Raw genomic sequence first — 56,204 nt, forward strand, 5'->3', positions numbered from 1 at the left:
GTCATCTACGGCCGGCTCGAAGCCCGCCTGATGCGCGCCGATCTGATGATCCTCGCCGGGCTCAATGAAGGCATCTGGCCCGAAATCGCCGATCCCGGGCCATGGATGAGCCGGGGGATGCGCATGGCGGCCGGGCTTGAGCCGCCCGAGAAGCTCCACGGGCTCGCCGCGCACGATTTCCTCATGGCAGCGGGCGCACCGGACATCATCCTCACCCGCGCCGAGCGCTCGGGCACCTCGCCCTCCACCCCGTCGCGGCTTCTGCAACGCATCGAGGCGCTGGCGGGCGAAGAGATCACCAACGAAATGATCACGCGTGGCGCGGTCTGGACAGATGCGGCGGCTCGAATCGACGCCATAGACGCCCCCTCCCGCGCCGCCACGCGCCCCATGCCGCGCCCGGAAGCGAACGTCCGCCCGCGATCGCTATCGGTCACCGAAGCCGAGACACTGTTGCGCTCGCCCTACGATCTTTACGCCAAATACGTCCTCGGCCTGCGTTCCGTCGATCCGCTGGGCGCGGACCCCGATGCCGCCGAGCGCGGCACGATCATCCACGACATTTTCGGCGATTACATAAAAGCCGGACATGATCCCACCGCGCACAACGCGCACGCAACGCTGATGACCATCGCCCGCGCCCGCTTCGCCGGGCTCGAAGCGATCCCAGAGCGCCGCGATATCTGGCTCAGGCGCTTTTCCCACGCGGCGGAACAATTCCTTACCTTCGAGCGCAATCGTGCCGGACGCGTCGCCCAGCGCCATGCCGAAATCGGCGGCGAGGCAGAATTCCAGATCAACGGCGAAACGTTCAAACTGCGCGGCCGGGCCGACCGGATCGACGTCATGACCTCGGGCAAGCTCGAATTCATCGACTTCAAGACCGGCTCGATCCCGGCAAAGGCCGAGATGAAGGACTATCTGGCGCCGCAATTGCCGCTCGAAGCGGTAATGGCGCTCCACGGAGGGTTCGGAGAGGCCTTGCGCGCAGATGCGGACGCGCTGAGCTACATCAAGATCGCCAACGGGCCCGAGGCCTTCAAGGAAGAGCCCTTCGCGCTCCCCAAGGATACGGATCTTTCCCAAGCCATCGAGGAAAGCTTCGCGCGCTTCTCGCGCCACGTCGATGCGCTTTTGATGCGCGATACCCGGCCCATGACTGCGCGTGTCCTGCCCAAGCCCAACCAGCGCTACAAGGGCGCCTATGAGCATCTCGCGCGTACCGGCGAATGGACACTCATCGATGGCGACGGGGAGGACGAATGAGCGACCGCCGTATGGGCTCCATCCCCGAGGATACCAAATCGGCGCAAGCCCGTGCCGCCGACCCTGCAGCGTCGGCGTGGGTGAGTGCGAATGCGGGCTCGGGCAAGACCTTTGTCCTCACCCGCCGCGTTTTGCGGCTGCTGCTTTCCGGCGCGGCACCGGAGACGATCCTGTGCCTTACCTACACCAAGGCCGCCGCCGCCGAGATGCGCCATCGCGTGGCACAGGAGCTGGCCAAATGGGCGCGGGCAACGCCGGACGATCTTGTCGCGGAACTGCGCGCCGTCCTCGGCCGCGATCCGGACCGGAGGGAACTGACGAGCGCCGGTTCTCTCTTCGCGCATGCGCTCGAAACACCCGGCGGGCTCAAGATCCAGACCATCCACGCCTTCTGCGAATCCGTCCTTCAGCGGTTCCCCTACGAAGCCGGTGTGCCGGTGGACTTCGCCGTGATGGAGGAAGACGAGCGGGCCGAACTCGTCCAGTCCGCCCGCGAAGCGGTGCTGGCCGAAGGGCTCACGGGCAGCGGGCCGGTTGCCCAAGCCGTCGCACGCCTGTTCGACACGCTCAGCGATTCCGGTATCGAGTCGGCGGTTGCCGAAGCGTTGCGCGGCGGGCGCAAGCTTGGCGCGGTGCTTGCCGACCCCGAAACGAGCAAGGCCGTGCTACGGGACTTTTTGGGACTCGGCGCCACGGACACGCTCGCTGCGCTCGAAACTGAAATCCTCTCAGGCATGCTGGTAGCACCTGCCGAATATGACGCGATCCTCGCCATTACGCCGCCGGGCCGTACCAAGCAGCGTCAGTTCGAAGACAAGCTGTGCGATATCGACTGCAAGAACCCCACAACTGCCCAGCTTTTCCACGCCTACCTCACCGGTAATGGCACGGTACCCAAACGCGGCTTTCCCAACAAAACGCTGGAAAAGGCCAATCCCGATCTCGCTGCGCGCGTTCTTGCAGAGGCCGAACGCCTCGAAGCTTTGATCGACCGCTTCCGTGCCCTCGCTATCGCCGAACAATCCGCCGCCCTCATCGATGTCCTCGCGGCAATCGCGCAGCGCTTCGAAGCCGACAAGCGCGTCCGCTCTCTGCTCGATTTCGACGACCTCATCGCCCGCACCGGCGCTCTGTTCGCCAATCCCGATTACCGCGACTGGGTGCGCTACAAGCTCGACGCCGGGATCGATCACATCCTCGTCGACGAAAGCCAGGACACCAATCCCGAGCAATGGGAAGTGATCGACGCGCTCACCGACGATTTCTTTTCGGGCACCGGCACGGGACGCAAGAAAACGCTCTTCGCCGTGGGCGACCCCAAGCAGTCGATCTATTCCTTCCAGGGCGCCGAGCCTAAATTGTTCATCGAACGCGGCCGCGAATTCGGATTCAGGGCACGCCAAGCGGAAGAGCCCTGGCACGAGATCACGCTGCAAACGAGCTTCCGCACGCTCGATACGGTTTTGAACGGCGTAGACGAAGTTTGCGCCCGGCCCGGTCTCGGCGCGGCGCTTTTCGCCGGGGATCGCGGCATCCGTCATGAAAGCGCACGCGCCGACAAAGGCTTCGGCGGCATCGAGATCTGGCCGACATTCGAAGAACCCGAGGTCGCCCCGCTCGGGGAAGACTGGCCCGTCGCCCCGCGCGAAAACCTCCAAAGCGCCGCGCGCCAGACCGCAACGGCAATTGCCAAAACCATCGCCCATTGGGTCAGAAGCGGGGCGCCGCTCGGCCCGCGCGGGCGTGCGATCGTGCCAGAGGACATCCTGATCCTCGTCCAGAAGCGCAAGGGCGTTTTCGGCGAGATTGTCCGGGCGCTCAAGGAAGAGAATATCGCCAGCCCCGGCGCCGACCGGCTGCCGGTTTCCGCACATATCGCGGTTGACGACCTCCTGGGGCTCGCCGATGTGCTTTTGAACCCCGCCGACGATCTGTTGCTCGCCGCCATCCTGCGCTCGCCACTGTTCGAGGTGAGTGAAGACGACCTCTTCGCCCTCGCGCACAAGCGCGGCAAAGACGTTTCGCTCTGGTCGGCGCTCGAGCGCTCGGATCTCCCCCCGGGGCGGGACGCCTACGCTCGGCTTTCCGACCTGCGCGCCCGGCTCGATCTCGACCGCCCCTACGCCTTCTTCGCGCATGTGCTTTACGCCGAAGGCGGGCTTAAACGCTTCCACCAGCGGCTCGGCGCCGAGGTGGATGAGGTGATTGCCGAATTCCTCGACCTTGCGCTCACCCATGAACAATCCGGCCAACCCTCGCTCACCGGGTTCGTGGCCAAAATGCGCGCCTCGGAAATCACCATAAAGCGCGACCTCGTGCAGAAGGCCGCTGGCGTGCGATTAATGACGGTGCACGGCGCCAAGGGCCTCGAAGCGCCCATCGTCTTCCTCGCTGATGCAACGGGGGCACCGCCCTCGGTCAAAGACAGTGTCTTTTTCGGCGCCTACGAACACCGGCCGTTCCTCCTGTTCTGCGCGAAAAAGGACGATCACTGCACCGCCTCAATGCCGCTTCGGGAGGCCGTGCAGGCCCGGCAGAATGCAGAATACTGGCGCAATCTCTATGTCGCGATGACACGAGCAGAGGATGCACTTTACGTCACCGGGCCCATCAAGCCCAAAGGCAAGACCGATGGGACTTGGTACGGTGTCATGAGCGACGCGCTCGCAAACCAAGCGCAGGCGGCAACCGACGTCTCGGGCCGGGAGATTTTGCGCTATCCGGCAGATACCGCCCAGCCGCTCCCAATCTCTGGCCATCGATCTGAGGGACGCACCTCAACCGAGCCGCTCACGCTTGGACCGCCGACACGCCGCACACCCCGCGCCATCGTCTCTCCCTCCCAACATGACGGCGACATAGGCCCTGAAGCGCTCTACGACAGTGCCGCGGAATCGCTCTATGAGGCGCGCACCGCACGCGCGCGCGGGATCGGCATTCACGCCCTGCTCGAGCATTTGAATAGCGTACCTCAGAACCTGCGCGCCCAACTCGCCGAAAGCGCGGCGGCAACGCTCCTACCCGAACATCCCGAACTCGCCCCCGATATCGCCCGCGAAGCCTTGGCGATCCTCGAAGACCCAGCGCTCGCGCATCTTTTCGGTCTTAACGCCCGCGCCGAAGTCAGTTTCGCGCTCAACGGCACGCGGGACGGCAAGCCGATCCGGCTCGCTGGCCGCATGGACCGGATTGTCATGGGACAAAACAATGTCCTCGTCATCGACTACAAGTCCGACGCCGCCCCGGCACCGACCGCCGCGCGCGTACCCGCACCCTACCGGCTACAGCTCGGCCTCTACCGCCTCGTCGCCCAGAGACTCTTTCCCCGCCACACCGTCGAGGCCGCAATTCTCTGGACGGCAAACCGCCATCTCATGACCTTGCCGGAGGAAGACCTGCACTCAGCGACAAGCAGCTACACACTCACGTGAGGCCCATTGGCTTGAACTGTGTTTCGACTCTGCTTAGCTATTGAAGAACTGACACGCGGGCAAAGGGCTCCGCGCCTTGTAGAATTAAGGGTAAAAGCAATGACCGAACAGGTAAGTGAAGCCACCTTCCAGAACGAAGTTCTGGGCGCAAAGGAGCCTGTCCTTGTGGATTTCTGGGCTGAGTGGTGTGGCCCCTGCCGCGCGATCGCGCCAATCCTCGAAGAGATTTCCTCCGAGATGGCGGGCAAGGTGAAGATCGTCAAACTCAATGTCGACGAGAACCCCTCGATCGCCGCGCAATATGGCGTGCGCTCTATCCCCACGATGATCCTCTTCAAGGGCGGCGAAGCCGCCGATATCAAGATCGGCGCCGGTACGCCCAAGGCCGGGCTGGTCAAGTGGCTCGAAGGCCACGCAGCTTAAGCCTTTCTCTGCCGCTCCTTTCGTTCCGGCAGAGTCCAAAGACGCCCTCGAACCTCCGCGTAGCTGGCGGATCAGTTTGGGGGCGTTTTGTTTTGCTTGAGCACGGCGCCGGCGAGATAAAGCGAGCCGCAGATGACAATGCGCGCGCCTTCGGTTGTGGCCGCGCTTTGAAGCGCCGCGCGGATCGAGCGCGCGGTTTCGACGGGAAGGCCTTGCGCCTTTACATGCGGCACGAGATCGGCCGCCTTGAGCGCACCCGGCTCACCCGGAATGGGTACGGCGACCACCCTCTTGGCCAGATCCTTGAAAGGCGCGAAAAAGCGCGCAGCGTCCTTTGAGGCCATCATGCCGGTGACAAGGACCAGCGGTGCGGGTCGCGCCCGGTTCATTTCCGATAGGGCTTTGGCAAGAACGGTGGCGCCTGCCGCGTTGTGCCCTCCGTCGAGCAAAAGCTCGTTGTCCTCGCCCACCACCTCCGACAATGCCCCGCGCAGCGGCATCAGCCGGGCCGGCCAGGCAACCGACCGCATGGCCCGCGCCATCGCCTCTTCATCGACCGGCAGGCCGAAATGGCGCACGGCAGCCACCGCGAGCGCGGCATTTTCCACCTGATGGCTGCCGATCAATGCCGGCATGGGCAGATCGATAAGTCCGGTATCGTCCTCATAGATGAACCGCCCGCGCTGGGAAAATCCGTCATAGTCGCGTCCGGCGACAAAGGGCGTAATCCCAAGCGTTTCCGCTTGCCTCTCAATCACATCGAGCGCCTCATCGGGCTGCAGCCCGATCACGGCGGGCGCGCCGCGCTTGAGGATTCCGGCCTTTGAATCGGTGATCTCCGCGACCGTTTCACCGAGGAACTGCGTATGGTCCGCCGAAACCGGCGTGATCACAGCGCCAAGCGGATGATCGATGACATTGGTCGCGTCATAGCGCCCGCCCAACCCCACTTCGAGCAGGAGGTAGTCGGCCTCGACCTCAGAGAACAGCAAAAACGCCGCCGCCGTCGTGATCTCGAAATAGGTGATCGGGACGCCTTCATTCGCCGCCTCGCAGGCTTCGAGCGCACGGTTGAGCCGCTGTGCGGAAACGAGCGTCCCTGCGAGCCGGATACGTTCGCGGAAGGCGACGAGATGGGGTGAGGTGTAGACATGCACGCGCTTGCCCGAGGCTTCGAGCATCGCGCGCAGATAGGCAATGGTCGATCCCTTGCCGTTGGTGCCGGCAACGTGGATCACCGGTGGCAGCTTGTCCTGCGGGCGCCCCAGCGCCTCGAGTAGACGCTCGACGCGCGTTAGCTCAAGATCGATCAGCTTGGGGTGCAGCCTCAACAGGCGCTTCAAAATCGCATCGGTACGGGACACGGCGCCAGCCCTGCTCAAAAGGAATCACTTGGAGTGTGTTCAGAAAAAGTGGGTACCACTTTTCCGGTTCGAACGCGCGACCGAACAAACACTCAGGAAAGAGGCTGAACCTATTCCGCGTGCGCCGCAACCGGCGCATCGGAGGCCAGATCGTCCTCGCCCGCGCCCTCGGCGGCGACGGCCACCTCGCGCATAGTCAGCGATTTGGACGGCGTGGCTGCCGGAATGTCGTCATTGGCCGCGGCCTTGGTCAGAATGCCAATGAGCGACCCGATGGTAGGACGTAGATTGTGGCGGTGGACCACCATATCCACCATGCCGTGATCCCGTAGATATTCGGAGCGCTGGAAGCCCTTGGGAAGCTTTTCGCGGATGGTCTGCTCGATTACGCGCGCGCCGGCAAAGCCGATCGTCGCACCCGGCTCTGCGATCTGGATATCCCCAAGCATGGCATAGGACGCGGTCACGCCGCCAGTGGTGGGGTTGGTCAGAACGACGATATAGGGCAGCCCGGCCTCCTTGAGGCGCTGCACGGCAACGGTCGTGCGCGGCATCTGCATGAGGGACAAAATCCCTTCCTGCATACGCGCGCCACCCGAGGCGACAAACATGACGAAGGGCTCTTTCCGCTCGACGGCGGTCTCGAGCCCCTTGACGATGGCCGACCCGGCGGCCATGCCGAGCGAGCCGCCCAGGAAGTCGAAATCCTGCACTGCGACGGTCACCGGGCGGTCATAGAGCTTGCCGGTGGCGACCATCACGCAGTCTTCCATCCCGGTCTTGGTGCGATTTTCCTTGAGCCGGTCGGTATAGCGCTTGACGTCGCGGAACTTGAGCGGATCCTGCGGCACCGAGGGAAGCGGAACGCTTTCGTATTGCCCATCGTCGAAAAAATTCGCCAACCGGTCCTTGGCCTTGATCTTCATATGGTAGCCCGAATTGGGCACGACCCACTGATTGGCCTCGAGATCGCGGTAGAACACCATTTCCCCACTCTCGGGGCATTTGACCCAGAGATTTTCCTCGACCTCGCGGCGGTTGAGGAAGGAGCGGATTTTCGGGCGGACGACGTTATCGATCCAGTTCATCGTAAATTGGCCTCGACCTGTTGGTCATCTTGTGCATCAAGCATAACGCGCGATGCCCGGCTTTCGATGCCGATTGAGTTTATATAGTTATCGATTGTGGCGATACTATCAGCTTCTGGCAGCCTTTGCACCTTGTGCAAGGTCTGCAATGAGGCTGTGGACAGCCTTGGCTGTGCCGTTTGTCGCAGCGCCGTTTTCAAGAGAATTGGCGATGGCAGAAACAATCGCCGAGCCCACCACCACACCATCGGAATCGCGCCCGATAAAGGCCGCGTCCTCTGCGGTCTTGATGCCGAAACCAACGGCGACCGGCAGGTCGGTGTGTGTCTTGATGCGCTTGACCGCCGTGCCCACCGCGTCGCGGTTCTTGATCTCAGCGCCGGTGATCCCGGTCATCGAGACATAGTAGACAAAGCCCGAGGTGTTTTTGAGCACCGTTTCGAGCCGGTTGTCGTCGGTCGTCGGGGTCGTGAGGCGAATGAAGTTGAGCCCGGCCCTAAGCGCCGGAATGCACAATTCCTCGTCTTCTTCGGCGGGCAGATCGACGACGATCAGGCCATCCACCCCCGCTTGCGCTGCGTCGGCGAGGAAGGCTTCGACACCATAGATATAGATCGGGTTGTAGTACCCCATCAGGATGATCGGCGTATCGGCGTCGGTCTTGCGGAAGCGCGCGACCGCATCGATCGTCTTCTTGAGCGTCATACCGCCGTCTAACGCCCGGCGTCCGGCCATCTGGATGGCGACGCCGTCGGCCATGGGATCGGAAAAGGGCATGCCCAGTTCGATCACATCCGCGCCGGCTGCGGGAAGCCCCGCAAGGATCGCATCGGCGGTCGCTTCGTCAGGATCGCCGGCCATCACGAAAGTGACGAGGGCGGGGCGGTTCTCCTGCCTTGTTTTTTCAAAGCGTTTCTCGATCCGCGTCGCGCTCATGGATGGCCTTTTGTGTCGTGCTCGAAACTGGCGGCGATAAAGGGCAAGATCGGTCTGCGTGTCAACATTGCGCACGCAAAGAGAGACGGGCAACCTGTCATACCCCCCGTGCGGCGCCACTACATCGCCATGCCCAAATGCCGGCCGACGGACTCGACGTCCTTGTCGCCGCGCCCCGACAAGCACAGCACGATGATTTCGTCCTTACCCATTTTCGGAGCGATTTCCATCACATGGGCGAGCCCGTGCGCACTTTCGAGCGCGGGGATGATGCCCTCATATTTTGTGCAGGCCATGAATGCATCGAGTGCTTGCTTGTCGGTAATGGGCACGTAGGTGACCCGCCCGCTATCGCGCAAAAACGCGTGCTCGGGGCCAACGCCGGGGTAGTCGAGTCCTGCGGAGATCGAATGCCCCTCGAGGATCTGGCCGTCCGCATCCTGCAAGAGATAGGTGCGGTTGCCGTGGAGCACACCGGGGCGTCCGCCGGTCATCGACGCGGCGTGACCATTATCGACGTCGAGCCCGTGCCCGCCGGCCTCCGCGCCGAAAATCTTCACATTCGGCTCGTCGATGAAGTCGTAGAACGTCCCGATAGCGTTCGACCCCCCGCCGATGCACGCGACCAGCGCGTCTGGCAGCCGACCCTCGGCCTCCATGATCTGGACGCGGATTTCCTCACCGATCACCTTCTGGAAGTCCCTGACCATCGCCGGATAAGGGTGCGGACCGGCGGCGGTGCCGATCAGGTAATAGGTGGTCTCGACATTGGTCACCCAGTCGCGCAGCGCTTCGTTCATCGCGTCTTTGAGCGTGCCGGCTCCCGCGGTGACGGGTTTCACTTCCGCGCCCAGCATCTTCATGCGCAGAACGTTCGGCATCTGCCGCTCGACATCGGTCGCGCCCATGAACACCGTGCAGGGCAGCCCGAAGCGCGCGCAGACCGTAGCCGTCGCCACTCCGTGCTGACCGGCACCCGTTTCCGCGATGATCCGCGTTTTGCCCATGCGCTTGGCCAGGAGGATCTGCCCCAGGCAATTGTTGAGCTTGTGGGACCCCGTGTGGTTCAAATCCTCGCGCTTGAAATAAATCTTCGCACCGCCCAGCTCGGCGCTCATGCGTTCGGCAAAATAGAGCGGCGAGGGTCGCCCCGCGAAATGGGTGCGCAGGTCGTTCATCTCGCGGTGAAATTCGGGGTCGTCCTGCGCTGCGCGATAAGACTTCTCGAGATCGAGGATCAGCGGCATCAGCGTTTCGGCAACGAAGCGGCCGCCATAGATGCCGAATTTGCCCTGTTCGTCCGGACCTTGCCGCAGCGAATTGACCATAGCCTCGCTCATAAACCTGTTGTCCTAACTGCCCTGTGCGGCGCGGGCGCGTGCGATGAATTCTGTCACGAGCCCGGCATCTTTCTCGCCCTTCACGCGCTCAACCCCCGAAGAGACGTCGAGCCCGAACGGCCGCACCGTCGCAACCGCGTCCGCGACGTTGTCGATGGTGAGGCCTCCCGAAAGCATGAAGGGGATGGACGGGTCAAGCGTTTCGAGCAGCGACCAGTCGAAGACTTCGCCCAGCCCGCCGGGCCGCGTTGCACTCTGGGGCGGTTTCGCGTCGAGGATCAGCCTGTCAGCCACCGCATGATACTCGGGCACCCGCGCCACGTCTTCCGCGCTTCCGATGGGCAACGCCCTTAGAATTTTCTTGCCCGTCCGCGTTCCGGCTTCAGCGACCCGCGCGACGCTTTCGTGCCCATGAAGCTGCAACCAGTCGACGCCTGTCGCGGCGGCCAGATCGAGCAGCGCGTCGTCAGGATCGACGAGCAGGATCGCGGTTTCGATCCGCCCCGAAAGCGCCCCGGCGAGGGCAGCGATCGTTTCGAGCGGGAGATGGCGCGGGCTTTTTTCAAAATGCGCAAAGCCGATCATATCGGCGCCCTGGGCGACGACGTGCTCTGCCATCTCGCGGGTTTTGATCCCGCAGATCTTGATCATCAGGTTTCGGGTCATGCGGAGGTTTTATGCCAATTCGTCGGCGGCTGCGAGCGCTGGATCGGTTTCGCGTTTGGGGCGTTCACGCACGCCCTCGAGCTCCTTTTGAAGCTTTTCGGTTTCCTTGCGCCACCGCCGTTCGGCGCGCCGGTGCGATCCTTGCGCGAACCAGACGGCGATGCCCCCCAGCGCGATACCGAAAAAGAGAACCGCATAGATGATCAGAAACAGCGGCACACCCGCTCCCGGCGCCGTGGGATCGACCGAAATCAGCGGGTTGAAATTCACCGGCACGGTGTGGCGGTTGGCCAGCGCGAAAATGAGGATCGCCGCGCAAAGCGGAATCAGCACGAGCCAGCCGATAATGCGTTTGGCCATCAGGCGGTTACTTTCCGATAAGCAAAAGAGCCGTCAGCGGTTGAGCCGCTCACGGATTTCCTTGCCGGCCTTGAACTGCGGCACGTATTTCTCGCCCACATCGACCTGTTCGCCGGTGCGCGGATTGCGGCCCACGCGGGCGGGGCGGTTCTTGACCGAAAACGCGCCGAAGCCCCGCAGTTCGACCCGGTCGCCGCGGGCCAGGGCGTCGCTGACTTCATCGAGAATGGCGTTGACGATATTCTCGACATCCCGATGAAACAGATGCGGATTTTCCGCCGCCAGCTGTTCGATGAGTTCTGATTTGATCATCTTCTTGTTGCGCCCCCCGGCACACGGGCTGCCAAATTGGCTTTGCTCTTGTTGGGTTTACGAGTTTGAAGGGTGCCAAAGCGCAGCGAGACCGTCAAGCGCCATAACGCTTTCGAGATCGATGCCGAGCGCTGAATGCGCACGCGACAGCAGCCATTCGATCAGCCAGTTGGGGCGCTCGGGTGGCGGATAGGCGGCAAAAACCGGCAGATTGGCCGTGATTCCCCGCTCGGTTTCGAGCCAGGCGATCGCCTCGGTCTCCCCGCCGATGGCATCCATCAGCCCGGCTTCGACCGCCATCGCGCCGGTCATGATACGCCCGTCGGCCAAGTCCAGAACCGCGCGGCGCGGCATGTCGCGGCGCTCGGCGACGATGTCGACGAACCATTGATAGCTGTCATCAACCAGCGCGGCCAACGATTCCCGGATTTCCGGGGTTATGGGTTCATCGATGTCAGGCTCGGCCTTGAGCGGTCCGGACGCGACCTTGTCGTAATCGATGCCTATGTTTTCCAGAAGCGCGCCTGCGTCGATATGGCCGTAAAACACCCCGATCGATCCCACAATCGACAACCGCCGGGTGAAAATCCGGTCGGTGCCGATTGCCGCCATATAGGCGGCGGACGCACCGAGCTCGTTGACGACAGCGACAACCGGCTTGGCTTCGGCCAGCCGGAGCAGGGACTCGTAAAGCTCCTCGCCGCCAGCCGTGGTTCCACCGGGACTGTTGATCGCGACGATCACGGCCTTGACCGTATCGTCCTCGGCCAATTCGTCGAGCGTCCGGCTGCGCTCATGGTCGGTGGTGATCGTTCCGCCGATCTCCACCCGCGCGATGGCATCGGCGGGCGCGGTCCATTGCGGTGCGAACCGGGCAAACGCCAAAATCACCGCAAGCGCGAGCAGCAAAAAGGCAAAAAGCCGCCACCGGCCGCGCGAGCGCTTGAGCGCGCGGGTTGCAGGGATGGCATGGACGGGATCGTCGCCGAGCTGGGTCATTTCGGCCTCAAGGCATAGATGGGCGGTTGAGGGAACCGCTAGCGGGTGCCGGATCGGAATGCAAGTGGGGGCGCTACCGCCGCACCATGTACCGCGTGCCCGGTCCGTAACTTTGAAGCTTGTCCGAAAGTTCTGGCCGGTCCTCCACCCTGAACCCGAACCGGCTCCAGAACGGTGCGGTGCCGTTGACGGCAACGAGGCTGATCGTCGTGAAAGGCTGCGCGTTCTCGATCGACCGCCGTACGATCTCTCCCGCCGCGCCGGTTCCGCGCGCCTGGGGCAACAGGGCCAGATCGTGGAAATAGAGCGTGTCGGGATTATCCGGCAAACTGCCAAGAAGGGCATTGAGCACCGGTGGCGTACCGAGCCGCCAGGGATGAACGAGGAAATAACCCGCCGGTTCCTCCTTTCCTTCAAGGATCCAGCACCGGTCAGGCGCGAACGCCTGACGCTCGGCCAGCACCGGCTCGGATTCGGGATAGCCGGGATGAATGCGTAGCGACAGGTCGAACACCGCCGGAATGTCGCTCGCGAGCATGGGCCGCCAAGGCATGAAGCACCTCTTTACATGGGCGTGGAAGGCAAGGCGCGCCCCACACACAGATAAGGGCCCGCGCGTCACCCGCGCGAGCCCTGATTTCATGCAAGAAGAAGCGAAAGGCTTACTTCTTGTCGTCACCCTGGTTCTTGAGCGCAGCGCCGAGGATGTCGCCGAGCGAAGCGCCGGAATCCGACGAACCGTACTGCGCAACAGCTTCCTTTTCTTCCGCGATTTCCAGCGCCTTGATCGAAAGACCGATCTTGCGGGTCTTGCGATCGAACTGGGTGACGCGGGCGTCGAGCTTTTCGCCAACCGCGAAGCGCTCGGGACGCTGTTCGGAGCGGTCACGCGAGAGATCGGCGCGGCGGATGAAGGCGGAGAGATCGGTATCGGCGATCTGCACCTCGATGCCACCGTCGGTTACGGCCGTCACGGTGCCGGTCACGACAGCGCCCTTGCGCACACCGTCGCCTGCAGCCGCTTCGATCGGGTCGGAGCCGAGTTGCTTGATACCAAGCGAAATACGCTCCTTCTCGATGTCGACATCGAGGACCTTGGCCTTGACGGTGTCGCCGCGATTGTAGTCGTCGAGCGCTTCTTCGCCGGGGCGGTTCCAATCGAGATCGGAGAGGTGGACCATGCCGTCCACATCGCCGTCGAGACCGATGAACAGGCCGAATTCGGTCTTGTTCTTGACCTCGCCTTCGACCTCGGCGCCAACGGGGAACTTGTCGGCGAAAGTTTCCCAAGGATTGGCGAGGGTCTGCTTCAAGCCCAGCGAGATACGGCGCTTGTCAGGATCGACCTCGAGCACAACGACGTCGACTTCCTGGGAGGTCGAGACGATCTTGCCCGGATGCACGTTCTTCTTGGTCCAGCTCATTTCCGAGACGTGGATCAGGCCTTCGATGCCCGGCTCGAGCTCGACGAACGCACCGTAGTCGGTGATGTTGGTCACGCGGCCCGTGAAGCGGGCGTCGACCGGATACTTGGCCTGAATGCCTTCCCACGGATCAGCCTGGAGCTGCTTCATACCAAGCGAGATGCGGTGGCTTTCCTGATTGACGCGGATGATCTGAACCTTGATCGTTTCGCCAATCGAGAGCACTTCGTTCGGATGGTTGACGCGGCGCCACGCGATATCGGTGACGTGCAGCAAACCATCGATGCCGCCAAGGTCGACGAACGCGCCGTAATCGGTGATGTTCTTGACCACGCCTTCGACCACCTGGCCCTCTTCGAGCTGCTGGACGATTTCCGAACGCTGTTCGGCACGCGATTCTTCGAGGATGGCGCGGCGCGAAACGACGATGTTGCCGCGGCGCTTGTCCATTTTGAGGATCTGGAACGGCTGGGGCACGTTCATCAGCGGGGCAATATCGCGGATCGGCCGGATATCGACTTGGCTGCGTGGCAGGAAAGCCACCGCGCCGTCGAGATCGACGGTGAAGCCGCCCTTGACCTGGTTGAAGATCTGGCCTTCGACCTTTTCGTTCTTTTCGTAGAGCGCTTCGAGCCGGACCCAGCTTTCCTCGCGACGGGCCTTCTCACGGGAGAGGACGGCCTCGCCCATGGCGTTTTCGACACGGTCGACATAGACCTCGACGTCCGAACCGACGGCGATCGTGCCGTCCTTGCCGGCGGCACCGAATTCCTTGAGCGGCACGCGGCCTTCGGTCTTCAATCCGACGTCGACGATGGCGAGATCTTTTTCGATCGCGACGACCTTGCCTTTGACAACGGTGCCCTCAACGGGATCGATGTCCTGGAAGCTCTCCATAAGGAGCTGTTCGAAATCTTCGGTTGTTGCAGCAGTGTTTGCCATTCAAACTCCATTCCGGCCGGGCCGGAATATGGTTGGGTTGGTGTTGATGATCTGGCCCGCCCGCATGAAGATCACGCGAACAGCCTGGTTGTTTTTACAAAATGCGGGCACGTCCAACGCGCCAAGGGCCTCTACGGATTCCTCCGTAAACGCCACGCGCACGTTCGTTCTTGTCCTGCGGATGTACCGGCAAAAGCCTTGGGAGGCGCTATGCGTCTCACACGGTCACGATATAGGAACGACCGGCCCGAAAGTGAACCCGCCCAGGGCCGCAAGCTTGGATTTAGGTTCTTTCCGGCTTATCGGCTTTCCGAACCGAATAAGTGGTACCCACCTATTCTGGAAACCCTCCGTTTTAGAACGCTGACTTGCGGGCAATGGCGGCATCGACTTCGGCGATGGCTGCCGTAATGGCAGCTTCTATATCCAATTGTGACGTATCGAGCAAGACCGCATCCTCAGCGGGGCGAAAGCCGCCATGGGGCGCGTTGCGGTCGCGTTCGTCTCGGGCGACGATCTCGGCGAGCATGGCTTCGCGGTCGACCGTCTGGCCCCGCGCTTCGAGCTGGCGTGCACGGCGCTCGGCCCGGATTGCAGGATCGGCGACGATGAAGAGCTTGGCATCTGCCTCCGGTGCGATCACCGTACCTATATCACGGCCGTCGAGCACCGCGCCGCCCGGTTGCATGGCAAAGCTGCGCTGCGCCTCGAAAAGCGCCTGCCGGACGCCGGGAAACACAGCGACCTTGGACGCAAGGACGCCAACTTCGGCGCTCATAAGGAACTCAGGGTCGATCGCATCGGTATCGAGATCGCGCGCCACCACGAGCGCGCGATCCTCTAGATCGGGCATATCGATATAGGCCCGCACCTCGCGCCCCACGGCACGGTAGAGGAGTCCAGTATCGAGATGCGGCAGGTTATAGTGCCGCCCCAGCGCGGTGGCGATGGTGCCCTTGCCCGAGGCGGCGGGGCCGTCGACTGCGATAATCATGCTGCCTCCCCTTCCTGGGAGAATCCGGCGCCAAGCCGCGTGAAATCACCAATGAAGCTCGGAAAACTCGTGGCGATCATTGCATCGTCGTCGACGGTCACGGGACGGTCTGCTGCCAGCCCCATGACGAGAAAGCTCATGGCAATCCGGTGGTCGAGATGGGTTTCGACCTTGCCGCCACCGGCAACGCCGCCCTTGCCCTCGATGATGAGATAGTCAGCCCCCTCCTCGCAGACGACGCCATTGGCCTCGAGCCCGCGCGCGACGGCGGCGAGCCTGTCGCTCTCCTTGACGCGGAGTTCTTCGATCCCCGGCATTTCGGTGCGCCCCTGCGCATAGGCCGCGGCAACCGCGAGCACGGGGTATTCGTCGATCATAGAGGGCGCGCGCGCGGCCGGCACGGTGACACCCTTGAGCGCCGAATGCTTTACGCGAAGGTCGGCAAGGTCCTCGCCGCCGGAATTGCGGCGGTTCTCGATTGCGATATCGCCGCCCATTTCGATGAGGGTTTCGATGAGCCCCGTGCGCGTGGGATTCATCAGGACGTTCTCGATGGTGACCTCCGAACCCGGCACGATGAGCGCAGCAACCAGCGGGAAACCCGCTGAAGACGGGTCGCCCGGCACCTGCAGTTCCTGTCCCACGAGATCGGGCAGGCCCTGGACGGTGATCGTGCGTGCGCCGTCGTCGTCTGTCGCGATGGCGATCTCGGCACCGAACCCGGCGAGCATCTTTTCGGTGTGGTCGCGCGTCATAACCGGCTCGACTACGCGGGTTTCCCCTGGGACAACGAGCCCGGCGAGCAACACGCAGGATTTCACCTGCGCCGATGCCATGGGCACGCGATAATCTATGGGTAGTGGGGTTTTCGGACCCCGCAAAGCTATGGGCAGCCGGTTTTCGTTGTGTTCGACGACCTCGACGCCAACGGCGCGCAGCGGGTCGAGCACACGACCCATGGGGCGCTTGGATAGCGAGGCGTCACCGACAAAACGGGTGATGAAGGGATAGGTGCCTACGAGCCCCATGCACAGCCGCACGCCCGTGCCGGCATTGCCGAAATCAAGCGGCGCTTCGGGCTCGAGAAATCCGCCGACGCCCACCCCGTCGATCTGCCAGAGATCGCCATCCTTTTTAACCGTCGCGCCCAGCGCCTGCATGGCGCGGCCGGTCGCAAGCACGTCTTCACCCTCCAGAAGCCCTGAAACCGTCGTGCGGCCGCGCGCCATGGCGCCAAACATCATGGCTCGGTGGGAAATCGATTTATCGCCCGGCACGCGGATTGTGCCCGTAAGCGCGCCACGGGTAAAGCTTGCACGGGGGTGTGGTGAATTGGCGTGGGACATGGTCTTATGTCGCCTTCAAGAAAAGCAATGGAAAGCGAGACGGGGCTTAGCACGCCCCGGGCACGGTGCCAACGCCACAAAGCCGCCCGCATTTAGCGTTTGACAGGTCCGAAAATTTCATCGTAACCGAACCGGAAAATTTGCGGCGCGCCTTTTTGCCCGCCAGAGCCGATCTACGACATTACGAGCAATGGGGAATTGCCTTGGCCACTGACGAACGCGGTACGAAGCGCACCTGCCCGGTGACGGGCAAGAAATTCTACGATCTCAACAAGGATCCTGTGGTTTCGCCCTATACGGGTAAATCCTATCCGGTGTCCTTTTTCGAAGCCGCACCGGAAAAGGCGCCCAAGCCCGCCGAAAAAGTACGGCCAGAGGAAGACGAAACGGTCGAAGTCGATCTCGCTGCGGAAGCCGCGGGCGCTGAGGTCATTTCGCTTTCGGACGCCGAGAGCGATAGCGACACCGATGACGACGACAACGGCGACGATATCCCGGATGTCGAGGATGTCGATGTCGACGAGGACCTCGGCGGGGACGACGCGGACACTTTCCTTGAAACCGACGACGACGATGACGACATCGATTTCGACGTCGAAGTGGACGATGACGAAGACCGCTAAGCGGGCCTGTCAAAAATCCGTCGCAAGCGCCATTTTTGCTCTTGCGTCTTGGCGAGCTCTCACATAGGTTCGCCGCCGTTCGGACCGGGCTTCCGGTCAGGGATAATGGGGCCATAGCTCAGCTGGGAGAGCGCCTGCATGGCATGCAGGAGGTCAGCGGTTCGATCCCGCTTGGCTCCACCAAATCTCCGTAGAACCTCAAAAAGCCGTGCTTTCAAGCGCGGCTTTTTTGTTACGCTTTCGCAAATTCGTAAATGCGAGCCTTGTCCTGGGCAAAAGCCTGCGCTTGACTGGAGCTGATACGGCTTGAGGACGCGACACATGGCCCCGGTTATCGTCGATCCCGACAAGGTTCTCCCGTTCGAGACGGGAGAGGCGTTCTATTTGTGGCTCAAGGACAACCACGCCGCCGAGGATTTCCTGTGGGTCAAATTCTACAAGGTTCACACCGGCTATCCGACGCTAAGCTATGAGGATGCGGTGCGGGCGGCGCTGTGCTGGGGGTGGATCGACGGGATCAAGAAGAAATTCGATACCGACGCCTATGTACTGCGTTTCACGCCACGGCGGAAGGCTTCGATCTGGTCGCAGATCAATGTCCGGCACGCCGAGAACCTGATTGCCGAGGGGCTCATGCAGGCGCCGGGACTAAGGGAAATTGAAGCGGCCAAGGCTGACGGGCGATGGGAGCGCGCTTACGCGCCAGGCGCGAGTTTCGAGGTCCCGCAGGACTTCCTCGACGCTCTGGCGGCCGACGCACGCGCCAAGGCCATGTTCGAAACCCTTAACCGCGCCAATCTCTATGCTCTGACCTTCCGGATCAACAACGCCAAGCGCACCGAAACCCGCCAGCGTAAAATCGAAGAATTCATCGCCATGCTGGCGCGCGGCGAAACGCTCCACCCCAACGGCAAGCAGAAGTAACTACTGTACAAGCGCGGCGCTGCGGGCGGCCAGCCTGGGTTCTATATGATCCTCAAAAAGGCTCGGCTTGCCGGCGATCGCCCGAGGCGTGAACGTTTTCTCGGCCCGCAGGGAAATCGCAAGGAAGCTGTCCATCCCCTCTACTTCCCTAGGCCGGGAAAGACGGTAGTACCCGGCGGCGAGCCGCGCGCGCATCAATTCCTTGGTTCTCACCATTTTCTCGGTCACGCCCGGTCCGTTGGAGACCGAAACCGGTAATTTGACATAATCGTGAAGTGGCGTGCCCACATGGTAGCATGCCGGAATGGCCGCAAAGAGTTTCAAGAGGAAATCGAGGTCGGTCAGGCAAGGCAGATCGGGGTCGAAACGCGGGTCGGCGCGATTGCGGTCGTAAACCAGCATCGAATCCATCGAGAAGTTGGTAAATTTATACGTGCCGGGCGTGAGCACCCGGTCGGACCCGGCGCCGACCTGCCGGAGGGCCGTTCCGTCGGGCAGGGTCACGTTGAGCGCGCACGAAACAAGCCCGTATTGCAGCAAATGCGGCATCACCGCCGAAAGCTTGGTCGGCGCAAAGCGATCGTCGGCATCGAGGATCGCGGAAAACCGGTACCGCGCAGCATCGAGCCCCGCATTGCGCGCAGGGGGTGAACCGCCGCCAATAAGGCCGCTTTCGAGATACCGTATCCGCGCGTCCACGATCCCCTCGCGCCCCAGAACCGCCTCGTAGTCCACCCCGTCGTCAGCAACGACGATCAACTCAAAGTCGGCGAAATCCTGCGCGAGCGCGCTTCTGACCGAAGCGGCGATGGTTTTCTCGGCCTTGTAGGCGGGCATCACAATCGAGACGGGTTCGCGCTTGGTCATGGTTTAGGGGTAGGGCCTGTTAACACTCTTGAAGCGGTGCATATGCGCCCCATATCATAGTCAACGCCTTTCCGGTGCCGTAGTCGGGCCGGACAGGCAATGTTGCTTGATGGACAAGGACAGGTTTACCGCTATGTCGCGCGTATCGCTTTTCTCCGCGCCTTTCGTTTTGGGCTTCGAAGCCTTCGAGGAGCGCTTTGACCGGCTTTCCCGGGCCGCGGAAGGCTATCCTCCGTATAATATCGAACGCACGAATCTGGAAGGCGGAGGTGAGACTTACCTCATTTCAATCGCCGTGGCCGGATTCGCACGTAACGACTTGGAAGTGATTGCGGAGGATAATCAGCTTATCGTACGCGGCCGGCAAACCGATGATGGTGCGCGGGACTATTTGCATCGCGGAATTGCCGCACGACAGTTTCAGCGCACCTTCCTGCTTGCCGACGGCATGCGCGTCGAGGGTGCCGACCTTGAAAACGGCCTCCTCGTCGTAACCGTCCATCGGCCCCAGGCCGAACCCGTGACTCGCCGTATCGAGATCCGGCCGGCCGAAGCAAGGAGGTAGAGTAATGAATAAACCCGATGAAAAGCGGACGTTTGACGATACCCGGCTGGGTCGCGCCGCCGAGCCTCTCAAGCTTCTGACCGCCGAACAATTCGCCGCGCTGGGTGCGGGCGATATCGTTTTCTGGCGCCGCATGAATGCCGGCGATCTTGCCGAACTCGTGCCTCAGGCCGGCGCCGCTCCTGCCGATCAGGAACTCGAACTCCTGATGTCCGCCGATGGCGCGCCGGTGTTGGTTGCGGATTCCCGCGAAGCCGTCCAGGACTGGATCGATGGCCACGAGGTGACGCTGGCGACGCTGCATTAGGGCCTGTAACCACCTCCGAAAAAACCAAAGGCGTCATCCTGCGCAAGCGGGATGACGCCTTTTTCCGTCTCGTGACTGTCGGTCAGGCCGCGTGAATCGCTTCGAGCGGTGTGGTTAAAATCTCGCGCAGCTTGGCCTCGTCCTTGGTCGCACGCAGGCGGTCGAGAATGCCTTCCGAACGCAAAAGCCGGGCGACCTTGCTCAACGCCTTCAAATGATCGGCGCCCGATCCTTCGGGCGCAAGGAGCATCACAACGAGGTCGACGGGCTGGTCGTCCACCGCGTCGAAATCGATCGGCTCGACAAGACGTGCGAACACCGCCGTCACGCCCGTGAGCCCCTTGATCTTGCCGTGCGGGATCGCAATCCCGTTCCCCAGACCGGTCGAACCGAGCTGTTCACGGCTCAAAAGCGTATCGAAGATCACCTGAGCATCGACTCCAACCAGGCCAGACGCTTTTTCCGCGAGTTGCTGGAGGAGTTGTCGTTTGGATGCGACCTTTGCGCACGGAATCACCGATTCCTGCGACAGAATGTCAGCAAGTTCCATGAAGAGAAGCCTTTAGGTGCTGTTCGTGGGGGACGTCATTGCCCTTTGTCAATTGGAAAGGGCTGGATCGATCCAACCAATATTGCCATCGGCCCGGCGGTAAACCACATTCATGCCGCCATGTCCAGCGTGGCGGAACACGATTACGTCAGACTGCGACAAATCGAGCTCCATCACCGCCTCTCCGACGCTCATCGTCCTCAGGCTCTGGGTCGTTTCAGCGATCACCGGGGGGGCATCGTTCTCATCGAGTTCGATCTCGTCGTCGGAGAACGCAATCACATAGTCGGCATATCCGCCGGTCGCCCCGTTGGAATTCCGCCGATGGTTCTTGAGTTTGCGCTTATAGCGCCGTAGCCGCTTCTCGATATGTGCGGCCATCGTCTCGTAGGCCGAAGTTGCATCGTTTGCGCTGGCACTGGCCGAAAGGACAACGCCTGTGTCAAGATGCACCATGCAATCGGCACGGAACCCGATTCCTTCGGGTTCGAGCGTCAATTGCCCGTCATAACCTCCGTCGAAATATTTGCCCACCACCGCGTCGATGTGGTCTTCCGCCGTGGCGCGCAGCGATTCGCCGACGTCCATGTTTTTACCGGATACACGCAAGCTCATGGTTGCCTCTCGGGTTGGTTGGTGTGACGGGCGCGGGGTCAAGATCCCGTGCTCTGCAACACCAGAGTCTAGACCCGTGGCTAGGGCCAAGGCAATCGGATTGGCCCTATCAGTATTCAAATCCTTTGATGACAACGCAAAACGCCCCCGTTAATATTCGCCGCGCGGCCAAACGGGCACCGGCGCAGTGCCTGGCGAGGTCCCCACACGCGCCGGCACTGCGCGTGGCGGACGCAAACCCGCGACAGCCAAGGGGTTCAAGAGGCACAATGCTTGTATCGGGCAGTTCAGCTGACTATAGTTTAGGATCCAGACCCTAAACATGCAACACGAAGTCCGGAACCCTCACGCCCGATGACGTCTCCCCAAAAGACCGCCGCCGAACCTTCCCGCGGCCCGTGCCTTATGGCCGTTCTGCGCATGGCCGGATTGCGGCCGACCCGGCAGCGTCTGGCGCTGGCGGAATTGCTGTTTTCCGGGGAACACCGGCATGTGAATGCCGAGCAGCTTCACTCCGAAGCCGCCGAGGCGGGTGTGCAGGTGTCGCTCGCGACCATCTACAACTCTCTGCATCAGTTCCGTCAGGCCGGGCTTTTGAGGGAAATCTCGGTGGATGCGGCACGGTCCTATTTCGACACTGACACGACCGATCACCACCATTTCTATATCGAGGACGAAGAACGGATCGAGGACATCCCCTCTGAATCGATCCGGATTTCAGGCCTGCCCGATGCTCCGGACGGCATGGCGATCACGCATGTGGACGTGATCGTGCGGGTCCAGAAAACCCGCAGCTAATCGAAGACTTCCCCCTCATAGGCCCCCCAGATGGCGTTCTGGGCGACATAACCCGAATAGTGCCGGGTGTTGCCTTCGGCGTCGGTATGATCGAGCGCGACGGCACAATAGCTGCCTGTGCAACTCTGGAGCTGTATCAGCAGGCCCGGCGTCAACCATGCCCGCACCGCGGCCTGGCTATCTTGCTCACTCAGAAGCGCCGTACGGCCGTCCCGGGTCCAGGGCGTAACGAGCGCGGTTCTCGCGCCAACGACGAGACTCTGGTGCACCCAGCCCTCGGCGCCGTCGACGTCGCGGATTTTGCGCCAGGTATCGAATTCCTGAACAATTTCAACCGGCACATTGGGGCGCACGAAGATCCAGGCGATATCGTAATTGGTCCCCGGCCCCACACGCACATTGACCGGTGCCGAGCCCACGGAAACGAAGCGTGGCATGGGCAGGCCGGTTACGGGGCCCGTCTGCTGGGCATGTACCGTGCCTGCAAGCGCAATGATCGCGAGGATCGTATAGAGGACAGTTTGGACCTGGCGACGAAGATTGGACAAATCGGGATGCTCACCGGTTGATGACACGCCCTTGGGCTTTCCAGCCCGGCGGATTTTTTCTATTGGAGTACTGCACCGTTGTTAACGGTCACTGAAAGGACCGCTCATGGCGCGCATAAGCGCGAAATCAGGGAACGGAAATATCGGTTCGCCCGCCATCGCGCCGGGCCGGAGCGGTAGGGCGAAAAAATGGTGATCGTGTGACGCACGCACCGCCCAAAGTCATTGTCACCCGGCGCCTGCCGGCTCCGATCCAGGAGCGGATGGCGGCGCTTTTCGATGCGGAATTCAACGAAACGGACACGCCGCTCGGGACTGAGACACTCGTCGCCCGGGCCCAGAACGCCGATGTTCTGGTTTCCTCGATCACCGACCGGATCGATGCGCAGGTCATTGCCGCATTGCCCGCATCCCTGAAACTCATCGCGCAGTTCGGCAACGGGTTCGACAATATCGATATCGAGGCGGCGCACGCAGCCGGGATCACGGTGACCAATACGCCGTCGGTTCTGACCGAAGATACCGCCGACATGGCAATGGCGCTGATCCTCGCGATCCCGCGCCGGCTTGCCGAGGGCGCGCAGGTCATTCTCAAGGACGGCACATGGCCAGGCTGGGCGCCCACATGGATGCTGGGCCAGCGCATCGGCGGCAAGGCGCTCGGCATTGTCGGGCTGGGGCGGATCGGCACGGCCGTCGCGCGGCGCGCCAGGGCGTTCGGGCTCGAGATCCATTATTGCGGCCGCACTCGAAAGCCGCCACAGGTCGAGGATGCCCTCGGCGCGCGCTATTGGGCATCGGTCGATGAGATGCTCACGCATGTCGACATCGTCTCCTTACACACGCCGCATACGCGGGAGACCTACAACATCCTCTCGGCCGAGCGGCTGAGGCGCATGAAAAAGGGCGCAGTCGTCGTCAATATCGCCCGGCCCGAACTGGTCGATGAGGCCGCGCTTGCCGAGTGTGTCGCCTCGGGCCATTTGCTGGGCGCGGCGCTCGACGTCTTCGAGCACAAAAAGGGCGTCAATCCCAAGCTCCTGGCGCTCGCGCGCGAAAACAAGGTGGTTCTGACTCCGCATATGGGTTCAGCCACGCTCGAGGGTCGCATCGAGATGGGCGAAACGGTCATCGTTAACATCCGCACCTTCCTTGACGGGCATACGCCGCCGCACCGGGTTCTGCCCGAGGGGCGGCGCTGACGGTCCTGACGCCGGCGCGCCGCCTTCGGTTTTTCGCCATGGCTTGCCCAAGGGGATTGGCTCCTGTGTGCCGGCTCTGGCGCTTCCACCACCCCACCGCCGCCCCCGACTTGATCCTGCGAGATTCACACATCTTCGGTGCGTGCCATGATGAGCCAGCGCGAAGGGGCTCTCATATAGATGTGTGAGTATCGTAGCCTGGCATTCCGGGACGTGTTCCCGGAATCCAGCCACGCGCTGTCCCGCGCGTGAGAAGACTCTTCCAACGCGGCGTCTCTCGGCTTACCCCCACCCCTGCCCCCTCCCCACAAGCTCCGATATTCACACATCTCGGTTTGAGACCACATGGTTTTGGACCGTGCCTATGGCGAGGATTGGGACCTCAAAAGCAAATGCGTGAATCTCGGAGCTTGTGGGGAGGGGTTAGCGGTGGAGGTATTTGGCGAGAAACCGAAGTTTCTGCCCCAAAACTTATCCCCGCCCCCGAAACCGCGCTTATGATGCGCCTTACGGACCCGCTTGATGGGCGCAGGCGCAACGCACGTTTGGGCGGGACCGGTCCGGGTCCGATGGGAGTCGTCCCAGCGGAGGTCCGAACGTCACCAGAGCCAGTCGCGGCAGCACCGCGGCATACCGGGGAAACCCGGAGGGGATTGGCCCTAGCCTGTTGCGGACGCCAAGCCAAAAATCCCGGGCGTATGCGGCGAGGCTCGCCTCGCATTTATATAATCAGTATGAGGCGCGTCTCGCCGCATACCGTCCACGCTATTTGAAACCGGGGCTCGAGGGTCGCCGGATGAACAGGCATGTCGAGAACGCATAATGCGGCGGCGAGTTGTGTGGACAAGGCCCGAACTATTTCCGATAGGCCGTCTGGCTTTCAAGGCCCTGCTCTTCCATCTGCTGTGCGACCTTCTTGTGCTGCTCGATCCCCTCGCCCTGAACGAAATCCTCCATTTCGAAGATCTGACGGATTTCATAATCGGCCTGTCCGGGACTCTCAGGGACCTTCTTGAGCCATTCGATGGCTTCGGCGAGCGAGGCGCATTCCCAGATCCAGAAGCCCGCGATCACTTCCTTGGTCTCTGCGAAAGGGCCATCGGTGACGATTGTCTCGCCATCTTTCATGACAATCCTTGCGCCCCTGGACGTCGGATGCAACCCGGCGCCATCCTTCATGACGCCGGCGGCAACCAGTTCCTCGTTGTACTTGCCCATCGCCAGCAATTGCTCATCGGTTGGCATCACGCCCGCCTCGGTCTCGGCGGACGCCTTGATCATCACCATAAAGCGCATTGTGTCTCTCCTCGCGAGCGCGTGTCGCTCGAGGGGCGAAGTTTCAATGCGAAACGGGAGGCTGTCAAACCGTCGGACAAACAAAAACCCGGCGCCGAAGCGCCGGGTCTGCAGTCTTTGGAAACGGAGCGTCTACGTTTACTCGGCGTCTTCCTTTTCGACTTCCTTGCCGGTCTCCTGATCGACGACCTTCATCGACAGGCGGACCTTGCCGCGCTCGTCGAAGCCGAGGAGCTTGACCCAGACCTTGTCGCCTTCCTTGACGACATCGGTGGTCTTGCCCACGCGGTGTTCGGCAAGCTGCGAGATGTGAACGAGGCCGTCGCGGGCGCCGAAGAAATTGACGAAAGCGCCGAAATCGGCGGTCTTGACGACCGTGCCCTGATAGATTTCGCCGACTTCCGGCTCGTCGGTGATCGACTTGATCCACTTGATGGCGGCGTCGATCGCCTTGCCGTCCGAGGAGGCGACCTTGACGGTGCCGTCGTCCTCGATGTTGATCTTGGCGCCGGTCTTTTCGACGATCTCGCGGATCACCTTGCCGCCAGTGCCGATCACTTCGCGGATCTTGTCTGTCGGGATCTTGAGGGTCTCGATGCGCGGTGCGAATTCGCCCACTTCGGAGCGGGCTGTATCGATGGCCTTGGCCATTTCGCCAAGGATATGGGTGCGCCCGTCCTTGGCCTGCGCCAGGGCGATCTTCATGATCTCTTCGGTGATGCCGGCGATCTTGATGTCCATCTGGAGCGAGGTGACGCCCTCATGGGTGCCGGCGACCTTGAAGTCCATGTCGCCCAGGTGATCCTCATCGCCCAGGATGTCCGAGAGAACGGCGAACTTGTCGCCCTCGAGAATAAGGCCCATCGCGATACCCGCTACGGCCTTCTTCATCGGTACGCCCGCATCCATCAGCGCCAGCGAGGTGCCGCAGACGGTCGCCATCGAGGAGGAGCCGTTGGATTCGGTGATTTCCGAGACCACGCGCAGGGTATAGGGGAATTCCTCGACCGAGGGGCGGACCGGGTTGATGGCGCGCCATGCGAGCTTGCCATGGCCGATCTCGCGGCGGCCGGGCGAACCCATGCGGCCCGCTTCACCGACCGAATAGGGCGGGAAGTTGTAGTGCAACAGGAAGTTCTGCTTGTACGTACCCTCAAGCGAGTCGATGAACTGCTCGTCCTCACCGGTGCCGAGCGTTGCGACCACGAGCGCCTGGGTCTCACCGCGGGTAAACAGCGCCGAACCGTGCGTACGCGGCAGAACGCCAACCTCGGCCTCGATCCCGCGAACCGTTTCCAGATCACGGCCGTCGATGCGGGTCTTGGTGTCGAGAATGTTCCAGCGGACGATCTTGGCCTGAAGCGACTTGAAAACCGCACCGACCTGCTCGGGGGTATATTTGGGCTCGTCTTCCTCGGGAAGGAAATGCGCCTTGACCTTGGCTTTGGCGGCGTCGACAGCGGCGTAGCGCTCTTCCTTGGTCGTGATCTTGTAGGCGGCACGCAGATCGTTTTCAATGAAAGCGAGCATTTCACTTTCGAGGGCGGAATTGTCCACCGGCTCGAAATCACGCGGGTCCTTGGCGGCCAGTTCAGCAAGTTTGATGATCGCGTCAATGACCTTTTGGCTCTGCTGGTGGCCGAACATCACGGCGCCGAGCATAACCTCCTCGGAAAGCTCCTGAGCCTCGGATTCCACCATCAGTACCGCATCGGCGGTGCCGGCCATGACGAGGTCGAGCTTGGAATCGCTGCGCTTGTCGATGGGGGTGTTCAGAACGTATTCGCCATCGATGTAGCCCACGCGCGCGGCGCCAATGGGGCCCATAAAGGGAATACCCGAAATCGTGAGCGCGGCAGAGGCTGCGACCATGGCCAGAACGTCCGGTTCATTTTCCATATCGTGCTGGAGAACGGTGATGACGACCTGGGTCTCGTTCTTGTAGCCAGCCGGGAAAAGCGGACGGATCGGACGGTCGATCAGGCGCGAGGTCAGGGTTTCCGCCTCGGTGGGCCGCCCTTCGCGCTTGAAATAGCCGCCCGGTATCTTGCCGGCGGCGAAGTATTTTTCCTGATAGTTGACCGTCAACGGGAAGAAGTCGATACCGGCCTTGGGTTCCTTGGCCGAAACGGCGGTGGCGAGCACCACGGTTTCACCCAGGGTGGCCACGACGGCGCCGTCGGCCTGGCGAGCGACCTTGCCGGTCTCGAGGGTCAGCGGCTGGCCACCCCAATCGAGCTCGACTTTGTGATAATCGAAGTTGAGAGACATTTTCTATTCCAGTTCCTCTTTGTGCGCCGGGACGGCGGGAACTGTGCCCGCAGGGATGTCCGGCGCAGGGGCCGACGGCCTTGGTTGGAACATGGACAAGACGGCGAGAGGCTCGTTAGCGTCGCCCAAGCCTCCGGCGATCCTGCCATGCCCCAGTCGGGCCGCGTGGCCATCGGGGTCAGCCTCGGGATCACAAGACCTCGAGGCGCGAATTATCCCCAAAGTTATCCCCGTTGTTCGGGGTCTGGGGAAAAGCAAAGATGCGGCGCCAAAGACGCCGCATCTTCGAAGTCTATTCTAGCGGCGTATGCCGAGCCGTTCGATAAGGCTCTGGTACCGTGCCTGGTCGCCGCGCTTGACGTAGTCAAGAAGGCTGCGACGGGTCGAAACGAGCTTCAGAAGGCCCCGCCGGGAGTGATTGTCCTTGGCGTGGGTCTTGAAGTGATCGGTCAGATTGTTGATCCGCTCGGTCAGGATCGCGACCTGGACCTCCGGCGAACCTGTGTCACCGTCTTTGGTCGCGTATTCCTTGATCAGCGCGGCCTTGCGCTCTGGCGTAATCGACATCGGGTCATCCTTTCGAAATCAGGTGAAGGAAAGCCGCCATAGCCGGGATGCCGTCCAGGTATGGCCTTCCGGCTGGCCGAAATGCCGCCGGTTGGCGCCCCCTATAGGGCAATTGGGCCGATATGAGAAGAAATTTCTTCGTTCCGGGCACGCAAGGGCCTATTCCGCGTCATCGAGCCCGATCTGTTCGCGCTCGGGGTCGAGCTTGGCCCGGGGAATGGCAAAAAGCCATTCAATGCCGTCCGCGTGGACCATACGCTCGACATCGGCGCCGAGCGAACCGGCCACCATGGTTTGGAGCACGACGGTGCCGAAACCCTTGCGGTCACCGGGCGCCGTGAAGCCGGGTACGAATTCGCGCCAGGAAATGTGCAGCCGGTCGTCATCCTCGAAATCCCAGGTGACCTGGAGCCGCCCTTCCGGACCGGAGAAGGCGCCGTATTTGGCGGCATTGGTAGCCATCTCGTGCGCCGCCATGCCCAGGACCTGGGCGGCCTGCACGTTGAGCCGGACGATCGGCCCGCCCTTGCTGACGCGTGCCGGATTCTCCGGGCGGAAAGGATCGATCTGGGTCTTGAACAGGTCGTAGAGCTCTATCCCTGCGGTCCCGTGAGCCAGGAGCAGGTCGGTCGAGCGGGCGAGCCCGTAGATGCGGTTCTGGAAACTTTCGACGAAGTGTTCCACCGACTCGGTGCCTTGGGCCGTCTGCTTGGCCATCGCGGAAATGACCGTAAGTTGGTTTTTGGAACGATGTGCAAGCTCGCGCATCAGAAATCGCGCCTCAGCCTCGGCCTTCTTGCGTTTTTCCGCCGCATCGAACAAGGCCTCGGACACCTGCGCAATCTCATAAACAGGGTAGGCTACGGGATCGACGACTTCACCTGCGCCCAGCCGGCGGGCCTGCCGGGCCAGTCCGCGCACCGAACGGGCAATCTGGCGAGCTACGACGGCGGCGGCGAACGCCGCAAGTCCAGCAATCGCTAGCCCGCCGATAACCAGCCAGACCAGCGTCACCCTCAAGGGACCGGCCACGACCGAAGCCGGGGCCCAGGCCACGACATACCAGCCTGCCAGGATCGAACCTTGCGTGATGGTCATGTAGGTTTCGGAGGCGGTGTTACGCTGCCGCCATCCGCGAGACCCACCTTCCGCCGGTAACAATGGCAAAAAGAACGGTTCGCCCACTATAGCGGATTCTTGCGATGCCGAGATCACCCGGTTGTCGCTGTCAACGAGCGCAACATGCCAGCCCTGGGGCAATTCGCGGGTGAGAAGCGCATTGGAGAGATTGGCCGCTACCTGCGTAAGAATCACAATCTCACGGGCCGGATCGGCGTTCGGACGCCGCATCATGACATTGAAGACCCAATCGCCCGCGGTTTGCTCCCAGAAGAGATCCGACACAATCGCGTCAGGTGTTTCGAAGGCGCGGCCGGCTGCTTCGAGATCAGGCATGAGGCCGAGAGGTTCACCGTAATCGACTCGCGTATTGAGGAGTTGACGGTAATCCCGGTCCAACATGATGAGATTGGCGCCTGTACCCTCGAGTGCGATCCGTGCATGAGCATGGAACCGGGCAAGTTGACCATCCGTCAGGGATTCCGAGGTCATCAGCACGCGTAGCGTCGTGATCATACCCGAGATTTCGCGTTCGACCGCCTGCACCACAGATCGCGTGGTAGCGACGGTGAAGGTTTCGACCGTATCTTCCTGCGCCTCGTTATGGCGCTGGATCAGAACACCGGCGAAGGCCAGCACGGGCAGGACGATCACCAGAACCAGGATCGTCAGATAATTGAGAATGGGCATAGCCCGCCATCGAGGCGTGGTTCCAGTCCTGTGATTCGTGGCAGGATCCGTCATGAAAAGAGTGGCCGTTCCTATGGGCCGCGCCGCCGCCTGCCCCTATGCTCTAAAGGCTTAGCCCTATGCCCCCAACCGGTAAAGTGCAGCGCGGACACACTTGGAGTGCAAACCACGGGAATGAACCGCATGCGGTGTGGTTGTGACGCCAGCCTCTTCGGTAGGGTTCGATTGGGGCGATCCCTAGGCACGCCGGCACGATTATCCGAGAATGACCCGCCGGGGCTTGAACTGACCATGCTCGACATAGCCGATCGCCACCGCTTGGCCGCGCTGGCTGGCCCAGGCCTCATCGAGTGTCACCGGCGCATCGCGACCGGTCAGGAGAACCGGATTGCCGCGGCGTATGATGCCGGCCTGACTGGCGTCGACGCGGATTTCAGGAAGAGCGGCAAGCCCGGCGGCGACCGGCAGCAGCATGGCGTCGCGTTCAGCCTCATCGGCAGCTTCGAGCGCTTCGAGGCTTACGGCGCCAGCGTCGGAAAAAGCACCAACACGTGCCCGGTGCAGAGCACCGACATGCCCCTTGGTGCCGAGCGCTTCGGCAATGTCGCGCGCCAGGGCGCGGACATAGGTGCCCTTGGCGCAGGTGACGGAAAGGCGGGCGTGCGTAGCGTCGTTGGCGATCAGATCCATTGCATCGATCTCCACCTCGCGGGGCGGCATATCGAGCTTTGCGCCCGCCCGGGCGAGGTCATAGGCGCGCTCACCCTTGATCTTGATCGCCGAAAAAGCCGGCGGGATCTGCGTGATCACCCCAGTAAAGCGCGGCAGTATCGCTGCGAGCGCCTCGGTATCGGGGCGTACATCGGAGGTGGCGATCACTTCGCCTTCGGTATCGTCGGTGGTTGTCTGGGCACCCCAGACGATGTCGAAGGTATAGACCTTGGTGCCGTCCTGAACCATGGGTACGGTCTTTGTCGCCTCGCCGAAGGCGATAGGCAGGACGCCGGTTGCGAGAGGATCGAGGGTACCCGCGTGGCCGGCCTTTTTCGCCCCGAAGAGCCAGCGCAGCTTGCCCACGGCCTCGGTCGAGGACATGTCGTAGGGCTTATTGAACACAAGCCAGCCGGACAGGTCGCGCTTGACCCGCTTTTTCTTGCCTTCGGTCACGAGGCGCCTTTCGTTATTCGTCTTCATCGTCGCGCGAACCGAGATCGCGCTGCACGCGCTCAGATTTCAAGAGCGCGTCGATCTTGCCGTATTCGTCGAACGTGGTGTCGACGAAAAAGCGGAACTCGGGCGCGTATTTGAGATCGAGCGCCGGAGTGACCCGGCCGCGGATGAACCGTGCGTGCGCATTGAGCGCATCGGCGACCTCTTGGGCGTTTTCGCCACCGAGCGGCATCACGTAGACATTGGCGATCTTAAGATCGGGCGTCATGCGCACCTCGGGCACGGTGACCGTTACGGTTTCCAGAAGGTCATCGATGATCTCGCCACGCGAAAGGAGCGCAGCGACCTCGTGCCTGACGAGTTCGCCGACGCGCAACATGCGCTGGGATGGTGCCGAAGTTTTGCTGCGTTTAGCCATGGCGCCATTAGGACCTGTTAACATTTATGGATAGGGGTTTGACGGGTCATAATCCGAGAACCTTTCGTGGAAAATCCCGCGCCGCAGGCTGACGCCTGCAAGCGGAATTTTTCGCGACAAGGGGCCGGACTATGACCCGCCCGAAGGGTTTTGCATAAATCGTCCACTGTTGGCGCTTTTCCCCTTCCAAAGGGGAGCCCCTTAGCTGCGGGGAAACGCTTGGCATTGAACGATTTATGCAAAAACAAACCCCTATCCATAAGTGTGAACAGGTCCTAAGGTGCAACGGGATGTGCGTCAATCGTTTGCTGGCACCCGAACCCCCTCGGCCTCAAGAATAGCCTCGAGCCCCGCGCGATAATCCGGATAGGCCAGTTCGTATCCGAGCGCCTTTCTGATCTTGCTGCCCGAAACGCGCTTGGTATTGGCGTAAAACGAGCGCGCCAGTTTGCTCATTTCCGCTTTTTCGAACGGGATTTCCGGCGGCGGCTCCATTCCGAGCAATTTCGCAGCATACGCAATGACGTCCTGCGGCGGTGCAGGCTCGTCGTCGGTGAAATTGTATATCCCACCCAAGCGCCGCATCGCGGCACGCGCCGTCATCTCGCCAATATCGGTGGTGTGGACGCGGTTGAAGACCTGACCAGGCTTGATGATCCGATGCGCCGTGCCCGCACGCAGTTTATCGAGAGCCGACCGGCCCGGGCCGTATATGCCGGCAAGCCGCATGATCGCAAGCGGGATATTCTTGGTGGTCGCCATATTGGACCAGAGCGCCTCGGCCTCGATCCGCAAGCGGATGCGGTCGTTCGTCGCAACGGTCGGCGCCGTCTCGTCGATCCATTCGCCGCCGGAATCGCCATAAACGCCGATCGTCGAATAATATCCGATCCATTCGAGGCGAGGGGCGGCCTCGATATGGGAGGCGTGCTCGCGGATGACCGGATCGCATTTGACATCCGGTGCAATGGAGATGAGCAGATGGCTCGCTCTTTCAAGATCGGGGAGAAGCGTAGCGCCGGGGGTCTCGCCATCGAACAGATGTGCATGGATGCCTTTGGCGGCGAGCATCTTCACCTTGTCCTCGTCGCGCGTCGTCACGGCCACGCGCGCACCCGGATGCGTCCGCCGCAATGCGTCGATCGCGGCGGACGCGGCAAAGCCGGCTCCAAAAACGAAAAGACTCACATCGTCCATTCAGCCAACACCTCGCTATCGGCCTCGATTTCGAGGTGGCGCTTGCGAAGCCCCGCAAGCACCTTTCCGGAGGCCAGTTGCCGCGCCGCCCAGACTGCCATACCGCGCACCAGCGGGCTTTCATGGCGCAGATGCACGGCGATCTTGTCTACCAACCCCGAGTCGCCCGAATTGCCTGCCGCGACAAGGCAATTGCGTAGGAACCGGGCCGAACCCAGACGCCTGACCGGCGTTCCGGCAAAAAGCGCCCGGAATGCTCCATCGTCGAGTGCGAGAAGGTCCGCCAGCCGCGTGTGCGCGAGTGCATTTTTCGCCTGCAGCCTGGTTTCGCGCGCTCTGGATGCAAATTTATTCCACGGACATACTGCAAGGCAATCGTCGCAGCCAAAAACCCGGTTGCCCATGGGCTTTCGGTACTGAAGCGGGATCTGCCCCCGGTGCTCGTTATTGAGATAAGCAAGGCATTTACGCGCGTCGAGCTTGAAGGGCGCGGGGAACGCGTCGGTGGGGCAGACGTCGAGACACCGGGTGCAGCTTCCACAGCTTTCGGGATGCGGGTCGTTTGCGGGCAACTGCGCGTCGGTGAGAATGGCGCCCAGGAACAGCCAGGATCCGAATTCGCGGGAGACCAGAACCGAATGTTTGCCCTGCCAGCCAATACCGGCCGCCTCTGCGAGCGGTTTTTCCATCAAGGGCGCTGTGTCGACGAAGACCTTGACCTCGGCCCCTGCCCGGCGCGCCAGAAGCCCGGCCAGCTCCTTGAGTTTGCCTTTGACGACGTCGTGATAGTCCCGCGACTGAGCATAAACCGAGATATTTCCTAGGCCCTTGTCTTTGAGCCGGTCCATCGGGTCTTGGTTGGGGCCGTAATTGATGCCGACCACGACAATCGATTTTGCGTCCGGCCAAAGGGTCTGGGGGTCAGCACGGCGGGACTTGGTTTCGGCCATCCAGTCCATGTCGCCATGCCAGCCCATTTCGAGCGCTGCCTCGAGCTTTTCTTTTAGGTCGGGGCGAGCATCGGCGGCAGCGATCCCCAACGCGTCAAAGCCCAGGGCTTCGGCACGGTCCTGCAATTCGGAGACGATCCGTTCGTTAGAGCTCAAAAATCGAGGTCCGCGTAACTCTTGGCCGCCGGCATACCGACCACGCGATCGGCCAAGAGGGTCCTAAAAGCGGGACGGGACTTGATCCGCGCGTACCAGTCCTTGGCGTCGCCCGCTTTTTCCCAATCTATATCACCCATATAGTCAAGCGTCGAAAAATGGGAAGCCAGCGCGAAGTCCGCGAGGGTCATAGCGTCGCCGGCCAACCAGTGCCGGGTTGCCAGAAGCCAGGAAAAATAGGCCAGATGTTCGTTAAGGTTGGCTTTGGCGATACGGATCACAGCAGGGTCGGGCGCCCCCGAGCGCAATTCGCGCTTGATGAGCTTTTCCTCGAGCAGATAGCCGGTCACCTCGCTCGAAAGCTTTAAAAGCACCCATTCGATCAACCGCCAGGTTTCCGCGCGTTCGGCGGGGCTTTCGGGCAAAAGCGATTCGACCGGACCATCCGGGCCGAAATTACTTTCGATATGCGCGATGGAGGCGAGAACACCAATCACCGGTGGAAACGGCTCATCGAGCATTACCGGCACGGAGGCGGCTGGGTTGATATCGAGAAAGTCAGGATCGCGCCGCCAGGGCGAAGTGTCGACGAGATCCGCCTTGACCCCGTATTCGGCGAGCATCAGCCGGATAAGGCGGGAGGCGGGGTCGAGCTTGTGATGCAGTATCGTTGGCATGGCGGAAGAATGATCCAATCGGACAAAAGGTTCGCGCAGCGCCGGTTTTTACCTGCGCCGGGATTGGCCTTATTGCGAGTAAGGGAGCGAAACTGCGCAAGGATCAAGGTCTTTTTATGCCCGGGATCCCGCCGATCCTCGCAATCCGATTGGACCGGTTAACCGGCGATTAATGCTGACGGGCGTCCGGCATACCGAAGCGGTCGAACTCACCGTGCTTGCGGAAGCGCCACATATAGCCCGGGAGCACCGCATCCATGCCCGTCGGCTCAATCCCGAAGGCGGCGAAGGTGCGCTTCTGCCGGACCGCCTCTTCGGAAACCACATTGTCGATGCCGAGTTGAATGACCTGATCGGGGGTCAGAAGAGGTTTGGGCAGGGACGACATGACGCTCGCGCCCATTTTTGCAAGGCCGGCGGGTACCGGTAGGACGGGCCGCTTGCGCCGGGTTTCCTCAAGAACCCTGGCGATGATTTCGCGCATGGTTTCGATATCGGGCCCACCCAGTTCATAAATCTTGCCCGGCTTGACCGCACCCTCGACGGCAAGCGCATAAGCGCGTGCGACGTCGGAGACATAAACCGGCTGGAAGCGCGTATCGCCGTGGATCAGCGGCATAATCGGGAAGGTTCGTGCAATGAAGCCAAAAAGGTTGAAGAATCCGTCGTCCTGACCAAACACCAGCGAGGGCCGGATGACGATTGCGTCGGGAAAGGCCTTGAACACTTCGGCTTCCCCGAGGGCCTTGGAGCGCGCGTAGGCCGAAGGCGAATTCTCGTCCGCGCCGATCGCCGACATATGGATCAGCCGCTCTGCCCCTGCCGCCTTGGCGGCCTCGGCGACGTATTTCGCGCCTTGGGTCTGAAGCGCACGGAAACGCTGTTTGCCTTTTTCAAAGAGGATGCCCACGAGGTTGATAACGACATCCGAACCCGCAACGGCGGCCTTGACCGATTCGGGATAGCGCAGATTGGCCTGGACCGGCTGGATCTGCCCGGGAAACCCAAACATCCGGACATGTCCCGCAAGGTCGGGCCGGCGGACGGCCACCCGGATGCGATAACCGCGCCGGGCCAGTTCCTGGGTCAGTTGGGTGCCGATAAAGCCCGATCCGCCAAAGATAGTGACGAGCTTGCCGCCGCGCTTGTCCATTGTGATGTGTCCCGCTTCTTCTCGAGGGCCGAAAACTGCTTTTGCAAGGGGTTTTAGCCGCGCACGGCGGCGCTTTCAATCGCTTTTGGCCCAGAGCCGGCAGGTGGCAACGCGCCAATCGTCGCGGGCGAACCGATGCGCCGCAGCGGTTGACTCTCCAAAGGCAAATGTTCTATTTTTGTTCTCATTATATCATCATAAACAGCAGGAGGAAGCCGGATGGATACACAGACCTATGAGGGAAGCTGTCATTGCGGTGCGGTCGCATTCAGCGTGGAAACCGAGCTCGACAGCCCGGCGATGTGCAATTGCTCACGCTGCCGCCGGCTCAACTGGATCATGCAATCGGTACCGGCTGGCAAGATCCGGTTTATGCACGGAAAAGAAACGCTCAAGACCTACCGGTTCAATACCCGTCATATCGAACACCTGTTCTGCCCTGAATGCGGCATTGAACCCCTGGCGCGTGGAGAGGACGGCAAGGGTAACCAGCTTTACATGATCAACGTCAATTGCCTCGAGGGTGCACGCATCGATCCCCATGCGATCAAGCATTGGGACGGTGCGTCGTTCTAGCCCGCAAATGCTCCCGCAATTCGTCATTTCCGGGTGGGAGGGCGCACCGGCATGATGCCAAATGCGCGTCATTGTCCTGCCGAACCGGAATAGAGGCGCTTTATGTTAGATATATCGCAATCTCAGGTGAGAGCACCGGACACAGGGCTTGATGCGCTTATCGCAAGATACGGTGCCTGGCGCGTCATACGCGCGGCGCTTCGGACTCTCGTTGTAGGCCGCTCCGCCAGGCCTCCGCAGAATCTGCCCGAGACTTTGCGCAAGGATGTCGGTCTGCCACCTTTGGAAGCACGTCAGCCTTATACGCATTGGCGGATTTGAACGCGCCGGGTTGCGCTTTGGCGTGGCTTCCCCCACAAAGAGCGCAACGTTGCATTGCGCTGTTTTGGAGGCTTGGCCATGGGCGCCATTAGTATTGTTATTGTTGTTCTTCTTGCCGCCGCGGCGATTGGCGTCGGGGGGTTTTATCTGCGCCGGCGCTGGCTGCATCCGGTCGACTATGCGCCAGCCTTCGGCACCAGTCCGCAAATCCCCGACGCACGTCCACAGGGCGGCGTGCCGACCCTCAAGATGCCCACGGCGATGGGGTGGCGGGACGGTGCGGTGCCCGACACGGCGCCGGGGCTGAAGGTAACGGCCTTTGCCTCCAAGCTCGAACATCCCCGTTGGGCCTATGTGCTGCCCAATGGTGACGTCCTCGTTGCCGAATCCTCCACACTACCGGCACCGGTTACCGGCGTTTTCAACTATGTCATGAACCGCGTCATGAAGCGTGCCGGTGCGACGCGGCCGAGCGCGAACCGAATCACGCTTTTGCGAGACGCAGATGGCGATGGCGTGCCGGAAATCCGCGAGGCGTTCCTTGAAAACCTCAGCCAACCCTTCGGCATGGCATTGATCGGCAACACGTTCTACGTCGGGAACGCCGACAGTGTCGTCGCCTTCCCCTATGAGGAAGGTCAAACCAGGATCACCGCGCCGGGCAAGAAGCTGATGGATCTCAAGCCCGGCGGGCATTGGACGCGCAACATCATCCCGGGCCCGGATGGTAAGAAACTTTATGTCGCCGTGGGTTCGCTCACCAATATCGCGGACGAAGGGCTCGTGGCGGAAGAAGACCGAGCTTGTATCCATGAACTCGACCTCGAAACCAACACCCACCGCGTCTTCGCTTCCGGTCTGCGCAATCCCGTCGGCATGGCCTGGGACCCGCAAGGCGGCCAGCTCTGGACCGTCGTTAACGAGCGCGACGGGTTGGGTGACGAAACCCCGCCGGACTATCTTACCTCGGTCAAGGATGGAGGGTTCTACGGTTGGCCTTACTGCTATTGGGGCCAGACGGTCGACGACCGCGTCACCCCGCCCAATCCCGAGCTTGTCGCCACCGCACTCCAGCCCGACTACGCGCTCGGTGGGCACACCGCTTCCCTGGGGCTGTGCTGGCTGCCGGAAAACACGCTCAACGGCCTGCCAGCCGGCATGGTGATCGGCCAGCACGGTTCGTGGAACCGATCCAAACTCAGCGGGTACAAGGTCGTGCTCGTCCCGTTTGAGAGTGGCAAGCCGACGGGCAGGCCGATAGATATCCTCACCGGGTTCCTGGCTCCAGACGAAAAAACCTCGAACGGGCGCCCGGTCGGGGTTGCTATAGCCAAAGATGGCGCCCTTCTCGCGGTCGACGATGTCGGTGACGTGGTCTGGCGCGTGACCAACGCCTAGCGGACACGGCCCGAGCGGAGCCGGGACATTACAGGCTCCGCGATTCGCTCGAAATGTCATAACGCTGCAACAGGCGCTAGCGTTTCGGAGCGGGCGTTTCTCCAATCTCTCGGTGGTAGCCATTACCAAGGCTGATGATGGCAAGCTCGAGGTCTAGCAGGTCTTTCAGCGATTACCGCCACCGCGCTCCGGCGCGGCGGTCCTGCCCCGACGGTAAAAGCGCGACCGGCGTGTATAGAGCGATTGACAAACCCCGCCGCGGTCACTAACTACGTGCCGCATTGCCCAGATGGCGGAATTGGTAGACGCGCTAGCTTCAGGTGCTAGTTCCCGTATGGGAGTGGAAGTTCGAGTCTTCTTCTGGGCACCATCTCTCTATTTTCATAGCATCTCACAAAACCTTGAAAATCAGAGACTTAACGCGGTTCAAGTGTTCATGATACACCCCGCGAACCCTTGCAACACCTCTGAAATTGGGTAACGGTTCGGGTATCACCCATTGCCCACCGGCGGCGTTACCCATGGCCCTCTCGGACTTTGCCTGTGTCGACGGCGGATCGCCGTCGAGGCCTGTCGCCTCACCCGGTGCGAAACTCAGGCGCTCAAATGGCTATCGCGAGCAGGTCATCGCATTCAAGCTCGGCACATCGGTCCACACCGTCCGGAAGCAAATCGCGAGCGCGCGGCGGCGGCTCAAAGCTGCAACGACGGTGCAAGCCGTAGCCAAAGCGACGGCTTTGGGCGTTCTTGAGAACTGAGCCGACAAGACCAGTTCACCCTTTGCACCGGCGTGCGGCTGTGGCATCACAGCCTCTGACCATCCGAACCGGCCCGATGGGCAAAAACAAAAATAAGAGAGAGTAATGAGCGTCAGACTGCACAAGGGCGATTTGCCCGACCTTTCGCGTTATGGGCGGCAGGTGGCCGTCGATACCGAGACGATGGGGCTCAATCCTGCCCGCGACAGGCTGTGTGTCGTCCAACTTTCGCCCGGAGACGGCACGGCAGATGTCGTCCAGATCATGCCCGGACAAACCGACGCGCCCAACCTCAAAAAGCTTCTCGGGGACGAAACCGTCACCAAGCTCTTCCATTTCGCGCGATTCGATATGGCCGCGCTCTATAATGCCTTCGGCGTGATGCCCCAGCCGGTTTATTGCACCAAGATCGCTTCGCGGCTGGTGCGGACCTATACTGACCGGCACGGGCTCAAGGACCTCGCGCGTGAGCTTTTGGGCGTCGATATGAGCAAGCAACAGCAGAGCTCGGACTGGGGCGCAGAGACGCTGAGCCAGGCACAGCTCGATTACGCCGCCTCTGACGTTCTCTACCTCCATGACATGCGCCGGCATCTCGACCGCATGCTGGCCCGTGAGGGACGCAAGGAGATGGCGCAAGCGTGCTTCGACTTCCTGCCGACCCGCGCCAGGCTCGATCTGGCCGGCTGGCCGGAGATCGACATTTTCGCCCACAGCTAAAGGCCCACCGCCTTGAGTGCAGCGCAACCGGATATGAGCGAAACGACTTATCGGCAAATTGCCCGGCACAACCGGGCGATCGCGATGTTGCGGGTCGCGGTGCCGATAGCGGGACTCCTGCTCCTTTTCGTGCCGATCGTTCAGTTCGCGCTGAGTTTGATTGACGACACCATCGTGGCCGATGGCGCGACGCTGGATGCGGATACGCTTGTCATCCAGTCCCCGCGCTTTGAAGGGCTCACTTCGGATGGCGCCGTCTATCGCATGGAAGCCGAACGGTCCGAAAGCGATACGGGCAATCTCGACGTCTCTACGCTCTACGAGCTTACCATCGATCTCGACGGTGCGGCGGGCTACTGGGCTAAGGTCACCTTTTCGCGGGCACAATGGACGATGAGCAGGGAATATCTCACTTCGGACGAAACCGTTCATGTCGTGGATTCCACCGGCGCGCGCGGTGTGCTCGAAGGGGCTGAGGCTGACTGGCGGGCACAGATCATTTCGAGCGATGGACCTGTGCGCTTCACCTTTGCGGACGGGTCCGAACTCAATGCGGACACGATGGTTCACGATATTGGCGCGGCAACATGGCATTTTACCGGCCCAAGCGTGCAGATGCAGCCGGTACCCGATACCGGTGCACCCAGGATGGAAGAAGCAGCAGGGGACGTTTGATGCGGCATGTGATCGGACTAATAGCGCTTTGCGCGCTTCTCGCGGGCCCGCCGGTATCGGCCCAGGAAAACCAGCAGCTGATCCCCACGCCGGACGCCGCGCCGGCCCAGCAGAGCGGACCTGCGCGGGATGACCCGCTGGGGGCCGACGTGCTTGCCGAGGACGCGGGAGACACTGTAGAAATCACGGCGGACGATCTCCAGATCACTGAAGACGCCAACTCTGCGCTCTTTACCGGCAATGTGAGAATTGTCCAGGGCGGCATGGAGATGACGGCGGGGCAGGTCGACGTGCTCTATGGCGAAGGTGGACCGTCGGATCTCGTGAAGTTCACCGCCTCCGGCGGGCGCGTGCACATGGTCACCGAGGATCAAACGATCGACGGGGACCAGGCGGTCTACGACTTTGCGAATCGCATTCTCGTCTTCACCGGCAACGTCATCGTCGTCAACGCATCGGGCAGGATCACCAGCGAGGAGTTGATCATCGATACCCGCGCCGGCACGTCCAGTTTCGCCGGCGGTGGAACGGGTTCCGAGGGTGGGCGGGTCACAGGAATTTTCACGCCCGGGAGTTAGGGCCTGTTAACACTATGGATAGGGGTTTGATTTTGCGTAAATCGTTCAATGCCAAGCGTTTCCCGCAGTGCGGGGTGATCCCCCGCTCTGTTCGAAACGCGCCGGCAGTGGGCGATTTATGCAAAACCCTTCGGGAGGGCCATAGTCCGGCCCCTTGTCGCGAAAAATCTCGCTTGCGGACATCAGTCCACCGCGCAACATTTTCCACGAAAGGTTCTCGGACTATGACCCGTCAAACCCCTATCCATAGTGTTAACAGGCCCTAGGACATCCATGCGCAACGAGATGGCGCGCGACTGGCTCGTCGCGAATGGGCTGGCCAAGAGCTTCAAAGGCAGGCAGGTCGTCGGCGACGTTTCGATCGCCGTAAGGCGCGGCGAGGCGGTGGGGCTTTTGGGACCCAACGGCGCTGGCAAGACCACCGTCTTCACCATGATCATGGGACTTGTACCGCCCGACAGGGGCGAGGTGATGCTCGACGGGCACATGATTACGCACCTGCCGCTTTATCAGCGCGGGAAGCTGGGAATCGGCTACCTGCCTCAAGAGGCCTCGATCTTCCGTGGGCTTTCGGTTGAGGATAACGTCCTTGCCGTGCTCGAAGGGCATATCCGGGACAAAAAAGCGCGTTATGCGCGGCTTGATGAACTGCTCGAAGAATTTCATGTCTCTCACCTGCGCAATTCAGACGCGCTGGCGCTTTCGGGCGGCGAGCGGCGTCGGGTCGAGATCGCCCGCGCGCTGGCGGCGAACCCCAAATTCATGCTGCTCGACGAGCCCTTTGCCGGCGTGGATCCGATCGCCGTCGGCGATATCCAGGCACTGGTTCGACAACTGACCCGGCGCGGCATCGGCGTGCTCATCACGGACCATCAGGTGCGCGAGACGTTCCGGCTCGTCGACCGAGCGTATCTTATCCATGACGGACATGTGATGATCCAGGGCACTCCGGAGACCATCATGGCCGATCCGGATGCCCGTCGCGTCTATCTTGGCGAATCCTTCACCCTCTAGCCAGACCGTCCCGGCCGCGTCATAAATCTGTCAGAGATTATTTCTGGCATGAAACTTGTATGGATTGGGAAAACCCACTAGGGTCTGGCGCGTGACAGCGTACAGGGGGTGCGCTGGAAGTTAAGTGGGAAGAAACGAACTATGGCGCTTTCGCCGCGGCTGGAAGTCCGGCAATCGCAAAACCTCACATTGACCCCGCAATTGATGCAGTCGATCCGGCTGCTGCAATTGAGTCACCTTGAACTCAGTGCCTTTGTCGATGCGGAACTGCTGCGCAATCCACTTCTCGACCGCGAGGACGCGGGCGCCGAAGCGGGGGATGCGCTGCCACGCGAACAGGACACCGAAATCAATCCTTATCGTGACGTCGTCGACCATGGTGGCAGGCTCGAAAGTGCAGTTTCGATCGCCAATGGGTTCGATACCGATGTCACCAACGTCTTTCCCGAACAAACCGGGCAAGATTCCCTCTCGCAAGCAAGCATGTGGCCGCAGGGAAAAGGCGGGGATTTTGGTGCCGAGGCGCCCGATCTCGACCAATTCGTCTCTTCCGCGATTAGCCTTGCCGATCACCTCGCCGAGCAGGTTGGGCCACTCGTCAAAGACCCCGCCGAGCGTCTGATCGCGCGCAATCTCATCGACAACCTGGACGAGCGCGGTTACCTCACGGCCAGTTGCGAGCAGATTGCCGAACAGCTCGGCACCGACGCAGCGCAGGTCGAAATCGTACTTGGAAAGGTCCAGGGTTGCGATCCGGTCGGCGTTTTCGCGCGCGACCTTGCCGAATGTCTCGCCATTCAGCTTAAGGACAAGAATCGGCTCGATCCGATGATGGCCGGGCTTTTGAAACATCTCGATCTCGTTGCGAACCATGATTTTGCGCAGCTTTCGCGGGCAATTGGCGCGGATCGGGAAGATATTGCCGATATGCTCGCGGAAATCCGTGAGCTCGATCCACGTCCGGGCCGCGCATTCGACGGCGCACCGATCCAGGCGGTCGTTCCAGATGTTTTCGTCAAACCCGGCAATGGTGGGGGTTGGCAGATCGAGCTCAATTCCGACGTCCTGCCTAAGGTGCTGGTGAATCGCGCCTACTATGCCACCGTCTCGAAAAAGACCCGCGATCAGAGCGAAAAAAGCTTCTTGGTCGATTGCCTGCAAACGGCGAACTGGCTCACAAAGAGCCTCGACCAACGCGCCCAGACGATCCTCAAGGTCGCCAGCGAGATCGTTAAGCAGCAAGACGGATTCTTCACCTACGGTATCTCGCATTTGCGGCCGATGACGCTCAAGACGGTCGCAGGTGCCATCGACATGCACGAATCGACGGTCTCCCGGGTTACGGCCAACAAATACATGGCGACACCGCGCGGGCTCTTTGAGATGAAATATTTCTTCACCACGGCGCTCACCTCGTCCTCGGGCGGAGAGGATCATTCGGCCGAGGCGGTGCGTCATCGTATCCGGCAGCTGATCGACGCGGAGAAGCCCAACGCCATCCTTTCGGACGACACGATCGCCGAAATCCTCAAGAAGGAGCAAGGTATTGAAGTGGCCCGCCGTACGGTCGCGAAATACCGCGAGGGCATGAATATTCCCTCCTCGGTGGTGCGCCGGCGTCAAAAAAAGGCGCAAATGGCCTGAATTCCACTCCATCGCACACCCGGTACGGGGAAAAACCCGCCTCGGCCCGGTTCCGGCCAAAAGGTCTATTGACCCCTCCGGCAAATGCCTTCTACACACAACCTTCGAGGCAATTCAGGGAATATGATGGCAGAACGCGCCCATTCTTACGATTACGACCAGTTGCTGGCCTGTGGGCGCGGTGAGTTGTTTGGACCAGGAAACGCGCAACTGCCGCTCCCTCCAATGCTGATGTTCGACCGTATCACGCGGATCGATGACGACGGAGGCCCCTACGGCAAAGGGCAGGTGCGCGCCGAACTCGACGTGACACCGGACTTATGGTTCTTCCAGTGCCATTTCCACGGCGACCCGGTGATGCCGGGATGCCTGGGGCTCGACGCGCTCTGGCAGATGACGGGCTTTTTCCTCGGCTGGGGCGGCTCGCCGGGCCGGGGCCGGGCTTTGGCAGGAGAAATCAAGTTCACCGGCCAGATCACGACCGACGTCAAGCGCGTCGAATATGGCGTCGATATCAAGCGCGTCATGCGCTCGCGGCTGACGCTGGGAATTGCCGACGGCTATGTAAATGCCGACGGCAAGCGCATATATGAAGCCAAGGACATGCGTGTCGGACTGTTCACCGATCCAGGTGCAATGTAAGTCACGTGACGAACCTGCCGAAGAAGCAGGGTTCCACGACCTACGCAAAAGGGAATGAGGCGGATATGAAACGCGTTGTGGTGACCGGTATGGGGATCGTCTCCTCGATCGGGGACAATCTTGAAGAGGTGCTCGCGAGCCTCAAGGAGGCACGTCCAGGCATCTCCACGGCACAGGACTATGTCGATCTGGGCTTCCGCTGCCAGGTGCATGGCGCGCCGAGAATCGACCCGTTCGAGGTACTCGACCGCCGCACGACCCGCTTCATGGCCAAAGGCGCGGCCTGGAACTACCTCGCCATGGAAGAAGCCATCAAGATGGCCGGGCTCGAGGACAACGATATCAAGAATCCGCGCACAGGTATCGTGATGGGATCGGGCGGACCGTCGACCCGCGCGGTCGTCGAAGCCGCGGACATCACCCGTGAGCGCAAGAGCCCCAAGCGCATCGGCCCGCTCGCTGTGCCCAAGGCGATGAGTTCGACCGCCTCGGCGACGCTCGCGACCGCCTACGGCATCCTGGGGGTCAACTATTCGATCTCCTCGGCCTGCGCGACATCCAAGCACTGCATCGGCAATGCATACGAGCAGATTCAGCTGGGTAAGCAGGATATCGTCTTTGCCGGCGGGCATGAGGACCTCGACTGGTCGATGTCCAACCTCTTCGATGCCATGGGCGCGATGAGCTCGGATTTCAACGATACACCCCAAACCGCCTCGCGCGCCTATGACAAGGATCGCGACGGGTTCGTCATCGCCGGCGGCGCCGGGGTTCTGGTGCTCGAGGAGCTTGAGCACGCCAAGGCGCGGGGCGCCAACATCATCGCCGAACTGATCGGCTACGGTGCCACTTCGGATGGTTACGACATGGTCGCGCCCTCGGGCGAAGGTGCGGTACGCTGTATGAAGATGGCGCTTGAGACGGTCACGATGCCAATCGACTATATTAATCCGCACGCCACTTCGACGCCTGTTGGCGACCGGAAAGAAATCGAGGCGCTGCGCGAGGTCTTCGGCAACGAAGACAAATGCCCGCCGCTTTCGGCAACGAAATCCCTGACCGGCCATTCACTAGGCGCCACAGGCGTTCAGGAATGCATCTATTCGCTTTTGATGATGCAGAACCGATTCATCTGCGAAAGCGCCAATATCCAGACGCTCGACCCCGATTTCGAGGACATGCCGATCCTGCGGCAACGCCGTGACAACGTGGATCTGGCCTGCGTGCTCTCGAACAGCTTCGGCTTTGGCGGAACCAACGCGACGCTGGTGTTCAAGCATCCGGAGGCGTGAGGGGCTGTCCTGGATTTGTCGCGTGTCCGTACCGAAAAAGTGGCAACCACTTTTTCTGGACACGCTCTAATGGTACCGCATAACGCGTGTTTCACCGCTCCGCGCCGAATAGATCAATAGCCTGCCCAGGAGGGGCTCACCGATTTCGGTTATCCATTTGATGGCCTCGTTGGCCATCATTGTCCCGACGATCCCGGGCAATACGTTCAGGACACCGACTTCCTCGCAAGGTGGACTGTCCTCAGGACGCGGGTCTACGGGATAAAGCGCTTCAAAACGCGGGAGCGGCTTGCCCGCTGCATCCACCAAAAAGGGCGCCAGTACGGTAAGCGACCCGTCGAACTGCCCCAGCGCACCAATCACCAGCGGAACGCGCGCATTCGCACAGGCCGCGGCCACTGCCTTTTTCGCGGCAAAACTGTCCGTGCCTTCAACCACCAGATCGTGCCCGACGATCATTTCGGCGGCATTGTCAGCGCTGATTTTCATGGTCACGGCGGTAACTGCGACATGCGGGTTGAGCGCCCTGGCATAGGCCTTTGCACGCTCAGCCTTGGATAAGCCTGCATCGGCGGAGCTATAAATCACCTGCCGTTGCAGATTGGAAACGTCGACCGCGTCAGGGTCGAGAATAGTCATGCTGCCAATTCCGGCGCCCGCGAGGTAGGCGATAACCGGGCTGCCCAGCCCCCCTGCCCCAACGACAAGCACGTGCGTGGATTTAAGCTTCTGCTGTCCTGCCCCGCCCATGTCCTTGAGCACGATATGCCGGGCATAGCGCCGGATTTCCTCGGAGCTGAGATTCACTCGCGATCCCCGATAGGCAGGGCGATGAACTTGCGGTCGGGACCTTCAAAGCCGTGCGACCAGACGGAGAGCACGGCGATAGCCGAATCGAGATCATAAGCCTCGAAAGGCATAAACACTCCATAGAGCTTATAGGTGATCACACAGCCGCGTGAGGCCGGGACGCGGGTATCGCGGTGAATTTCACGCGCTTCTGTCTTGGTCGCAAGTGTCAGCGCGTAGCCCATGGGCTCTTCACCGAACCATTCGACACAATCCTCACCCGATGGAGCCTTGAAGATGTCGAGGCCGAGTTGGTATTCGCCTTCGGTTTCAGCCAGGCCCCATTTGGGGATGCCGAAGCTCATACTCAACCTGTCGTCGCCGAGTTCGCCGTCTCCAGAAAGTGCGACGGGGACGGCGGGATGGAAAATGCCCAATTCCGTAGCGGCTTCCGCAGCCGCTGAGCCGGCCTGTCCGCGGGCTTCGCTCAGTGACGCACCGTCGGACTCGATCCGTACCTCGAACGGGGAACCGGCAGCAAAACTGTCCGTATCAAGGTCGATGATGAAAATTTCCGAGACGGGAAATCCCGATCCGTCCTGGATAACGAACTGCTCGAAGGCGAAATAGTGCCCATCTTCGGAAAAGCCCAACGCATCGAACTGATATCGGTCCGCCGCCTGCGCCGGCATCGCCAGCGCCGCAAGGGCCAGTGCCAGGCTAGCTGCCGGTCCCCGTGGACCCAAATCCATCGTTGCCACGCTCGGTCTCCTCAAGTGTTTCGACCTCAACAAACTGCGTATCCGGCACCGCGGCAATCACCATCTGGGCAATCCGGTCGCCACGGCGGATTTCGAAGGGTTCCTTGCCGTGGTTGATGAGGATCACCTTGACCTCGCCGCGATAGTCCGCGTCGATCGTACCGGGCGCGTTGAGCACGGTGACCCCGTGCTTGGCCGCGAGCCCCGAACGGGGGCGTACCTGCGCTTCGAAGCCGGACGGCAAGGCGATGGCGAAACCGCAAGGCACCATCTCGTACCCGCCGGGCGGCAGAACCAGCGCAGTATCTTCATCGATGGCCGCGGCGAGGTCGTATCCCGCCGCGTCCCGGCTGTGGCGCTTGGGCAGGGGCAAGCCCCTGCCGTGCTCCAAAAAGCTTAGCGCAATCATGGTTCCTATTTCTGCACGACCGCGTAGAGTTCGTCGGGCAGTTCCAGCGTGCCCTGCATGAGATCGGCAAACGGAATCTGGTAGCTTGCCGACATACCGTCCTCGGCGCGATCCATGTTGGTGTCGACGATCTCGCCACCTGAAACGTTGAACGTGATGTAGTGCCCTTCGAACATGGCCGCGACCATGGCCATCATTTCGGGGTCTTCTTCCTCGCCCATACCCTGGGAGATTTCCTCGTTGAGCTCGCCGGTCGGCAGGCTGACCCGCACCTGGCCATTGCCGATCGCTGTGATCTCGGGACCGCCGTCTTCCTCATTACCGAGGTCGAGTTCGGCGAAAGTACCCTCTGAAGTTACGACGCAATCGGTCGTGGTATCGCCCGCAATCACTTCGCCGTCGGGGCAAAATTCGTCCCCGCCCTCTTCGGCCTGCTGTTCGATCATCGTGTAGACGTCGTTGGAAACAGACGTCGTCATCGTCGCCCGGCCCTCGGTTTCACTCAAGATATCGAGGTCCATGGAAACGTCCATGCATGCGGCCAGACCCAAGGTCACGACCACGGCGCCGCCCAGCCGGGCAATCGGTGCGAAATTCATCTTTATGCCTCCGTCCACAAGCATTGCGGGCGCAGGGACGCCCAAGTTTAACTCCGGCACTGTGGTCGGAATCGGGGTTGCTGGCAACCCGATCAGTTCACTTATACTTTAGCGAAAATGCGCTGCGACCTTTTGCGCAAGCTTTTGTGCGACTGCAGTCTTGGTCATGGCACCCCAGCGTTCATGCCCATTCGAATCAAAGAAGACGATATCAGTGCCATTGCCGCCGAAAACGCCGTGGTGGGTGCTGACGTCGTTGGCAAGGAGCCAATCGCAGCCCTTGGCGGCGAACTTCCTGGCTGCCCGGGCTTCGAGGTCTCCCGTTTCGGCGGCAAAGCCGATAACGAGATCCGGGCGGCCGGATTCGAGGGTGGAAATGCGCTTCAAGATGTCAGGATTTGGCGCGAAATTGAGCGGCGGAGGATCCTCAAATGCCTCCTTCTTGATTTTCGTCTGAGCGGGATTGGCGACGTGCCAGTCGGCGACCGCCGCGCAAAAGACTGCGACGTCGGCAGGCAGTGCCTTTTCGACGGCCGCGTCCATCTCCCGCGCTGCCGTCACGCGGACGATGTCGCAGCCCTGAGGATTGGCGTATTCGGCAGGGCCGGTGATAAAGCTCACCTTTGCGCCCAGAGCGGCAAGGGCTTCGGCGATGGCGGTGCCCTGCTTACCCGAGGAGGCGTTCGAGATGTAGCGTACCGGGTCGATGGGTTCGCGGGTGGGGCCGGACGTAACGATGACGTAGCGGCCTGCGAGAGGTTTGGGGGCACCCTCGAAATGAGTCTCGATGGCGGCAAGGATCGCTTCGGGTTCGGCCATACGGCCCGGGCCGTATTCGCCGCAGGCCATCTCGCCTTCATCGGGGCCGACGACGATGACCCCGTTCTCGCGCAGGGTTGCCATGTTGCGGCGGGTCGCGGCGGCTTCCCACATGCGGACGTTCATCGCCGGAGCGGTCATGATAGGGGTGTCTGTGGCCAGCAGGCAGGTCGAGGCCAGGTCGTCGGCGAGGCCGTGGGCGAGCTTGGCGAGGAGGTTTGCCGTTGCAGGCGCGGCGACGATCAGATCGGCGGAGCGCGAGAGCTCGATGTGGCCGATCTCGGTTTCCTGGGTGAGGTCGAAAAGCTCGGTCAGGGCGGGCTTGCCGCTTAGTGCGGCGACCGTAAGGGGTGAGACGAACTCGGCGGCGCTTTTGGTGAGGATCGCCTGCACCGTGCCGCCGGCTTTCTGAATCAACCGGATGAGCGTCTGCGCCTTATAGGCGGCGATGCCGCCGGAGATGACCAGAAGGATATGTTTGCCATGGAGCATTTACCGGCCTCCGAAGAGCATGACGGCCATCAGCGCGATCGCCAGCACAACACCCAGGAGCGCGGTCCATTTGAGCGCGACCGTTACCCTGTCGCGCCGCCGGGCGCGGTGCTGATCGGCTTCGATCTGTGCGAGCACACGCTCGGCGCGCGCGGCGAAACCCGGCAGGCGTGTAAACAGGCTCACGGCCTCGCCCAAACCATCGCGGGCGCGGTCGATGTGGCCCAGAGGCCCAACCTGACGGCGGACCCAATCGCCGACTACGGGTTCGGCGGCGGTCCACATGTTAAACTTCGGATCGAGCATGCGCGCGGTTCCCTCGACCAGCACCATGTTCTTTTGCAAGAGCACCAATTCGGGCCGCGCGCTCATATTGAACACCTCGGTGGTCTCGAGCAACTGCCCCAGCACCCGCGCCATGGAAATCTCGTCGGCGCCGCGGCCCACCAGCGGCTCGCCGATGGCGCGCAACGCCTGCGCAAAATCGTCGACCGACTGATCGGCGGGCACGTAGCCGATATCGAAATGCATCTGGGCGATGCGCTTATAGTCGCGGGTGATGAAGCCGTGCAGGATCTGGGCGAGAAAGCGCCGTTCGGGCAACCCGATCCGGCCCATGATCCCGAGATCGACGGCCACGATGGCGCCGGTTTCCGGATCGGCGAAGAGGTTGCCCGGGTGCATATCGGCGTGGAAGAAGCCGTCGCGGATAGCGTGTTTTAAAAAACTCTGAATGAGTGTTATCGCGAGCTTGCTGCCGTCGAGCCCGGCCTTTGCGATCGCTTCGGCGTCGCGGACGGGAATGGCGTCGATCCAGTTGGTGGTGAGGACCGACCGGGCCGTTTGGGCCCAATAGAGTTTCGGTACGCGGAAGCCGTCGTCCTCGACGTTATTGTCCGCCATTTCTGAAATGGCTGCGGCTTCCATGCGCAGGTCCATTTCGAGCGTCGCGGAGCGGCTCAGCGTATCGACGACGCGCTGACCGTTGAAGCGGCGGGTTGAGGGAATGAGCGTCTCGAGCGCGCGGGCGGCGGCGCGCAGGCCCTGTAAGTCGCGATGGAAGCGCTGGACGATGCCGGGGCGCAGGAGCTTTACTGCGACGGTTTCGCTCGTACCGTCCGGAAGGGTCAGCGTCGCCTTATGGACCTGCGCGATGGAAGCGGCGGCTATGGGTTCGGAAATGTCCGAAAGCGCGGCGGCATCTTCGCCCAACGCCTCTTTAAGGAGATTCGGCACGAGCCGCGCGTCGAAGGGCGGCATCGCGTCCTGCAGCTGGGCAAGGTCGGCGGCCACGTCAGGCCCCACGATGTCGCGGCGGGTGGCGAGCAATTGGCCAAACTTGACGTAAGTCGGCCCCAGCCGGTTGAGCGCGTTGGCAAGCCGGGTCACACGGCCGGTTTTCCGCACGTCGCGCTTTTCGATCAGCCGCGCGCATTTGATCGCAAGGCGTGCCGACGGCGGCAAGGGCTGATTTTCAGCCAGCGAGAAGGCGCCCTCGCGGGCGAGGATGAAACCGGCGCGCAAAAGCCGGAGATAAGCAAACATCTAAAGTTTCCAGGCTCCATGCAGCGCGGCGATATTGCCTGAAAAGGCGTCGTGGGTGACCCTTTTGAACCCGGCGTCGGCAATCATCGCCGAGAAGGTTTCGGGGTCGGGGAAATTGCGAATCGAATCAACGAGATAGCGGTAGGGCGCCGCGTCTCCGGTGACCATCCTGCCCATGGGCGGGATGAGAGTGTCGGAGAACAGGTCATAAACCTTGTCGATCACGGGTATGTCGACCTTGGAGAATTCGAGTACCAGAAGCCGGCCGCCGCGCTTTAGGACCCTATGCGCTTCTTGAAGCGCCTTTTCGATGCGCGGTACGTTTCGGATACCGAAAGCGATCGTATAAGCGTTAAAGCTCTTATCCTCGAAGGGCAGGTCTTCGGCATTGGCCTCGACGAACTCGACTTGGGAGGGGTAGCGCCAGGACTTGGCGCGCTCGGCGCCGACGGCGAGCATACCGGCGTTGATGTCGGACACCGTCACTTGCGCGTAGCCATGGCTGGCGTCGAGGATACGCATGGCAATGTCGCCAGTGCCACCGGCCATGTCGAGGACCTTATAGGGCTGATTGCCGAATTTGGGAGGGGCCAGACGGGCGACCATCAGGTCTTTCCAGATCCGGTGCACGCCACCGCTCATCAAGTCGTTCATCAGGTCGTAGCGTTCGGCGACCTTGAAAAAGACCTGGTTGACCATGCCTTGCTTGTCCGCAAGCGGCACGGTGGCGGTGCCGAAATGTGTCGTCTCGTGCGTCTCGGGCATGGCGAGCACTCTTGTCCTTTTAAAAGCAACGTGGTTATGGGCTTGGGCAAACGATAACGCAAGCGCGGGCTGTCTCAAAAGGTTACCGCGTCGCAGGTCCCGAACCATGCCCGAACTTCCAGAAGTCGAAACTGTCCGGCGCGGACTGGCGCCCTTTCTCGAAGGCGCGCGGATCGAAAATGTGACGCTTTACCGTCCCGACCTGCGGTTTCCGTTCCCAGAGGGTTTCGCCGACGCACTCATCGGCCGCACTGTCGTCACTGTCGGGCGGCGCGCGAAATATCTGCTCTTTGGACTTTCGGACGGCGCGCTGTGGCTCGCGCATCTTGGAATGACGGGAGCATTCTGGGTTGACGATACAGCGCTCGATGAGCCGTCGCGGCTTTTCAAAAACGAAGCGGGTGTCAAACACGTCCATTTTGCGGCGCGGCTTGCCCATCCCGAGCGTGGGACGATCACGCTTTATTATGGCGATCCGCGCCGGTTCGGCTTCATGGCGCATTTCGGACCGGACGCGCCCAATCCCTATCTCGACATTTTGGGCCCTGAACCCCTGGGCAATACGCTCAACGCCGATTTTCTCGGGCAAGCCTTCATGGGCAGGAAGAGTCCGGTCAAATCCGTGCTGCTCGACCAGCGGGTGATTGCGGGGCTCGGCAACATTTATGTGTGCGAGGCGCTGCACGTGGCCGGGATCGCGCCCGCGCGCATCGCCAGAACGCTGGCGACAAAAACCGGAAGGCCGCGCCCTGCGCTGCTCGCATTGCCCGGTGCGATAAGGATGGTTCTCGATAGCGCGATTGCCGCGGGTGGCTCGACCTTGCGCGATTTTCGCAATGCCGACGGACAGCCGGGATACTTCCAGCACAGCTTCCTTGTTTATGACCGAGAGGGACAAACCTGTTTGAAGCCTGCGTGCGGCGGCGCGATCAGCCGGATCGTGCAGTCGGGCCGGTCAAGCTTTTTCTGTCCGGTTTGCCAGCGGTGAGACCTCCGTTCTCGTCGTCGTCGATTTATCCGGACGATGCCAAGGACAGGGAATTGGAATGTGACAAAGTGCGTTGACTCTCAGCCATGCCGCTCATATAGAGCAGCCTTCGTCGGCGCCGGGACCCCGTGCGCCTTTCCGGTTGTGCGCCACAAAGGTTGCACGCAAGGCATATTCGCCACGAGGAAGTTTTAAACATGGCAAATACCCCTTCGGCCAAAAAGGCCGTTCGCAAGATCGAAACCCGTACCAAAGTCAACACCGCTCGCCGCTCGCGCGTGCGCACCTTCTTGCGCAAGGTCGAAGAAGCGATCGCTTCGGGCGACCAAGCCGCTGCCGCCGCTGCGCTCAAGGCCGCCGAACCCGAGCTTCAGCGTGCCGCCGGCAAGGGCGTTTTTCATAAGAATCTGGCCAGCCGCAAGATTTCCCGCCTCGCCAAACGCGTCAAAGCTTTGGGGGCGTAATGAAGATGTCTTCTGGGCCGGATAGGCAACTGCCGGCCCGTCGTGCCCTCCGAGTCGCCACTCGATAGAAGAAGTTTTCAGCCCCCGAAAGGGGGCTTTTTCTTGGTTCGAAATTCCGTAACAAATCCGTCACGAGATTGTCATCTTACGCCACGCCGGGGGAGGAATCGCGGCCGTCGAGAAAAAATTTTTGGCGCCTCAAATTTGGGCAGAGAGATGATTCTACAAGGAGTCCCATACCCTTAATTTTTCCTTTCGGAACCCTTCTGGCGAGCTCGCAAAAATGACGTGAGAGTCAAGCCCATTTTTGATGAAATGTGCGGTTGTGCGCGAAAATTTGGCTGTCTAAAATGGCTCCATTGGATGACAACAAAAGCGGCGGACATCCAAGTGAAACGACCGCCGTCCTGCCTAAAGAGGGAAACATGATGCGCGGCTCTGATGGTTCCAGGCAATCGAGCGCAGTCTCGGATGCGACGGCCAAGCATCAGCTTCACGGTCGAGGGCAGGACTACTAGCCAGGTCGTTTCACATATAGTCCAGTAGGCGCATCCAGCGCTGTTTTCTATTTGTTCGTTATTCTGAGCTTCATCAATTCAATTTGATGGAGGATGAGTATTTTTGTCTGCGTTTGGGGCGCATTTGAGGGAAACCACAGACCGCTCAACAATCGGGCGGCGCAACGGGGAAAGAGGCTCGAATATGGAATCGATCGCGTCAGCGGATCGCGACACCTACCAAACCAAAAAAGCACAAGCGGAGGTTAACCCGCACGGGGAAATCGGGGCACAAAGCGGGACGAGAGACATGACGACGGGCGAAACCGAGCAGTTGTGGCTGCGCGTGCGTGCACGGCTGCGGGCGGCGGTCGGCGAGGATATCTTCACCTCATGGTTCGCGCGCCTTGCGCTTGAGGAAATCGTCGGCGATCTGGCGCATCTGTCAGTGCCGACGCGGTTTTTGTGCTCCTGGATTCAATCCAATTACGTCGAAAAAATCCTTGAGGCATTTCGGGCCGAAGACGAGGCGATTTCGCGCCTGCACCTGACTGTCAGGGTAAACGGTCAGGCGCGTCCGCGGCTTGTGGCCGGCAACGACGTTTCTCCCGAGCGCGCGGACACCGCAGCGCCGGACGCAGAAACCCGCCCTGCACCAGCGAGCGCAGCCGGCAATATGCTCGGTGCGGCGGGCGGCGCGCCGGCGGATGCGCTTTCGGGCAGCGCACTCGACCGCAAGCTGACCTTCGAGACCTTCGTTTCGGGCAACGCCAACGAAATGGCGCTCGGGGTCGCCAAACAGGTGGCCTCGGCGGCAGCCAACAATACGGTAACTTTCAACCCGGTCTATATCCATTCGACCGTGGGGTTGGGCAAAACCCATCTCCTCAATGCAATCGCCTGGGCAGCGGGAGCGTCGGACGCAAACCGCAACATCGTTTATCTCACCGCCGACCATTTCATGTACCATTTCATTACGGCGGTGAAGCACCAGTCCGCGCTCGCCTTTAAGGAATGGCTGCGGCGGATCGACCTTCTTTTGATCGACGACATGCAATTCCTGCAGGGGAAGTCGGCCACCGAATTCGGCCACACGCTTTCTTCGCTGATTTCAGGCACCAAGCAGGTTGTCGTCGCCGGCGACGCACCGCCGCGGGACCTTGAAATGCTCGACGACCGCGTGCGCTCGCGGCTCTCGGGCGGACTGGTCATTCCCATTGCGCCCTTCGACATCGAGTTGCGCCGCGCCATTGTGCAAAAGCGCGCTGACCAGGCATCGGGGCGGTTCTCCGGGCTCACCTTTCCGGCGCCCGTCATTGACTTCATCGCGCGATGCATCGTTTCCCATGGCCGCGATCTCGACGGCGCGGTCAACCGGCTGGTGGCGGCCAACCAGTTGACAGGCGAGCCGATCACGGTGGGACTGGCCGAAAAGACGCTGCAGGATCTGATCCGTAGCCGGGAAACGCCACGGGTGCGCATCGAGGATATTCTGCGCATCGTCGCGCGCCACTTTAACGTGCGCAAGACCGACCTTCTCTCTTCGCGCCGCTCGCGCGACGTGGTGCGGCCACGCCAGATAGCCATGTATTTGGCCAAGGCGCTGACCTCGCGCTCCTTGCCCGAGATCGGGCGCCGGTTCGGCGGGCGCGATCATACAACCGTTCTTCATTCGGTCCGCAAGGTCGAGCAGCTCATGGCCGACGATGGGGACCTGACGCAGGAAATCGAGCTTTTGAAGCGGATGCTTGAGGAGTGAGCAACGTCCGCCGCGTCAGTGGCGGCAAAAAGCTCCAGTGGAGCTTTTTGAGAGGCGAACGCCCGGAGAGCTAGCTCGCAGGGCAAAAGCGCGAACGAGACGTCTTCCCCACCAATTCCTGCGGAAAATCCCCCACCCCGGCGCTCTGCGATGGGGTGGGGCCTTGCGTTTTTGGGCCAATGGGGGCAGGGTCTCGGCCCGGCGTTCTGCCGGAATGCAGGCCGAGCCCGGCCTGCGCCGCATCATGGGTTTCCGTAAAGGGGTGTTGATACGCGATGAAGGTCACGCTTGAGCGCAACCACTTGTTGAAGTCGCTTGGCCATGTGCATCGGGTCGTCGAGCGCCGCAATACCTATCCGATCCTCGCGAACGTTTTAATGAGCGCGACCGCCGAGGGACTGGACCTGCGGGCGACGGACCTCGACATCGAGGTGACGGAGACCGTTCCCGCGATGACCGGCACGCCGGGGATAACGACGGTACCGGCACACACGCTTTACGAGATCGTGCGCAAGCTTTCGGACGGCGCGGAGGTGGTGCTCGAAACTGACGGCGCGGACCAGATGCTGATCACCTCGGGGCGCTCGCGCTTTCACCTCGCCTGCCTTAATCCGGATGGGTTTCCGGATCTCAAATCGGGCAGCTTTACGCACACCTTCTCAATCCCCGCTGAAACGCTCAAGGATCTGATCGAGCGTACGCAGTTCGCGATCTCGAACGAGGAGACGCGGTACTATCTCAATGGCATCTTCATCCACACAATCGAGGCGGGTGACGGGATCGTCATGCGCGCTGTAGCGACCGACGGGCACCGTCTGGCGCGGGTCGAGGCGGAAGCGCCGCCGGGTTCGGCGGGGATGCCGGGGATTATCGTGCCGCGTAAAACGGTCTCGGAAGTTTTGAAGCTGCTCGACGGGGTCGAGGGCGATGTGGCGGTCGAACTGTCGGACACCAAAATCCGGTTTACGCTTGGCGGTGTGGTGCTCCTCTCGAAGCTCATCGAGGGCAGTTTCCCTGATTACGAGCGGGTGACGCCGAAGAACAACGACAAACTAATGCGGGTCAACCGCGATAGCCTCGCCAAGGCCGTCGACCGGGTGTCGACGATTGCGTCCGAGCGCGGCGGCAAGGCAGTGAAGCTCTCG

General features: G+C 61.4%; 56 protein-coding genes and 2 tRNA genes (2 of these 58 only partly in view). 25 read left to right on the top strand and 33 right to left on the bottom strand.

The genetic code is table 11. From position 1 onward, the window contains the following. From addB to trxA, 3 genes are all read left to right on the top strand, one after another. Positions 1-1,266, top strand: the 3' end of a protein-coding gene (gene addB / locus LG281_RS11190; RefSeq protein WP_404400674.1) for a double-strand break repair protein AddB. The gene continues 1,806 nt to the left of window position 1, outside the view; the window shows 1,266 of its 3,072 coding nt (coding positions 1,807-3,072); the start codon falls outside the window, past its left edge; the stop codon is at positions 1,264-1,266. After that, positions 1,263-4,697 carry a double-strand break repair helicase AddA gene (addA, locus tag LG281_RS11195; protein ID WP_404400676.1) on the top strand — a complete coding sequence of 1,145 codons (3,435 nt, stop codon included), beginning with the start codon at positions 1,263-1,265 and terminating at the stop codon, positions 4,695-4,697. The genes addB and addA overlap by 4 nt, the downstream gene beginning before the upstream one ends. Positions 4,698-4,796: 99 nt before the next feature. Then, a complete protein-coding gene (gene trxA, locus LG281_RS11200) occupies positions 4,797-5,120 on the top strand; it encodes a thioredoxin (RefSeq protein ID WP_404400678.1) in 324 nt (107 codons plus the stop codon). A 71-nt stretch (positions 5,121-5,191) separates the two neighbouring features. Here the strand turns inward: trxA and LG281_RS11205 are convergent, their stop codons facing one another. The 12 genes from LG281_RS11205 to aroA form a co-directional block, all read right to left on the bottom strand. Then, on the bottom strand, positions 5,192-6,484 hold the full coding sequence (locus LG281_RS11205; RefSeq protein WP_404400680.1) for a bifunctional folylpolyglutamate synthase/dihydrofolate synthase: 1,293 nt from the start codon (positions 6,482-6,484) through the stop codon (positions 5,192-5,194). 110 nt (positions 6,485-6,594) lie between these two features. Continuing rightward, on the bottom strand, positions 6,595-7,572 hold the full coding sequence (gene accD, locus LG281_RS11210) for an acetyl-CoA carboxylase, carboxyltransferase subunit beta (RefSeq protein ID WP_404400682.1): 978 nt from the start codon (positions 7,570-7,572) through the stop codon (positions 6,595-6,597). 108 nt (positions 7,573-7,680) lie between these two features. Further along, positions 7,681-8,508, bottom strand: coding sequence for a tryptophan synthase subunit alpha (gene trpA, locus LG281_RS11215; protein ID WP_404400684.1), 828 nt, complete (start codon positions 8,506-8,508; stop codon positions 7,681-7,683). 119 nt (positions 8,509-8,627) lie between these two features. Continuing rightward, the gene (trpB, locus tag LG281_RS11220) at positions 8,628-9,848 is read right to left on the bottom strand and encodes a tryptophan synthase subunit beta (RefSeq protein WP_404400686.1); all 1,221 of its coding nucleotides are present in this window, start codon (positions 9,846-9,848) and stop codon (positions 8,628-8,630) included. A 12-nt stretch (positions 9,849-9,860) separates the two neighbouring features. Further along, a complete protein-coding gene (locus tag LG281_RS11225; protein WP_404400688.1) occupies positions 9,861-10,514 on the bottom strand; it encodes a phosphoribosylanthranilate isomerase in 654 nt (217 codons plus the stop codon). Positions 10,515-10,523: 9 nt separating this feature from the next. After that, positions 10,524-10,874, bottom strand: coding sequence for a lipopolysaccharide assembly protein LapA domain-containing protein (locus LG281_RS11230; protein ID WP_404400690.1), 351 nt, complete (start codon positions 10,872-10,874; stop codon positions 10,524-10,526). A 33-nt stretch (positions 10,875-10,907) separates the two neighbouring features. Continuing rightward, a complete protein-coding gene (locus LG281_RS11235; protein WP_231800745.1) occupies positions 10,908-11,186 on the bottom strand; it encodes an integration host factor subunit beta in 279 nt (92 codons plus the stop codon). A 57-nt stretch (positions 11,187-11,243) separates the two neighbouring features. Then, positions 11,244-12,185, bottom strand: coding sequence for a signal peptide peptidase SppA (gene sppA / locus LG281_RS11240; protein ID WP_404400692.1), 942 nt, complete (start codon positions 12,183-12,185; stop codon positions 11,244-11,246). A gap of 73 nt (positions 12,186-12,258) precedes the next feature. Further along, positions 12,259-12,738 carry a GNAT family N-acetyltransferase gene (locus tag LG281_RS11245; RefSeq protein ID WP_404400694.1) on the bottom strand — a complete coding sequence of 160 codons (480 nt, stop codon included), beginning with the start codon at positions 12,736-12,738 and terminating at the stop codon, positions 12,259-12,261. A gap of 109 nt (positions 12,739-12,847) precedes the next feature. Further along, positions 12,848-14,551, bottom strand: coding sequence for a 30S ribosomal protein S1 (gene rpsA / locus LG281_RS11250; RefSeq protein WP_404400697.1), 1,704 nt, complete (start codon positions 14,549-14,551; stop codon positions 12,848-12,850). Positions 14,552-14,906: 355 nt separating this feature from the next. Beyond that, positions 14,907-15,545: a (d)CMP kinase gene (gene cmk / locus LG281_RS11255; protein ID WP_404400699.1), complete on the bottom strand. Its 639-nt coding sequence runs from the start codon at positions 15,543-15,545 to the stop codon at positions 14,907-14,909. Next, the gene (gene aroA / locus LG281_RS11260; protein WP_404400701.1) at positions 15,542-16,891 is read right to left on the bottom strand and encodes a 3-phosphoshikimate 1-carboxyvinyltransferase; all 1,350 of its coding nucleotides are present in this window, start codon (positions 16,889-16,891) and stop codon (positions 15,542-15,544) included. The genes cmk and aroA overlap by 4 nt, the downstream gene beginning before the upstream one ends. Positions 16,892-17,094: 203 nt before the next feature. Here aroA and LG281_RS11265 point away from each other — a divergent pair, with 203 nt between their 5' ends. From LG281_RS11265 to LG281_RS11275, 3 genes are all read left to right on the top strand, one after another. Then, complete coding sequence (locus LG281_RS11265) at positions 17,095-17,514, top strand: TIGR02300 family protein (protein WP_404400703.1); 420 nt, start codon at positions 17,095-17,097, stop codon at positions 17,512-17,514. Between the two features lie 107 nt (positions 17,515-17,621). After that, positions 17,622-17,697, top strand: a tRNA-Ala gene (locus tag LG281_RS11270). Between the two features lie 138 nt (positions 17,698-17,835). Further along, entirely contained in the window at positions 17,836-18,438 is a 603-nt protein-coding gene (locus LG281_RS11275; RefSeq protein WP_404400705.1) for a YdeI family protein, read from the top strand. Here the strand turns inward: LG281_RS11275 and LG281_RS11280 are convergent, their stop codons facing one another. After that, on the bottom strand, positions 18,439-19,305 hold the full coding sequence (locus LG281_RS11280) for a glycosyltransferase family 2 protein (RefSeq protein ID WP_404400707.1): 867 nt from the start codon (positions 19,303-19,305) through the stop codon (positions 18,439-18,441). It abuts the gene before it with no gap. Between the two features lie 133 nt (positions 19,306-19,438). On the opposite strand from LG281_RS11280, the gene LG281_RS11285 reads away from it, so the two are divergent. Together LG281_RS11285 and LG281_RS11290 are read left to right on the top strand one after the other, a co-directional pair. Next, complete coding sequence (locus LG281_RS11285; protein WP_404406709.1) at positions 19,439-19,870, top strand: Hsp20 family protein; 432 nt, start codon at positions 19,439-19,441, stop codon at positions 19,868-19,870. Positions 19,871-19,874: 4 nt separating this feature from the next. Then, positions 19,875-20,177, top strand: a complete 303-nt coding sequence (locus LG281_RS11290) for a DUF1150 family protein (RefSeq protein WP_404400709.1) — start codon at positions 19,875-19,877, stop codon at positions 20,175-20,177. Between the two features lie 82 nt (positions 20,178-20,259). Here LG281_RS11290 and ptsN read toward each other — a convergent pair whose 3' ends face one another. Together ptsN and hpf are read right to left on the bottom strand one after the other, a co-directional pair. Further along, positions 20,260-20,727, bottom strand: coding sequence for a PTS IIA-like nitrogen regulatory protein PtsN (gene ptsN / locus LG281_RS11295; RefSeq protein ID WP_404400711.1), 468 nt, complete (start codon positions 20,725-20,727; stop codon positions 20,260-20,262). A 48-nt stretch (positions 20,728-20,775) separates the two neighbouring features. Continuing rightward, complete coding sequence (gene hpf, locus LG281_RS11300; protein WP_404400713.1) at positions 20,776-21,342, bottom strand: ribosome hibernation-promoting factor, HPF/YfiA family; 567 nt, start codon at positions 21,340-21,342, stop codon at positions 20,776-20,778. A gap of 354 nt (positions 21,343-21,696) precedes the next feature. Here hpf and irrA point away from each other — a divergent pair, with 354 nt between their 5' ends. Next, complete coding sequence (gene irrA, locus LG281_RS11305) at positions 21,697-22,140, top strand: iron response transcriptional regulator IrrA (protein ID WP_404400715.1); 444 nt, start codon at positions 21,697-21,699, stop codon at positions 22,138-22,140. Here irrA and LG281_RS11310 read toward each other — a convergent pair. Next, complete coding sequence (locus tag LG281_RS11310; RefSeq protein ID WP_404400717.1) at positions 22,137-22,688, bottom strand: SH3 domain-containing protein; 552 nt, start codon at positions 22,686-22,688, stop codon at positions 22,137-22,139. The genes irrA and LG281_RS11310 overlap by 4 nt on opposite strands. 200 nt (positions 22,689-22,888) lie before the next feature. Between LG281_RS11310 and LG281_RS11315 the strand changes: the two genes are divergently transcribed. Beyond that, entirely contained in the window at positions 22,889-23,890 is a 1,002-nt protein-coding gene (locus tag LG281_RS11315; RefSeq protein ID WP_404400719.1) for a 2-hydroxyacid dehydrogenase, read from the top strand. A gap of 855 nt (positions 23,891-24,745) precedes the next feature. On the opposite strand, the gene LG281_RS11320 is transcribed toward LG281_RS11315, so the two are convergent. From LG281_RS11320 to LG281_RS11365, 10 genes are all read right to left on the bottom strand, one after another. After that, entirely contained in the window at positions 24,746-25,186 is a 441-nt protein-coding gene (locus LG281_RS11320; protein ID WP_404400721.1) for a YciI family protein, read from the bottom strand. 138 nt (positions 25,187-25,324) lie between these two features. Further along, positions 25,325-27,457: a polyribonucleotide nucleotidyltransferase gene (gene pnp, locus LG281_RS11325; protein ID WP_404400723.1), complete on the bottom strand. Its 2,133-nt coding sequence runs from the start codon at positions 27,455-27,457 to the stop codon at positions 25,325-25,327. Positions 27,458-27,754: 297 nt separating this feature from the next. Next, the gene (rpsO, locus tag LG281_RS11330; RefSeq protein WP_231800695.1) at positions 27,755-28,024 is read right to left on the bottom strand and encodes a 30S ribosomal protein S15; all 270 of its coding nucleotides are present in this window, start codon (positions 28,022-28,024) and stop codon (positions 27,755-27,757) included. 159 nt (positions 28,025-28,183) lie between these two features. Continuing rightward, the gene (locus tag LG281_RS11335) at positions 28,184-29,833 is read right to left on the bottom strand and encodes a sensor histidine kinase (RefSeq protein WP_404400725.1); all 1,650 of its coding nucleotides are present in this window, start codon (positions 29,831-29,833) and stop codon (positions 28,184-28,186) included. A gap of 255 nt (positions 29,834-30,088) precedes the next feature. Continuing rightward, positions 30,089-31,027: a tRNA pseudouridine(55) synthase TruB gene (truB, locus tag LG281_RS11340; RefSeq protein WP_404400727.1), complete on the bottom strand. Its 939-nt coding sequence runs from the start codon at positions 31,025-31,027 to the stop codon at positions 30,089-30,091. Then, positions 31,014-31,421 (bottom strand): 30S ribosome-binding factor RbfA, encoded by a 408-nt coding sequence (gene rbfA / locus LG281_RS11345; RefSeq protein ID WP_404400729.1) that lies wholly within the window; start codon positions 31,419-31,421, stop codon positions 31,014-31,016. Before rbfA ends, truB begins: the two co-directional genes overlap by 14 nt. A gap of 297 nt (positions 31,422-31,718) precedes the next feature. Next, on the bottom strand, positions 31,719-32,618 hold the full coding sequence (locus tag LG281_RS11350; protein ID WP_404400731.1) for an SDR family oxidoreductase: 900 nt from the start codon (positions 32,616-32,618) through the stop codon (positions 31,719-31,721). After that, positions 32,606-33,724, bottom strand: coding sequence for a tRNA epoxyqueuosine(34) reductase QueG (queG, locus tag LG281_RS11355; RefSeq protein ID WP_404400733.1), 1,119 nt, complete (start codon positions 33,722-33,724; stop codon positions 32,606-32,608). Before queG ends, LG281_RS11350 begins: the two co-directional genes overlap by 13 nt. After that, positions 33,721-34,401: a glutathione S-transferase family protein gene (locus LG281_RS11360; protein WP_404400735.1), complete on the bottom strand. Its 681-nt coding sequence runs from the start codon at positions 34,399-34,401 to the stop codon at positions 33,721-33,723. Before LG281_RS11360 ends, queG begins: the two co-directional genes overlap by 4 nt. A gap of 169 nt (positions 34,402-34,570) precedes the next feature. Beyond that, positions 34,571-35,554, bottom strand: a complete 984-nt coding sequence (locus LG281_RS11365; protein WP_404400737.1) for a complex I NDUFA9 subunit family protein — start codon at positions 35,552-35,554, stop codon at positions 34,571-34,573. A 219-nt stretch (positions 35,555-35,773) separates the two neighbouring features. Between LG281_RS11365 and LG281_RS11370 the strand changes: the two genes are divergently transcribed. From LG281_RS11370 to fabB, 11 genes are all read left to right on the top strand, one after another. Further along, the gene (locus LG281_RS11370) at positions 35,774-36,130 is read left to right on the top strand and encodes a GFA family protein (protein ID WP_404400739.1); all 357 of its coding nucleotides are present in this window, start codon (positions 35,774-35,776) and stop codon (positions 36,128-36,130) included. Between the two features lie 399 nt (positions 36,131-36,529). Beyond that, positions 36,530-37,849: a PQQ-dependent sugar dehydrogenase gene (locus LG281_RS11375; protein ID WP_404400741.1), complete on the top strand. Its 1,320-nt coding sequence runs from the start codon at positions 36,530-36,532 to the stop codon at positions 37,847-37,849. Between the two features lie 283 nt (positions 37,850-38,132). Further along, positions 38,133-38,219, top strand: a tRNA-Leu gene (locus LG281_RS11380). Between the two features lie 151 nt (positions 38,220-38,370). Then, positions 38,371-38,607, top strand: coding sequence for a hypothetical protein (locus tag LG281_RS11385; RefSeq protein ID WP_404400743.1), 237 nt, complete (start codon positions 38,371-38,373; stop codon positions 38,605-38,607). Positions 38,608-38,712: 105 nt separating this feature from the next. Continuing rightward, the gene (locus LG281_RS11390) at positions 38,713-39,327 is read left to right on the top strand and encodes a ribonuclease D (protein ID WP_404400745.1); all 615 of its coding nucleotides are present in this window, start codon (positions 38,713-38,715) and stop codon (positions 39,325-39,327) included. A gap of 33 nt (positions 39,328-39,360) precedes the next feature. Further along, entirely contained in the window at positions 39,361-40,002 is a 642-nt protein-coding gene (locus LG281_RS11395) for a hypothetical protein (protein ID WP_404400747.1), read from the top strand. Further along, the gene (locus tag LG281_RS11400; protein ID WP_404400749.1) at positions 40,002-40,580 is read left to right on the top strand and encodes an LptA/OstA family protein; all 579 of its coding nucleotides are present in this window, start codon (positions 40,002-40,004) and stop codon (positions 40,578-40,580) included. Before LG281_RS11395 ends, LG281_RS11400 begins: the two co-directional genes overlap by 1 nt. Before the next feature lie 273 nt (positions 40,581-40,853). After that, on the top strand, positions 40,854-41,594 hold the full coding sequence (gene lptB, locus LG281_RS11405) for an LPS export ABC transporter ATP-binding protein (protein ID WP_404400751.1): 741 nt from the start codon (positions 40,854-40,856) through the stop codon (positions 41,592-41,594). A 141-nt stretch (positions 41,595-41,735) separates the two neighbouring features. Then, positions 41,736-43,238 carry an RNA polymerase factor sigma-54 gene (gene rpoN, locus LG281_RS11410; RefSeq protein WP_404400753.1) on the top strand — a complete coding sequence of 501 codons (1,503 nt, stop codon included), beginning with the start codon at positions 41,736-41,738 and terminating at the stop codon, positions 43,236-43,238. A 126-nt stretch (positions 43,239-43,364) separates the two neighbouring features. Then, on the top strand, positions 43,365-43,880 hold the full coding sequence (fabA, locus tag LG281_RS11415; protein WP_404406711.1) for a 3-hydroxyacyl-[acyl-carrier-protein] dehydratase FabA: 516 nt from the start codon (positions 43,365-43,367) through the stop codon (positions 43,878-43,880). 65 nt (positions 43,881-43,945) lie between these two features. Further along, positions 43,946-45,172 carry a beta-ketoacyl-ACP synthase I gene (gene fabB / locus LG281_RS11420; RefSeq protein WP_404400755.1) on the top strand — a complete coding sequence of 409 codons (1,227 nt, stop codon included), beginning with the start codon at positions 43,946-43,948 and terminating at the stop codon, positions 45,170-45,172. A gap of 66 nt (positions 45,173-45,238) precedes the next feature. Here fabB and LG281_RS11425 read toward each other — a convergent pair whose 3' ends face one another. The 7 genes from LG281_RS11425 to ubiE all read right to left on the bottom strand — a co-directional run bounded on the left by LG281_RS11425 (position 45,239) and on the right by ubiE (position 51,351). Then, entirely contained in the window at positions 45,239-45,979 is a 741-nt protein-coding gene (locus LG281_RS11425) for a HesA/MoeB/ThiF family protein (RefSeq protein ID WP_404400757.1), read from the bottom strand. Then, positions 45,976-46,713 carry a DUF2259 domain-containing protein gene (locus LG281_RS11430; protein WP_404406713.1) on the bottom strand — a complete coding sequence of 246 codons (738 nt, stop codon included), beginning with the start codon at positions 46,711-46,713 and terminating at the stop codon, positions 45,976-45,978. The genes LG281_RS11425 and LG281_RS11430 overlap by 4 nt, the downstream gene beginning before the upstream one ends. Then, positions 46,682-47,131, bottom strand: coding sequence for a dUTP diphosphatase (gene dut, locus LG281_RS11435; RefSeq protein ID WP_404400759.1), 450 nt, complete (start codon positions 47,129-47,131; stop codon positions 46,682-46,684). Before dut ends, LG281_RS11430 begins: the two co-directional genes overlap by 32 nt. A gap of 5 nt (positions 47,132-47,136) precedes the next feature. Beyond that, positions 47,137-47,730, bottom strand: a complete 594-nt coding sequence (locus LG281_RS11440; protein WP_404400761.1) for a hypothetical protein — start codon at positions 47,728-47,730, stop codon at positions 47,137-47,139. 108 nt (positions 47,731-47,838) lie between these two features. Continuing rightward, complete coding sequence (gene coaBC / locus LG281_RS11445; RefSeq protein WP_404400763.1) at positions 47,839-49,041, bottom strand: bifunctional phosphopantothenoylcysteine decarboxylase/phosphopantothenate--cysteine ligase CoaBC; 1,203 nt, start codon at positions 49,039-49,041, stop codon at positions 47,839-47,841. Continuing rightward, positions 49,042-50,586, bottom strand: coding sequence for a 2-polyprenylphenol 6-hydroxylase (ubiB, locus tag LG281_RS11450; RefSeq protein WP_404400765.1), 1,545 nt, complete (start codon positions 50,584-50,586; stop codon positions 49,042-49,044). Further along, positions 50,587-51,351 carry a bifunctional demethylmenaquinone methyltransferase/2-methoxy-6-polyprenyl-1,4-benzoquinol methylase UbiE gene (gene ubiE, locus LG281_RS11455; protein WP_404400767.1) on the bottom strand — a complete coding sequence of 255 codons (765 nt, stop codon included), beginning with the start codon at positions 51,349-51,351 and terminating at the stop codon, positions 50,587-50,589. Positions 51,352-51,457: 106 nt separating this feature from the next. On the opposite strand from ubiE, the gene mutM reads away from it, so the two are divergent. The 4 genes from mutM to dnaN form a co-directional block, all read left to right on the top strand. Beyond that, a complete protein-coding gene (mutM, locus tag LG281_RS11460) occupies positions 51,458-52,339 on the top strand; it encodes a bifunctional DNA-formamidopyrimidine glycosylase/DNA-(apurinic or apyrimidinic site) lyase (protein ID WP_404400769.1) in 882 nt (293 codons plus the stop codon). A 197-nt stretch (positions 52,340-52,536) separates the two neighbouring features. After that, complete coding sequence (gene rpsT, locus LG281_RS11465; RefSeq protein ID WP_404400771.1) at positions 52,537-52,803, top strand: 30S ribosomal protein S20; 267 nt, start codon at positions 52,537-52,539, stop codon at positions 52,801-52,803. Positions 52,804-53,610: 807 nt separating this feature from the next. Then, positions 53,611-55,059: a chromosomal replication initiator protein DnaA gene (gene dnaA / locus LG281_RS11470; protein WP_404406715.1), complete on the top strand. Its 1,449-nt coding sequence runs from the start codon at positions 53,611-53,613 to the stop codon at positions 55,057-55,059. A gap of 275 nt (positions 55,060-55,334) precedes the next feature. Next, a protein-coding gene (gene dnaN, locus LG281_RS11475; RefSeq protein ID WP_404400773.1) for a DNA polymerase III subunit beta crosses the window boundary here: on the top strand, positions 55,335-56,204 show its 5' portion. 249 nt of this gene lie beyond the right edge of the window; the window shows 870 of its 1,119 coding nt (coding positions 1-870); the start codon lies at positions 55,335-55,337; the stop codon falls past the right edge of the window.

The organism is Pelagibacterium halotolerans (assembly GCF_044811015.1).
Classification (GTDB): Bacteria; Pseudomonadota; Alphaproteobacteria; order Rhizobiales; family Devosiaceae; genus Pelagibacterium; species Pelagibacterium halotolerans_A.

What these genes read in the sequence shown, in the direction of transcription:
- LG281_RS11360 (WP_404400735.1), bottom strand. Translation starts at nt 34,401, where the DNA reads ATGCCAACGATACTGCATCACAAGCTCGACCCCGCCTCCCGCCTTATC.
- fabB (WP_404400755.1), top strand. Translation starts at nt 43,946, where the DNA reads ATGAAACGCGTTGTGGTGACCGGTATGGGGATCGTCTCCTCGATCGGG.
- LG281_RS11285 (WP_404406709.1), top strand. Translation starts at nt 19,439, where the DNA reads ATGTCGCGCGTATCGCTTTTCTCCGCGCCTTTCGTTTTGGGCTTCGAA.
- LG281_RS11320 (WP_404400721.1), bottom strand. Translation starts at nt 25,186, where the DNA reads ATGCGCTTTATGGTGATGATCAAGGCGTCCGCCGAGACCGAGGCGGGC.
- coaBC (WP_404400763.1), bottom strand. Translation starts at nt 49,041, where the DNA reads ATGCTCCATGGCAAACATATCCTTCTGGTCATCTCCGGCGGCATCGCC.
- dut (WP_404400759.1), bottom strand. Translation starts at nt 47,131, where the DNA reads ATGATTGCGCTAAGCTTTTTGGAGCACGGCAGGGGCTTGCCCCTGCCC.
- dnaA (WP_404406715.1), top strand. Translation starts at nt 53,611, where the DNA reads ATGACGACGGGCGAAACCGAGCAGTTGTGGCTGCGCGTGCGTGCACGG.
- LG281_RS11365 (WP_404400737.1), bottom strand. Translation starts at nt 35,554, where the DNA reads ATGGACAAGCGCGGCGGCAAGCTCGTCACTATCTTTGGCGGATCGGGC.
- trxA (WP_404400678.1), top strand. Translation starts at nt 4,797, where the DNA reads ATGACCGAACAGGTAAGTGAAGCCACCTTCCAGAACGAAGTTCTGGGC.
- LG281_RS11335 (WP_404400725.1), bottom strand. Translation starts at nt 29,833, where the DNA reads ATGCCCATTCTCAATTATCTGACGATCCTGGTTCTGGTGATCGTCCTG.
- LG281_RS11350 (WP_404400731.1), bottom strand. Translation starts at nt 32,618, where the DNA reads ATGGACGATGTGAGTCTTTTCGTTTTTGGAGCCGGCTTTGCCGCGTCC.
- accD (WP_404400682.1), bottom strand. Translation starts at nt 7,572, where the DNA reads ATGAACTGGATCGATAACGTCGTCCGCCCGAAAATCCGCTCCTTCCTC.
- LG281_RS11235 (WP_231800745.1), bottom strand. Translation starts at nt 11,186, where the DNA reads ATGATCAAATCAGAACTCATCGAACAGCTGGCGGCGGAAAATCCGCAT.
- mutM (WP_404400769.1), top strand. Translation starts at nt 51,458, where the DNA reads ATGCCCGAACTTCCAGAAGTCGAAACTGTCCGGCGCGGACTGGCGCCC.
- trpB (WP_404400686.1), bottom strand. Translation starts at nt 9,848, where the DNA reads ATGAGCGAGGCTATGGTCAATTCGCTGCGGCAAGGTCCGGACGAACAG.
- LG281_RS11225 (WP_404400688.1), bottom strand. Translation starts at nt 10,514, where the DNA reads ATGACCCGAAACCTGATGATCAAGATCTGCGGGATCAAAACCCGCGAG.
- LG281_RS11290 (WP_404400709.1), top strand. Translation starts at nt 19,875, where the DNA reads ATGAATAAACCCGATGAAAAGCGGACGTTTGACGATACCCGGCTGGGT.
- lptB (WP_404400751.1), top strand. Translation starts at nt 40,854, where the DNA reads ATGCGCAACGAGATGGCGCGCGACTGGCTCGTCGCGAATGGGCTGGCC.
- LG281_RS11275 (WP_404400705.1), top strand. Translation starts at nt 17,836, where the DNA reads ATGGCCCCGGTTATCGTCGATCCCGACAAGGTTCTCCCGTTCGAGACG.
- rpsT (WP_404400771.1), top strand. Translation starts at nt 52,537, where the DNA reads ATGGCAAATACCCCTTCGGCCAAAAAGGCCGTTCGCAAGATCGAAACC.
- rpoN (WP_404400753.1), top strand. Translation starts at nt 41,736, where the DNA reads ATGGCGCTTTCGCCGCGGCTGGAAGTCCGGCAATCGCAAAACCTCACA.
- rbfA (WP_404400729.1), bottom strand. Translation starts at nt 31,421, where the DNA reads ATGGCTAAACGCAGCAAAACTTCGGCACCATCCCAGCGCATGTTGCGC.
- LG281_RS11395 (WP_404400747.1), top strand. Translation starts at nt 39,361, where the DNA reads ATGAGCGAAACGACTTATCGGCAAATTGCCCGGCACAACCGGGCGATC.
- ptsN (WP_404400711.1), bottom strand. Translation starts at nt 20,727, where the DNA reads ATGGAACTTGCTGACATTCTGTCGCAGGAATCGGTGATTCCGTGCGCA.
- irrA (WP_404400715.1), top strand. Translation starts at nt 21,697, where the DNA reads ATGACGTCTCCCCAAAAGACCGCCGCCGAACCTTCCCGCGGCCCGTGC.
- aroA (WP_404400701.1), bottom strand. Translation starts at nt 16,891, where the DNA reads ATGTCCCACGCCAATTCACCACACCCCCGTGCAAGCTTTACCCGTGGC.
- truB (WP_404400727.1), bottom strand. Translation starts at nt 31,027, where the DNA reads ATGAAGACGAATAACGAAAGGCGCCTCGTGACCGAAGGCAAGAAAAAG.
- addA (WP_404400676.1), top strand. Translation starts at nt 1,263, where the DNA reads ATGAGCGACCGCCGTATGGGCTCCATCCCCGAGGATACCAAATCGGCG.
- ubiE (WP_404400767.1), bottom strand. Translation starts at nt 51,351, where the DNA reads ATGCCCGAGACGCACGAGACGACACATTTCGGCACCGCCACCGTGCCG.
- sppA (WP_404400692.1), bottom strand. Translation starts at nt 12,185, where the DNA reads ATGACCCAGCTCGGCGACGATCCCGTCCATGCCATCCCTGCAACCCGC.
- hpf (WP_404400713.1), bottom strand. Translation starts at nt 21,342, where the DNA reads ATGAGCTTGCGTGTATCCGGTAAAAACATGGACGTCGGCGAATCGCTG.
- LG281_RS11440 (WP_404400761.1), bottom strand. Translation starts at nt 47,730, where the DNA reads ATGAATTTCGCACCGATTGCCCGGCTGGGCGGCGCCGTGGTCGTGACC.
- LG281_RS11430 (WP_404406713.1), bottom strand. Translation starts at nt 46,713, where the DNA reads ATGGATTTGGGTCCACGGGGACCGGCAGCTAGCCTGGCACTGGCCCTT.
- rpsA (WP_404400697.1), bottom strand. Translation starts at nt 14,551, where the DNA reads ATGGCAAACACTGCTGCAACAACCGAAGATTTCGAACAGCTCCTTATG.
- rpsO (WP_231800695.1), bottom strand. Translation starts at nt 28,024, where the DNA reads ATGTCGATTACGCCAGAGCGCAAGGCCGCGCTGATCAAGGAATACGCG.
- LG281_RS11385 (WP_404400743.1), top strand. Translation starts at nt 38,371, where the DNA reads ATGGCCCTCTCGGACTTTGCCTGTGTCGACGGCGGATCGCCGTCGAGG.
- ubiB (WP_404400765.1), bottom strand. Translation starts at nt 50,586, where the DNA reads ATGTTTGCTTATCTCCGGCTTTTGCGCGCCGGTTTCATCCTCGCCCGC.
- LG281_RS11370 (WP_404400739.1), top strand. Translation starts at nt 35,774, where the DNA reads ATGGATACACAGACCTATGAGGGAAGCTGTCATTGCGGTGCGGTCGCA.
- LG281_RS11375 (WP_404400741.1), top strand. Translation starts at nt 36,530, where the DNA reads ATGGGCGCCATTAGTATTGTTATTGTTGTTCTTCTTGCCGCCGCGGCG.
- LG281_RS11400 (WP_404400749.1), top strand. Translation starts at nt 40,002, where the DNA reads ATGCGGCATGTGATCGGACTAATAGCGCTTTGCGCGCTTCTCGCGGGC.
- LG281_RS11390 (WP_404400745.1), top strand. Translation starts at nt 38,713, where the DNA reads ATGAGCGTCAGACTGCACAAGGGCGATTTGCCCGACCTTTCGCGTTAT.
- LG281_RS11245 (WP_404400694.1), bottom strand. Translation starts at nt 12,738, where the DNA reads ATGCCTTGGCGGCCCATGCTCGCGAGCGACATTCCGGCGGTGTTCGAC.
- trpA (WP_404400684.1), bottom strand. Translation starts at nt 8,508, where the DNA reads ATGAGCGCGACGCGGATCGAGAAACGCTTTGAAAAAACAAGGCAGGAG.
- LG281_RS11230 (WP_404400690.1), bottom strand. Translation starts at nt 10,874, where the DNA reads ATGGCCAAACGCATTATCGGCTGGCTCGTGCTGATTCCGCTTTGCGCG.
- fabA (WP_404406711.1), top strand. Translation starts at nt 43,365, where the DNA reads ATGGCAGAACGCGCCCATTCTTACGATTACGACCAGTTGCTGGCCTGT.
- pnp (WP_404400723.1), bottom strand. Translation starts at nt 27,457, where the DNA reads ATGTCTCTCAACTTCGATTATCACAAAGTCGAGCTCGATTGGGGTGGC.
- LG281_RS11280 (WP_404400707.1), bottom strand. Translation starts at nt 19,305, where the DNA reads ATGACCAAGCGCGAACCCGTCTCGATTGTGATGCCCGCCTACAAGGCC.
- cmk (WP_404400699.1), bottom strand. Translation starts at nt 15,545, where the DNA reads ATGATTATCGCAGTCGACGGCCCCGCCGCCTCGGGCAAGGGCACCATC.